The organism is Nocardia sp. NPDC056100 (assembly GCF_042266325.1).
Classification (GTDB): Bacteria; Actinomycetota; Actinomycetes; order Mycobacteriales; family Mycobacteriaceae; genus Nocardia.
This window is the reverse complement of record NZ_JBHJVY010000001.1, coordinates 921729-979399: the sequence shown is the minus strand read 5'-3', so window position 1 is coordinate 979399 and position 57671 is coordinate 921729. Positions and strand designations below refer to the sequence as shown.

The window sequence follows — 57671 nt, the reverse complement described above, 5'->3', positions numbered from 1 at the left end:
GACGCTGGTCACCTCGGGGCAGACGCAGGATGCCGAGGCACTGCTGGACGAGGTGATCGCCGAGACCGCCGGTCATGATCCCGAGGCCGCGCGGACGCTGCGGGCCTCGCGCTGGATGGTTACCGGGCTGACCTCGCGGGCGTGGAACGCATACCTCGCGCGCACCCGCGCGGAAGCCGCGCCCGATGCGGTGACCGAGGCCGTGCTCGCGATCGATGACCTTGTGGCCGTGCGTATTTCGGCGCACGAGGCGCGGTCACGCTTCGAAGCCGCGGCGGGTGGGACGACGGGGGAATACATCCCGCCCGAGCTGCTCGGCATCCAGGCCCATATCGCGCTGTGGACCGATGAGGTGACCCTCGCCGGTCAGCTCACCGGTCAGGGCGATGACAGGTACTTCGGCATGCTTGACACCTATCGGCTCATGCTGCACACCGAAGTGCTGCTGCGCCAGGCCCGTTACGCCGAGGCCGCACGGACCTGCGCGCTGGTGGCCGTGGCCGCCCCCGCGTCGGTCCGGCGTCCGGCCGGGCTGGTCGCCCTCTACGCCGCGGCGCTGCTCGGAGCCGGGCGCATCGAGGAGGCCGACCGCTTGCTCGAACCCGCCCACATCCACGCCAATTCCGAGTCCTGGGAATGGATTACGGTCACCTACGTGCGCGCCATGCTGTGCGCCGCGCAGGGCCGCTCGCGCGAGGCCGCCGGTCATTTCCTGGACTGCGGTCGCCGTCTGGCCGCCTGGCAGCAGCACAATCCCTCCCACCTACCCTGGCGCAGTTCGGCCGCCCTGCAACTCAGTGCGCTGGGCGAGCTGGACGAGGCCCGCCGCCTGGCCGCCGAGGAACTCGAACTGGCCATCCGCCTGAACACCCCGGTCGCCCTGGGCCGGGCCTGGCGCGCGGTCGCCCTGGCCGCGGCGGACCAGACCACCTCCGAATCGCTCTGTCGCGCGGTCGCATATCTCGAATGCGGCGAGTCCGTCCCGGAGCTGCTCGCGGCCCTGATCGATCTCGCCGATACCCACGCGGCCACGGGTCACACGGCACTCGCGCGAACCACCCTCCGGCGAGCCCGCGCGCTGGCCGACTCCCGCGCGGTGCGAGTCGTGCTGGCCCTGATCGATCAACGCCTGTCGGCTCTGTCGTCCTTCGCTCCTGCGGGGTCCGGGCAAGACCGGTCCCGCCCGGATGACGCGATCCTCGAGCCCGCCGGTTCCGCATGATGTTCGCGCCCCGCACTCGCGGGCGGGTTCGGTTCACGGCGAGGGTAACCCTCGCCGGGAGGCGACCCGGGTTCTAGCGTCGAGGGAATGGGTGATTCGCGGCGGCTGTTGAAAACGGTTACGGGAGTTAGCGGTTCGGTGGATGTGTATGCCGCCGCACTGGATCCGGGGCGATCGACGCTGGAGTCGTCGATCGAGATCGCGAAACTGGCGGAGGCCCATGGGTTCGACGCGCTGTTCGCGGCGGATCTGCTGAGTTTCGGGGCGCAGGGGGCGATCGGTGCGCAGGAGCCGTTGATCTTCCTCGCCGCGTTGAGCGCGGTCACCGAGCATGTGGGGTTGATCGCCACGGTGACGACCACCTTCCACCATCCCTATAACCTTGCGCGCCTGTTCGGCACCCTCGATCACGTCAGCAATGGCCGCGCGGCCTGGAACGCGGTCACCTCGTCACTGGGCGAGGAGAACTACAGCTCGGGCGACCTCCCGAGTCCTGAGGATCGATACCGCCGCGCGGGTGAGTCCCTGGAAATCGTCAACGCGCTGTTCGACAGCTGGCGGCCGGGCGCGCTCACCCCGGACGGACACGGCGGCGTGGTGCTGAACGCGGATCTGGTCGAGCCGATCGACCACACGGGCGAATTCTTCACCGTGCGCGGGCCGTTGAACATTCCACCGCTGCCGCAACGACGTCCGGTGCAATTCCAGGCCGGGCAGTCCGAGGCGGGCGTCGAACTGGGCGCACGGTTCGCCGAGGTCGTCTTCACTTCCCTGCCCACCCTCGAGGACGCCGTCACCTACACCAAGAAGATCCGTTCGCGCGCTACGGAATTGGGCCGGGCCGATGGACTGCCGCTGATCATGAGCTCCTTCCACGCCACCTACGGCGCTTCCGAGGACGAGGTGCGGCGACTGGTGCGCGAGCGCGATGAGGCCACCGATTTCGACTCGGGACGGCTCGCGCTCGCCGATATGCTCGGCGGCGGTGTCGACCTGTCCGAACTGCCCCTGGACAAGCCCATCCCCGAAGACCTGCTGCCCGATGCGCGCTCGGTGCACCGTCGTCGCGGCCGGGTGGAGATCTTCAATAACTTCGCGCGCTCGGGAAAGACCTTGCGCGAGTTGATCATCGCCGCCAAGGACACCGGCCACTGGGCCGCCGCGGGCACCCCCGAACAGCTCGCCGACGTCATCGCCGAGCGCTATGACGCGGGCGTACTCGATGTCATCTCGCTCGGCGGTCTGGCCGATCCGCGCACCCGTGACTTCCTGCTGAACGGCCTGCTGCCCGAACTCCGCCGTCGCGGCATCGTCGGAACCGGTTACACCGGAACGACTTTCCGCGAGAACCTGGAACTGCCGCCGCTGCCGAACTGATCGGCTACTCGGCCGCGCCCGCACCGGGCGCGGCCCGCAATCCGTCGACGGTTACCGCGATGAGCCGCTCGGCCGCATCGGGCGTGGTCTCGCAGGCAATGCCGATTCCGTGCCCGAGCCGGACCAGATCGCGCGGTTCGATATCCGCGCGCACCGCGCCCGCCTGCTGAGCGGCCTCGAGCAGCGCGTTCGCCGCGTCATTGATCGCGGACCGGCACAGTGTGAAAGTCGGTGAATTGTGGTCCATTCCGGCCTTGAGCGTGGTCGCCAGACTGCGATTGGCCATCACCCACTGCACCTGTTCGCGCAGCCAGTACTCGAAAGCCGTCGCGCCCGAATGCTCTTCGAGTAGTTCATAGGCGCGCCCGCTCAACTGCTCGATATTGGACCGGTAGACGGCCTCGATGAGCGCTTCGCGATTGGGGAAGTGCCGGTACAGCGTCCCGATGCCGACGCCGGTGCGCCGCGCGATCTCCTCCAGCGCCACCTCGGGTCCGAGTTCGGCGAAAGCCTCCCGGGCGACCGTCAGAATGCGCTCGTAATTGCGGCGTGCGTCGGCGCGCATCGGCTTCTCCGTCGGCGGTGCTCCCACGAACCCTCCACTAGAAAACGGATGGACCCTCCGGATACACTTGCGCAAGTGGAGGGCTCCTCCATATGATAGCTCTATCGGAAACGGAGGATGCCTCCGTTTGATTCCGAGTCATATCTTCCTTTCGATGGAGCGATCCTTGTCGACCACCCTTTCTTCGAATGCCGCTGTCGCGGGTACTAGAGCTCCCGCGACCGAACCCCGCCGGATCCGCTCCGGCATCGTGCTGGCCACCCTCCTGACCTGCCAATTGATGATCGTCCTGGATATCACCGTGATGAATGTGGCGCTGCCGCGCATTCAGGCGGATCTGCATTTCAGCCCGACCGGCCTGTCCTGGGTGATGAACGCGTACACCCTGGTCTTCGGCGGATTGCTGCTGCTCGGCGGCCGAGCCGGTGACCTCTTCGGTCGCCGCAACCTCTTCATCGCCGGGGCGGCCCTGTTCACCCTGGCCTCGCTCGCGGGCGGCTTCGCGCCCTCGGCCACCTGGCTGCTCATCGCGCGAGTGGTGCAGGGGATCGGCGCGGCCATGGCTGGACCCAGCACCCTCGCACTCCTGACCACCACCTTCTCCGATCCCAAGGCCCGAATTCGGGTGCTGGCCTTGTTCTCCGGCATGTCCAGCGCGGGTTTCGCGATCGGCCTGATCGTGGGCGGTCTGCTCACCGAATGGCTGAGCTGGCGCTCGGTGCTGTTCATCAATGTGCCGTTCGGGCTGGCGGTCGTGGTGCTCGCACTGCGCTATCTGCCCCGCGCGCAACGGCAACCGGCACATCTGGATCTGCCCGGTGCGATCACCGCGACCGGCGGTGTGGCCGCGCTGGTGTACGGCTTCATCAATGCCGCCGCGCACGGCTGGGGTAAGCCGGAGACCGACATCTCGCTGGCGACGGGCGTCATTCTCATCGCCGCCTTCCTGGTGATCGAATCCCGCACCGCGCAACCGCTGTTGCCGCTGCGGCTGTTCGCCGATCGCAATCGCGCCGCCGCCTACGCGAGCATGTTCCTCGCGCCCATGGCGGGTATGTCGATGTTCTTCTTCCTCACCCAGTTCCTCCAGGACGTGCTCGGATTGAGTGCGCTGGCAACGGGTTTCGCCTTCCTGCCGACCGCCCTGCTGATGTTCACCATGATTCGCATGATTCCGCGCCTGCTACCGCGCTTCGGCCCGAAGCCGCTGACCATGATCGGCACCGCGTCGATGGTCACCGGCCTGCTGCTGCTCACCCAGCTCACCGAGCACAGTGGTTACTTCCCGGTACTGTTCGCGGCCATGCTGCTGATGGGATGCGGTATCGGACTGGCGGTTTCACCGCTGAACGTGATCATCATGTCGAACGTCGAACCGCATGAGGCCGGTGCCGCGGGCGGCGCGTTGCAGACATTGCAGCAGACGGGCGCGTCGCTGGGTCTGGCGATCCTGGTGACCGTCTTCGGCACCGCCTCGCGCGGTGCGGGCGGTACCGCACAGCATGCCCTGGTCAGCGGTATGACCACGGCGTTTGCCGCGGCGGCGGGTATTGCGGCGCTGACCTTCGCCGTCGCCCTCACCTATCGGAACCTGAGCACATCGAAGTGAAAATCGATGCACGACACACGCGGAAGGAGATTGCTTCCCGGGTGGATCGCTGATCTCTGCAAGGATGTCGAGCTGGACTGTTCTTTGGCAGCTGCTTCGCCGGATACCACCGTAGGGGGCGGCGAGGCAGCCGAGGATCCGGAGGCTTCTCTGTGGATGTCCGAAAATCAGCGCAAGACCACCGCACTCTGGTAGACGTGCTGTCGGCGCGAGTCCTCGAGACTCCGCGCCGACTCGCGTATACCTTCGCGGGGCATCGCGCTGACTCGGAAAGCGTTGATTACGGCCAGCTCTGGGACCGGGTGTCCGGATTGTCCAGGCTGGTGCGCGAAGTGACCGCACCCGGCGACCGAGTGGTGCTACTGTGCCCGCCCGGAAAGGATTTCGCCTGCGCGTTCTTCGCCTGCCTAGCGACCGGCCGCATCGCCGTGGCCGTGCACCTACCGACCTCGGCGCAGCAGTTCTCGACGCTGGCGGAGATCATTCGGGACAGCGGCGCGGTGGCGGCCATCGTGCCGCTCTCGGTCATCCCGGTCACCAGCGAGCAGCTCGGCGCGGGCATCACGATCATCGACAGTGATTCGGCCGGACCGGGATTCGATATCGCGGCGGGCCTGCAAGCGCCCCCCGCACCGGATGACATCGCCTTCCTGCAGTACACCTCCGGTTCGACCGGTGCGCCCAAGGGTGTGGCGGTGCTGCACCGGAACCTGATGGACAATCTGGGGCTGCTCGCCTCCAGATATCAACTGGCACAGGACACCTCGATCGTCTCCTGGCTGCCCCCATTTCATGATATGGGGCTGATTCAGGGTCTGCTGCTGCCCATGTACGGCGGATTCCCGAGCACGCTCATGTCGCCCATGACCTTCCTGCGCGATCCGCTCACCTGGTTGCGGGCGATATCGAGCAGTTCGAATGTCACCGCGGGCGGGCCGAATCTGGCCTACGGCCTGTGCCTGAAACGGGTATCCCCGGCCGACGCCGCGCAATTGGACCTGAGCGCCTGGCGGATCGCCTTCGTCGGCGCGGAGCCGATCGATCCGAATATCCTGCGCCGCTTCGCGGAACTGTTCGAGGTCAGCGGTTTTCGCCCGGAGAGCTTCGCCCCGATGTACGGTCTGGCCGAATCCACGCTGTTCGTCAGCGGCGGCGCGGTCGGTGCCGGTGCGCGCTCGCGCCGCTTCGCGGTGGCCGAACTGGAGCGCGGCACAGCCGTCGAGGATGCCGAGGGCCGGGAACTGCCGAGTCTGGGTGCGGCCGAACCGGATTCGATCGCCATCGTCGATCCGGACACCCGGCTGCGCTGTGCCGAGGGCGCCATCGGTGAGATCTGGTTGCGCGGTCCCAGTGTCGCCGCCGGATACTGGCATAAGCCGGTCGAGACCGAACGCGTCTTCCATGCCCGGATCGCCGATGACGGCGGTCCGGAGTTCCTGCGCACCGGCGATCTCGGATTCGTCTGCGCCGGAGAGCTTTACGTATCCGGCCGGATCAAGGAACTGATGATCGTGCACGGCCGCAATATCTTTCCGCAGGATATCGAGCGCACCATCGTCACCACTCATCCGGCCCTGCGGCCGGGTGGCTGTGCGGTCTTCACGGCCGAGATCGGTGATGAGGACCGGGTGATGGTGGTGCAGGAGCTGGCTGATCTACTCGAGCCGGACAACGCCGAGGCGCTGGCGGGTTCGATTCGGGAGATCGTCAGCCGGGTGCACGCGGTCAGCGTGCACCGGGTTGTTTTCGTCGGCAAGGGCGAAGTGCCCAAGACGACCAGCGGAAAGGTACAGCGCCAACGTTTGCGTGAGCATTACTCAGGTTCGACGACTTTCCAGGAGAGTGCGTTATGAGTGAATCGGCAACCCCCACGGCCGTGCTCGATTATTTCGTGGGATGGGCAGCGGCGAAGCTCGGCAGGGATTCGGTGGATCCCGATGCGCCGCTGACCGCGCTGGGTCTGGATTCGGTACACGCGGCGGAATTGATGACGATTCTGGAGGATCGCTACCGGACGGAAATCACCGCCGAGGATATTTTCGACGGACTGACCATGGCGGACGTGGCGCGGCGCGTGGAGGCGCAGCACAGCGGTGCCGCCCGTGGATAGTCCGAAATTCAGTCTGCTGTTCTTCTCCAGTGACGCTCAGCAGAGTGGCAGACGGCGCTATCAATTGTTGCTGGACAGCGCCCGTTTCGCCGATACGCACGACTTCGAGGCCGTGTGGATTCCGGAGCGGCATTTCCACTCCTTCGGTGGGCTGTATCCGAATCCGGCGGTGCTCGGCGCGGCGCTCGCCGCCAGCACCGAGCAGGTCCGCATTCGCGCGGGCAGTGTGGTGCTGCCGCTGCACAATCCGGTGCGGGTGGCCGAGGATTGGTCGGTGGTGGACAACCTGTCCGGCGGCCGCGTCGATCTGGCCTTCGCCACCGGCTGGAATGTGGACGATTTCGTCCTCGCCGGGCATAACTACCGGGATCGGGTCGAGGTCACCCGGGCGGGCATGGATACCGTGCGCCGCCTGTGGTGCGGTGAATCGGTCACCCTGCCCAATGGCGTCGGCGAAGACCGCGCGGTGCGGATCTTTCCGACGCCCGTGCAGTCCGAGCTACCGGTCTGGCTCACCTGTAGCGGCGGTATCGAACGCTTCGAAATGGCCGGTGCGCTCGGGGTGAACATCCTGACCGCACTGCTGTTCCAGGAAGTCGACGAACTGGCGGACAAGCTGGCCGCGTATCGAAAGGCGCGGACGCACAACGGGCACGGTATCGAAGCGGGCACCGTCACCGTCATGTTGCACACCTTCGTCGGGCCGGACGAGGCACAGGTGCGCAAGACCGTCGCGGCTCCGTTCAAGCGCTATCTCGAGGATTCCGTCGATCTGTGGCGGCGTGGCTCGGACGCATTGGACAGCCTGGACGAGCGGACGCGGGCCAAGGTATTGGATTTCGCGTTCGAGCGGTACTACCGCAATAACGGCCTGTTCGGCACACCGGAATCCACCCTGCCGATGGTTGCGCGCCTGCGTGAGATCGGCGTCGATGAGATCGCCTGCCTGATCGACTTCGGCATTCCGGATACCGATGTGCTATCCGGCCTGGAATCGCTTGCCGCACTGAAGAATTCTCTCTCGACCGAATAGCAGATCTGCCGAATTTCGCATATCGCAAAGGCTTTCGAGACACAGGAGCATAATGTCCGGCGACCGTTCACGTCCTTTTCCGCTCTCTGCCGCTCAGCAGGGAATCTGGTACGCGCAACAGTTGACCGGTTCGACACCCATTACCAATGCTCTGAATATCGATCTGTGCGGTGCGCTCGATATCGAATTGCTGATGGCCTCGTTCTGGCGTGCGGCGGGCGAATGCGAAGCCGCACACCTGCGCATCATCGAGGCGGGCGGCGAGATATCACAGGTGGTGGATCGGCGGCTGGACGAGCCGATCCGATTGCTCGATATGCGGGCGGAGGCGGACCCGATCGCCGCCGCCCGGGAGTGGATGCGCGCGGAATACGGCAGTCCCGTTGATCTGCAACGGGATCGGCTCATCGCCACCGCCGTATTGCGCGTCGAGGACGACCGCTGGTTCTGGTACGTGCGCGCGCATCACATCGCCATGGACGGACTCGCGGCGATGACCCTGCTGACCCGCGTTGGTGAGCTGTACACCGCCGCGGTCGAGGGCCGCGAGCCCGCCCGGATGCGGGCTCGCGGACTGGCCGAGCTGGTGGCGGCCGACGAAGAGTACCGGGGCTCAACGCGTTTCGAGACCGACCGCGAGTTCTGGCGGGAACAGCTGCGGGGTCTGCCCGCACCCGTCAGCCTCGCGGGCCGGAGCGCACAGGCCGACGCACATCCGATCTCGGTCCAGGGCGTACTGCCCGCGGGCACCCGCGATCTGCTCGACACGGTCGTCAAGTCGACCGCGACCAATCCCGCCGCGCTCATTCTGGCGGCCTTCGGAATCTTCCTCGGCCGGATGACCGACAGTGCCGATATCGTGCTGAGCCTGCCGGTGTCGGCCCGCGTCACCACGGCCGCGCTGCGTTCGGGCGGCATGCTGGCCAATACCGTGCCCTTCCGGGTGACGACCGGTGCGCGCGACACCGTGCGGGATGTGCTGAACGCCACCCAGCGGCAACTCATCGACGCATTGCGCCGGCAGCGCTACCGCCAGGAGGACATGTTCCGCGATATCGGGCGGCTGACACCGCAGACCCAGGTCTTCGGACCGTACGTGGATCTGATGCTGTTCGATACCGAGATCACCCTCGGCCCCATCACCGGACACTGGCAGGTGCTGACCCCGGGCCTGGTCTCGGATCTGTCGGTGAGCGTCTACTCGGCGACCGGCCCCGGGGGCACCTGCGTGGACTTCGTCGCCAACCACGCGCTGTACACACCCGAGGACCTCGCCGGACATCACACCAGGTTCCTGAACTTCTTCCACGAATTCCTGCGGGTGGCCGATACCGATCCGGCCGCGCTCGTGCGCGATATCGAGGTGCTCGCACCGGATGAGCGAAACCTGTTGCTGTGCGCGTGGAATGACACCGACGCGCCGATCGTTACGGCCGCCACCCTGGTGGAAATGTTCGGCCGTCAAGCCGAGGCCACGCCCGACGGCATCGCGATCGTGGACGGTGATCGCCGAATCACCTACCGAGAGTTGGACGCTCGGGCGCAACGGTTGACGGCGGCTCTCGCTGGATTCGGTGCGGGCCCGGAAGGCATTGTCGCGGTGGCCCTTCCGAAGGGCATCGAACTGATCACCGCCATGCTCGCCATCCTGCGCACCGGTGCGGCCTATCTGCCCCTCGATCCGGCCTCGCCGCCGGAACGCCTCGGCTATATCCTCACCGACGCGCGACCCGCGCTCGTCATCGTCGACGACGGCACGGCCGGGGTGGTCGGCACCGCCGCCGTGCCCCGGCTGCGCATCGATCAACTGCCCGAGCAGGAGACCGTCGTCTCCCCGCTCGCACCGCGCCCGGACAATATCGCCTACGTCATCTACACCTCCGGCACCACCGGAAATCCCAAGGGCGTGGCCGTCACCCACGCCAACGCGGTGGCGCTCTTCGCGGGCACCGAGCCGTGGTGCGAATTCGGCCCCGATGATGTGTGGACCTGGTGCCACTCACAGGCTTTCGACTTCTCGGTGTGGGAGATCTGGGGCGCGCTACTGCACGGCGGCCGGGTGGTCGTGGTGCCCCGGGAGGTGGCGTACGCACCCGCCGAACTCTGGCGGTTGGTCGTCGATCAGGGCGTGACCGTTCTCAACCAAACCCCTTCGGCCTTCTACGCTTTGATCGAAGCCCAGCGGCTGGCCGACACCGATGACTCGGCACTGCGCATGGTCGTCTTCGGCGGTGAAGCGCTGGACCCCAGCCGTTTACGGCATTGGCGTCCGCTCTCCGGCCCGAATCCGCCGGCGCTGGTGAATATGTACGGCATCACCGAGACCACCGTGCACGTGACGAAACAGCCGCTGACCCCGGAGCAGTTGCGCGGCGAGCGCGGGGTGAGCCCGATCGGGACGCCGCTGGCGAATCTGCGCGTGTACGTGCTGGATTCGCTGCTGCGCCCGGTGCCGCCCGGCGTCGCGGGGGAGTTGTACGTGGCCGGACATCAGGTCGGCCGCGGCTATCACGCTCGGCCCGGGCTCACGGCCGCGCGGTTCGTCGCCGATCCCTTCGACCCGACCGGCGGACGGCTCTATCGCAGCGGCGATATCGTCCGCTGGACCGCGGCGGGCGTCCTGGAATACCTGGGTCGCGTCGACGAGCAGGTCAAGATCCGCGGCTTCCGCATCGAACTCGGCGAGATCGAGGCGACCCTGGCCGCCGAGGCGGCCGTGGCACAGGCGGTCGTCACCACCTATCTCGCCCCGGCGGCCACGCCCGATGCCGCACCGGACACCCAGCTGGTGGCGTATCTGGTCCCGGATCCGCGTTTCGCGCCGGTGGCGGCCAAATGCCTGGAGCTGCAACGCGATCGGACGATACCGGCGGAATGGCTGCACGAGCTGCCGAACGGTATGCCGATGGTGGGCCGCAATCGCTCGAATATCGAATTCCTGTATCAGGAGATCTTCGAACAGCAGGAGTACTGCCGCACCGGTATGAGCATTCCGGCCACCGGCTATATCGTCGATATCGGCGCGCACGTCGGCATGTTCTCGCTCTACGCCAAGCGCACCTCGCCCGCGGTGCAGATCTTCGCGGTCGAGCCGATGCCCGAACTGCGGCGCATGTACGCGGCCAATTCGGCGCTGCACGATCTCGGTTCGACCCTGATCCCGTACGCGATCGGCGCGGAAGCCGCGACCGATACCTTCACCTACTATCCGGAGATGTCGGTGCTGTCCGGGCGCGGCACCGACAGCCGGGTACAGCATCAGATCCTGGAATCGTTCATACACAATGAATTCCAGTCCGAAAGCCAGGATCTGGGGGACGGCCTCGTCGATCAACTGATCGCGGACCGCCTCGATTTCGAGCGCGTCGAGGTGCCCATCCGGACGCTGTCGCACATCATCGGCGAATACGGCATCCCGCGCATCGACCTGCTCAAAATCGATGTGGAGGGCAGTGAACTCGACGCGCTGCGCGGTATCGAACCGCAGCACTGGCCACTCATCGACCGCATGGTCATCGAGGTCCACGATGTCCAGGACCGCCTCGCCGCGGTGGAGAAGATGCTGTGCGAGCACGGTTTCCGCGTGCAGGCGCAGGTGTCCCCGAATGTGATCGGCACCGATCTGCACATCGTCTACGCGGCGCGCGGCACGGTCCAGCTGGGCTCGGCCGTCGGCCCGGACGGAAAGTCGGCGGATCTGCTGGCCCGGGACGAGAAGTGGAGCGCCCCTGGACCGCTCGGCTCGCTCATGCGGGAGCGCCTGAGCGAGCGGCTGCCCGCATATCTGGTGCCCGATGTCGTCATGGTGCTGGACGCGCTGCCGTTGACGGTGAACGGCAAGGTGGACAGGGCGGCGCTGCCGGAGCCGGTGGTGGCACGCGCGTGCTATCGGGCTCCGGCGACGCCGGTGCAGCAGATCGTGGCGGAGGTATTCGCCGAGGTGCTCGGGATCGAGCAGATCGGCCTCGACGACGATTTCTTCGCGCTCGGCGGTAATTCGTTGTCCGCCACCAGGTTGTCGGCCCGCCTGTCCGAGGGCGTCGGAGTCGCGGTGGCGGTGCGCGATGTCTTCGACGCCTCGGCCGTCGGCACGCTGGCCGAACTGCTGACCGCCCGGGTACCCGAGGCGTGGCACCGGCCCGGGGGAGCGGGATTGCGGCGGTGCGAGCGTCCCGAGCGGGTGCCGCTGTCCTACGCACAGCAGCGCATGTGGTTCGTGAACCGATTCGCACCGGAATCGGTGGCGTACAGCATTCCCGCCGTGGTGCGCCTGCGCGGGGCGGTGGACACCGATGCGCTGGCGGCGGCGGTCTGGGCTCTGCTGGATCGGCACGAGGTGCTGCGGACCAGGTATCCGGATGTGGACGGTGTGCCGTACCAGGTGGTGGTGCCGACGGCGGAAGTGGCCGCGCTGGCCGATCTTGATCTCACCCCGCTGCCGGTGCGCGCCGATGAGATCGCGGCCGCGATCGATACCGTCGTGGCGTCGGGATTCGATGTCGCACAGCGGGTTCCACTGCGGGCGCGGTTGCTGGCGACGGGGCCGCGGGAGTTCGTACTGCTGCTGGTCATGCATCACATCAATGCCGACGGTTTCTCCATGGCCCCGCTCGCCCGCGATCTGGGAGTCGCCTATGCGGCGCATTGCGCCGGGCGGCAACCGGAATGGTCGCCGTTGCCGGTGCAATACGCGGATTACGCACTGTGGCAGCGTGATTCACTGGGATCGCCGGACGATGCCGATTCGGTGCTGTCCCGGCAGCTCGGGTACTGGACGACACAACTGCTGGACCTGCCCGAGGTACTCGAACTCCCGTCCGATCGGCCACGCCCCGCGATTGCCTCACATCGTGGGGCGAAGCATCATTTCATCGTCGACGCGGAGGTGACCGCCGCGCTGCGCACCCTGGTGCGGACGCGCGGGGTGACCGTCTTCATGGTGTTCCACGCCGCGCTGGCGGTGGTGCTGTCCCGGCTCTCGGGCAGTGCGGATATCGCGATCGGCTCACCGGTATCGGGACGCGGCGCGGCCGAATTGGACGATCTGATCGGCATGTTCGTCAATACCGTGGTGCTGCGCACCCGGGTGGACGAATCGATCTCCTTCACCGAATTCCTGGCCCGGGTGCGCGGTGTGGATCTGGACGCGTTCGCGCACGCCGACATCCCGTTCGAACAGGTGGTGGAGGCGCTCGACCCACCGCGCAGTCAGGCGCAGCATCCGCTGTTCCAGGTCATGCTGGCCTTCCACAATCTGGATCAGGTGGAATTGGCGCTGCCGGAGCTGGCGGTGACCGCCACGGGGGCCGACACCGGTGTCGAACGCTTCGACCTGACCTTCACCATGACCGACGCCGCCGATCGGGACGGCACCCTCGCGGTCGAACTCGGCTATGCCACCGATCTTTTCGATGCGGGCACGATTATCGCGCTCGTCGATCGACTGCAACGGGTACTGCGCGCGGTCACCGGCGATCCGGCCGTCCTGGTGCGCGATATCGACACCCTCTCGGCGGTCGAGCGGCGCGTGCTGGTTCCCGAATGGGGGCTCGGGAATCGTTCCGCCGGTATCGATTCGGTGATGCTGCCGGGTCTGCTGGCCGTGGCGGTCGCCGCGAATCCGGCGGGTGTGGCGGTATGGGACGCGCAGTGCCAGATCACCTATCGAGATCTCGATGAGCGGTCGAATCGACTGGCGCGGTCACTGATCGCCCGGGGCGCGGGCCCGGAATCGGTGGTGGCGATCGGAGTGCCGCGATCCCTCGAATGGGTGCTGGCGGTCTGGGCCGTCGCCAAGACCGGCGCGGCCTTCGTATCGGTGGATCCCGCACATCCCCTGGATCGGAATCAGTACGTGTGCGCCGACTCTCGGGCGCGCATCGGGATTACCGTTGTCGCGCAGCGTGATTCGATGCCCGGTGCGGACACTTCATGGCTGGTGCTCGACGATCCGATCGTGCGGGCCGAGCTCGACGGATGTTCGAGCGGTGCGGTGACCGATGCGGATCGGCTTGCGACGCCGCGCATGAGCACCACCGCCTATGTTATCTACACCTCGGGCACCACCGGTCGCCCCAAGGGCGTCGAGGTCACCCATGCCGGATTGGCCGCACTGGTGGCCGATCACATGCGGCGCTGTGCCGTCGACGCGGACTCCCGGGTGCTGGGTGTCGCCGCGCGGACCTTCGACGCCGCGATTCTGGAAGTGCTGCTGGCCGTATCCGGTGCGGGCGCGCTGGTGCTGGCCCCGCCGGATGTCTATGGCGGACAGCCGCTGTGGGAGTTGCTGCGCGACCTCGATATCACCCACGCCTTCCTGACACCCGCCGTGGCTTTGTCACTCGACCCGGCCGGACTCGATCGGCTGCGGGTGCTGGCGACCGGCGGCGATCAGTGTGGCCCGCAGGTGGTTTCACGCTGGTCCGGTACCGATGCCGCGGGGCTGCGACAGGTGCACAACCTGTACGGTCCGGCCGAGGCGACGATCTGGGTGACCGGTGCGGAACTCGTGCCGGAACGGCCCGTCACCTTGGGTTCGCCCATCGCCGGAATGGGCACGGTGGTGCTGGACGCCTGGCTGCGGCCGGTTCCGGCGGGTGTGATCGGTGAGCTGTACATCTCGGGTTCCGGTGTGGCACGGGGCTATCGGGACCGGACGGCGCTGACGGCGGCGAGCTTCGTGGCGGACCCGTTCGCGGTGGGCGGCCGGATGTATCGGTCCGGAGATCTGGTGCGCTGGTCGAGTGCGCGCGAATCCGATTCGGGCACAGGAGTGCTGGAGTTCATCGGCCGTGCCGACCTCCAGGTCAAGGTACGCGGGCAGCGACTGGAGCTGGGCGAGGTCGAAGCCGCGCTGACCGGCCTGCCGGAGATCGCCCAGGCCGTCGTCGTCGTGCACGATCCGGAGGATGGCAGCGGTGTCCGGTTGGCGGGATATGTGGTGCCCGCCAACGGTTGTGATATCGATCCGGCGCGGGTTCGCGAGGTACTGGGTGAGCGCCTGCCCGGGTACATGGTGCCGGAGGTGGTGACCGTGCTCGCGGAATTGCCGTTGACCGGCAGCGGCAAGGTCGACCGGCGCGCCCTGCCGGAACCGGTGTTCACGGTGCGGGAGTTCCGCGCGCCCTCCTCACGCATCGAGGAGCTGGTGGCGGGAGTGTTCGCAGAGGTGCTGGGTCTCGACCGGGTGGGCGTGGACGATGATTTCTTCGCGCTCGGCGGCGATTCGATCGTCTCGATTCAAGTGGTGGCCAAGGCCCGTGCGCTGGGCGTGGTATTCGGTCCACGCGATGTCTTCGACCGGCGGACCGCCGCGCAACTGGCCGTGATCGCCCGGCTCACCGATCCGGATGCGAGCGAGGCGGCGCATGAACCGGCCGATGGCGGCGTCGGAATGGTGCCGCTATTGCCGGTGGCGCAGTGGATGGTGGAGTGGGGCAGGGGTTTCGAGCGTTTCGACCAGCACGTGGTACTGCGACTCCCGTCCGGGGTGACCGAGACGGCGCTGATCGCGGCGATACAGGTGCTGCTGGATCGGCACGATATGTTGCGATCCCGGCTGCGTCGGGAGGACGGCGGCGCGTGGTCGCTGGACGTGGCACGGCCCGGCAGCGTTGCGGCGGCCGAGGTGCTGCGACGGCATCGGCTCGAGGTCGATGCCGATATCGATGCGGCGGGCGCGACAGCGTGGAAATCCGCTGTGCGCGAACTGAGTCCGTCCGCCGGGGCAATGGTGCGGTTCGTCTGGCTCGACGCCGGTGCCGATATTCCGGGCAGGTTGGCCGTGGTGGCGCACCACCTGGCGGTCGACGGCGTGTCCTGGCGCGTGCTCGCGCCGGACCTGCTGTCGGCACTCGAGCAGGCCGAAAACGGCGTGGACACACCCGTACTTGCCCCGGTCGGCACCTCCGTGCGCCGTTGGTCGCGGGAACTCACCGCGGCGGCCGTCGAACCCGCACGCGTGGCCGAGTTGGCGCTGTGGCAGCGGATGGTCGGCGCTGCCGATCCGTTGTGGGGCGGGCGTGAGCTGGACTCGGAAATCGACACCGCCGCAACGCTGGAACAGATCGGCGTATGCCTGCCGGAGTCGGTGACGCGATCACTGCTGGTCCGGGTTCCTGCGGCCTTCCACGGCCGCGCCGAAGACGGACTGCTTGCCGGACTCGCTGTGGCGGTGCGTATGTGGCGCGCTCGGCGCGGTATCGAGGCATCCTCGGTGCTGGTACGACTGGAGGGACACGGCCGCGAGGAACAGTTGGTCGCGGGTGCGGACCTCTCGCGCACGGTGGGCTGGTTCACCAGTATGTTCCCGGTCCGCTTCGATCTGTCCGGTATCGATGGCGAGGGAGTGCTCGCCGGTCGCACGCCGGTGGCGAGTGCCGTACGAGCGGTCAAGGAGACGCTGAACTCGCTCCCGGACAAGGGCATCGGCTACGGTCTGCTGCGCTATCGCAATGCCGAGACCGCGGCCCAGCTGCCGGACAGCATGCCGGGCCGAATCGGTTTCAACTATCTGGGCCGGGTATCGGGCACCGAGGTCGGTGTCGAGATGGGCGACCCGGACGCGGAGCTCAATCCCGAATTGCCGGTGACGGTGGCCCTGGATATCAGCGCGATCGTCATAGAGGATCGGTTGCGGGCCAGTGTGCGGTTCCCTCGCACACTGCTCGATCGCGCCGAGGTGGAGGAACTGGTCGAGCTCTGGTCACAAGCGCTGACCGCGATCGCCGATCATGCCGAAACACCCAGCGCGGGTGGACATTCCCCGTCTGACTTCGCTCTTGTCGAACTGACCCAGACCGATGTGACCGCGCTCGAACACGCCTACCCATCCCTGACCGATGTGTGGCCGGTGACCGCATTGCAGGACGGACTGCTGTTCCATACGCAGCTGTCCGGAGCCGACAATTCGTCGGATACCTATGTCGCGCAACTGATTCTGCGCATGACCGGCGGTCTGGACCAGGATCGCCTGCGCGAGGCCGCCCAGGATCTCATGGAGCGGCACCGGGTGCTGCGGACCGCGTTCACCACCACCGAGAGCGGCATGAGCACCGCGGTGGTATGCGAAGGTGTCGAATTGCCTTGGCAGGTGGTCGATCTCACCGGGCACGGCGATCCGGCGCGCGCACTGGCGGATTTGGCCGCCACGGATAAGGCGCGCCGCTTCGACCCGGCGCGACCGCCGCTGCTGCGCTTCACCGTGGCCGAACTGGGCGCTGACCAGTGGGCGTTGATCCTGACCAACCATCACCTGATTCTCGACGGCTGGTCCTACCCGCTGCTGGTCACGGACCTGTTCACCCGCTACGGCGGCGGTTCGGTCCCGACGCCCGGATCGTATCGGGATTTCCTGTCGTGGTGGGCGACTCGTGATCGCGAAGCGGGCCTGGCGGCCTGGGCACAGGCCCTCGGCGGCGTCGAACCGACCCTGGTCGCCGACCGGCCCGGTACCGGCGCGGTCATGCAGGAATGGCTGGAGATCGATGCGGCGGGCGCACAGGATCTCGCGGCGGCCGCCGCCGTCGCCGGTGTCACGGTGAGCACGGTGCTGCAATCGGCCTGGGCCATGGTGCTGGCGGGTTTGAGCGGCCGGACCGATGTCGTCTTCGGTATGACGGTATCCGGCCGTCCCGCCGAACTGCCCGCCGCCGATCGCACCATCGGCCTGTTCGTGAACACCATTCCGGCCCGCGTGTGCATGCGGCCGAACGAGACCGCCGCCGGGCTCTGGTCGCGACTGCATCGCGAACAGGCGGCGCTGCTGGATCACCATCACATCGCGCTCACCGATATCCATGCGCTGCACCGCACCGACGGACTGTTCGACACCGTCATGGTCGTCGAGTCCTATCCCCTTGATATGCGGCATATTCGGGGGATCGCCGGTGACGGCGGCCTCGAGGTCACGGGCGTGGACGCGACCGATTCCACGCACTACCCGCTGACCTGCAGTGTCACCATTCAGGACGGTCTGCGGTTCCGCCTGCAATACCGCTCCGATGTCTTCGATCCGGCCGCCGTCACGGCGGTGGCCGAACGCCTGCGCGCGATAGTGCGCGCGATGAGCGTCGATCCATCGATCCCGGTGCGCGAGGTCGGTGCGCTGTCCGGCTCCGAATGCCGTCGCCTGCTCGAGCGTGGGCGGGGTGACTCCGGTGCGACCGCCATGACCCTGCCGGAGGTGCTCGCCGCGGCCGTGGCGAACACTCCCGAGGGCATAGCGGTGGTGGACGGGACGCGCCGGATCGGTTATCGCGAACTCGACGAGCGTTCGAATCGGCTGGCACGGCAGCTCATCGCGCAGGGTGTCGGCGCGGAAACGGTTGTCGCGGTGGGTGTTCCACGATCGCTCGAGTGGGTGATCGCGGTATGGGCGATCGCGAAGACCGGCGGGGCATTCCTGTCCCTCGACCCGGCGCATCCGATCGACCGCAATAGCTTCATGTGCGCGGATTCCATTGTCCGCCTGGGCCTCACCACGTCCGAGCACGCGGCACGGCTGCCGCGCGCGGAGGTGTCCTGGCTGGTGGTCGACGATCCCGAGGTCGCCGCGAATATCGAACGGCGCGCGAGCGATTCGGTGACCGACGCCGATCGGCGCGCACCCGTGCGGCTGGCGAGCACCGCCTATGTCGTCTACACCTCCGGATCGACGGGCCGTCCGAAGGGCGTGCAGGTCACCCATGCCGGGCTGGCGGGTGTGTGCGGTGCACAGCGGCGGCGTTTCGCGGTGCGTCCGGATTCCCGGGTGCTGAGCGTGGCCGCGCGTACCTTCGACGCGGCGGTGTTCGAACTGCTGTTGGCGGTATCGGGCTGTGCCGCAATGGTTATCGCGCCACCTGATGTCTTCGGTGCGGAACCTCTTACCGAACTGCTGAGGGAACAGCGCATCACCCATGCGGTACTCACCCCGAGCGTTGCGGCCGGGCTGGATCCGGTGGGCCTGGATGAGTTGGCGGTGCTGATCGCCGCCGGTGAAAGCTGCCCGCCCGCACTGGTATCGCGGTGGTCGCGCACCGACCGCGCGGGCCATCGCCGGGTGCACAATCTGTACGGCCCCGCGGAGGCGACCATCTGGGTGACCGGCAGCCCGGACCTGCGCGCGGGTGATCCCGTCACCATGGGATCGGCCATCGACGGTATGGGCGCGGTGGTATTGGATTCGTGGCTGCGCCCGGTCCCGGCCGGTGTCGAGGGTGAGCTCTACGTCTCGGGTTCCGGTGTGGCACGGGGTTATCGGGGCCGCGCCGAACTCACGGCGGCGCGGTTCGTGGCCGATCCGTTCGGCGAACCGGGGGATCGGCTGTACCGGACCGGCGACCTCGTGCGCTGGGTGCGCGGCGAACACTCCGAATTCGACGGTGAGCCGGGCGTATTGGAGTTCGTCGGCCGCGCCGACTTCCAGGTGAAGGTGCGCGGACAGCGGCTGGAACCGGGAGAGGTCGAAGCCGCGCTGACCGATCTGGCGGGCATCGCGCAGGCGGTGGTCGTGGTCCACGGGCATGACGCCGCGGCGCGCCTGGCGGGATATGTCGTGGCCGAGTCCGGCCGGGTCGCGGATCCGGCCGGAATTCGGCGGGCGCTGAGCGACCGGTTGCCGGGATTCATGGTGCCGGACGTGGTCACCGTGCTGGACGCGCTGCCGGTGACCATGAACGGCAAGGTGGATAAGACGGCACTGCCGGACCCGGTATTCCCGCGTGCGTCCTATCGCGCCCCGGCGACGGTGCTCGAACAGATCGTCGCCGGTGTCTGCACCGAATTGCTCGGCGTCGATCGGACCGGGCTCGACGACGACTTCTTCGCGCTCGGCGGCAATTCGCTTGCGGCGACGCGTTTGTCGGCGCGCCTCGCGGCGGCGACGGGCGTCCCGGTGACCGTGCGCGATGTGTTCACCGCCCCGGTGGTGGGTGAGCTGGCCGCACTGCTGGCGGCCCGGGAGTCGGGCGCGGACGGCGTGCTGCTGCGGCCGTGGGCGCGCCCGGAACGGGTGCCGCTGTCGTTCGCCCAGCGGCGCATATGGTTCGTGAACCGATTCGCACCCGAATCCGCGGCGTACAGCATTCCGCTGGTGCTGCGACTGTCCGGCGCGCTGGACGTGGCGGCGCTGTCGGCCGCCATCGGGGATGTGCTCACCCGCCACGAAGTTCTGCGCACCCGGTACCCGGATGTGGACGGCGTACCGCATCAGGTCGTGGTGCCGGTCGCCGACATGGCGGACGCGGTGGATGTGGATCTGACCCCGCGGTCGGTCGCGGAACACGAGTTGACCGCCGCTATCGATGCCGTCGTCTCGGCGGGATTCGATGTGGCGCAGCGGATTCCATTGCGCTCCCGCCTACTGAGGATCGGGCCGGACCAGTTCGTACTGGTGCTGGTGGTGCACCACATCAGCGCCGACGGTGTCTCGATGGCCCCGCTGGCGCGGGATCTGGCGGCCGCCTACAGCGCCAGGTCCGCTGGGCGGCAACCGGATTGGGCCGCACTGCCGGTGCAGTACGCGGATTACGCGCTGTGGCAGCGGGAGTTGCTGGGATCGCAGGATGATCCGGAATCGCTGGTGTCCCGTGAGCTCGGCTACTGGACCGCGCAGCTGCGGGACCTGCCGGAGGTGCTCGAACTGCCGGTGGATCGGGCGCGCCCGGCGGTCGCCTCGCATCGCGGTGCGGCATACGGTTTCACGCTGGAGCCCGAGGTCGTCGCCGGGCTGCACGGTATCGCCCGCGCGCAGGGCGCGACGGTGTTCATGGTCTTCCACACCGCACTGGCGATCGTGCTGTCGCGTGCGGCGAACAGCACGGATATCGCGATCGGCACACCGGTCGCCGGACGCGGTTCGGCACTGCTGGACGATCTGGTCGGCATGTTCGTCAATACCGTCGTGCTCCGGACCCGCATCGACGAAGCGCTGTCCTTCACCGAATCGCTCGCGCGCGTTCGAGGTGTGGATCTGGATGCCTTCGCGCACGCGGAGATTCCCTTCGAGCAGGTGGTCGAGGCGCTCGATCCGGTGCGCAGTCAGGCGCACAACCCGCTGTTCCAGGTCATGCTCGCCTTCCACGATCTCGATCCCGACGCCCTTACCCTGCCCGGCCTCGAGGTGACGCCGTCCGGTGCGGAAACCGGTGTCGAACGATTCGATCTGACGGTGACCCTGACCGATGCGCCCGATGGCAATGGGGCGATCCCGGTCCATATCAGCTATGCCACAGATCTTTTCGACCCCGGCATGATCGTGACGTTCGCGGATCGACTGCACCGGATGCTCCGCGCGATCACCACCGATCCCGGTGTCATCGTGCGCGAAATCGACACTCTCTCGACCGCCGAACGCACACTGCTGCTGCGGGATTGGGGCGGCGAGGGTGTAGTCGAGCTCGGTGGCGTCACCGGTCCGGTGCCGCTGCCGACCTTGCTGACGGCTGCGGTTGCCGCGAATCCCGAGGGTTACGCGGTCATCGACGGTGAACGCCGGATTTCGTACCGCGAGCTGGACGAGCAGTCGAATCAATTGGCCCGCTACCTGATCGGGCGGGGCGCGGGGCCGGAGTCCGTGCTCGCGGTCGCACTGCCGCGCTCCCTGGAGTGGGTGCTCGCGGTATGGGCGATCAGCAAGACCGGAGCGGCATTCCTGTCCCTCGATCCCGCACACCCGGTCGACCGGAACAGTTTCATGTGCGCCGATTCCGCTGTATTGGAAGGGATTACGCTCGTCGACCGCACGGGGACCCTGCCCCGGGACGGTGTCACGTGGCTGCTCCTCGACGACCCCACCGTCATCGCCTATGTCCGGCAGTACCCGAAAACCCCGATGACCGACGCGGATCGCCATGGCGCGCTGCGGGTGGGCAATACCGCCTACATCGTCTACACCTCCGGCTCCACCGGACAGCCCAAGGGGGTCGAGACCACCCATGCCGGGCTGGCCGCCGTAGCTGCCGCGCAATCGCGGCAGTACCGGGTCGAGGCCGATTCGCGGGTATTGGCCGTTGCCGCACGCACTTTCGACGCCGCCCTGCTCGAATTCCTGCTCGTGGTCCCGGCGGGCGCCGCACTCGTCATCGCACCGGACGACAGCTATGGCGGCCCGCTGCTGGCTCGGTTGATGCGAGAACAACACATCACGCACGCGTTCCTCACGCCCGCCGTGGCCGCATCGGTCGATCCGGACGGGTTGGATGCGCTGCGAATCCTCACCGTCGGCGGTGAACACTTCGCATCGCCGCTGGTGTCGCGCTGGTCCCGGACCGACGCCGCGGGTGCGCGCGAATTCTTCAATACCTACGGTCCTTCCGAAGCCACCATCCTCACCATGATCAGCCGCGAACTGCGGGTCGGCGAGCCGATCACCCTGGGGTCGGGTATCGACGGAATCCGCGCACGGGTGCTCGACGCGTGGCTGCGCCCCGTCCCGGTGGGCGTGGTGGGTGAGCTGTACGTATCGGGCGACGGTGTGGCGCGCGGATATCGAGGCCGGGCCGGATTGACCGCCGGTCGATTCGTCGCCGATCCCTTCGGTGCGGCGGGCGGACGGCTGTACCGCACCGGTGACCTGGTGCGCTGGACCATCGACGGGTCCGGCACCAGCGCAGGCGTTCTGGAGTTCGTCGGCCGCGCCGACTTCCAGGTGAAGGTGCGCGGGCAGCGATTGGAATTGGGCGAGGTGGAGGCCGCGCTCTGTGCGGTGGACGGCGTCGCGCAGGCGGTCGTCCTGGTGCACACCGCCGGTGCCGACGATTCCGCCGGTGCTCGTTTGGTGGCGTATGTGGTCGCCGCCGCGGGCCGGACGGTCGATCCGACGGGGATCGTTCAGGCGGTCGGTGAGCGGCTGCCGGGGTACATGGTGCCCGATGTGGTGACGGTGCTCGATGAGCTGCCGTTGACCGCCAGCGGCAAGGCCGATCGGCGGGCCCTGCCGGAACCGGTGTTCCCGGAACGCGAATTCCGCGCGCCCTCCTCACGGGCCGAGGAACTGGTGGCCGGGGTCTTCGCCGAGGTGCTGGGCCTCGCGCGGGTCGGCGCGGACGATGATTTCTTCGTGCTCGGCGGTGATTCGATCGTCTCGATTCAGGTGGTGGCCAAGGCGCGTGCGCTGGGTGTGGTGTTCGGGCCGCGCGATGTGTTCGAACAGCGCACCGCCGCGCGACTGGCCGCCATCGCGTCGAGTGCCGAAGCACTCGACCGCCTGGCCGAACTGCCGGGCGCGGGCACGGGGGAACTCCCGCTGCTGCCCGTCGCCCGGTGGATGGCCGAGTGGGGCACCGGGTTCGATCGTTTCGAACAGCATGTGGTGCTGCGTTTGCCCGCCGGTGTGGACGAGGCGGCTCTGAACGTCGCGGCCGCTGCACTGCTGGATCGGCACGACATGCTGCGTTCGCGCCTGCTGCGCGGCGACGGCGAATGGTCGATGATCGTACGCCCGGCGGGCAGCGTGCTCCCCGCCGTGCATCGGCAGGTGCTCGACTCCGGTACCGATGTGACGGCAGCCGCTGCCGCACAGCTGGATTCGGCAGTGAGCCGCCTGAATCCGTCGGATGGCACGATGACGCAGTTCGTCTGGCTCGAGCCCGCCGATGGCGCACCCGGCTGGCTGATACTGGTCGCCCATCACCTGGTGGTCGACGGCGTCTCCTGGCGAATACTGCTGCCGGACTTCGTATCCGCGCTCGAACAGGCCGTATCGGGTGCGGTCCCGGAACTGCCGCCGGTGGGCACCTCGATGCGCCGCTGGGCGCACGCGCTGGCCGATGCGGCGATCGAACCCGCGCGCGTGCGTGAGCTCGAACTGTGGCAGCGCATGGCCGTCGGTCCGGACCCGTACTGGGGTGGGCGCGAACTGGATCCGGCCATCGATACCGCCGCCACCCTCGAACAGCTCGAGGTGCGCCTGCCGGAATCGGTCACGCGCACACTGCTTTCCCGGGTTCCGGCGATATTCCACGGCGGGGTGAACGACGGCCTGCTCGCGGGTCTGGCGGTGGCCGTGCGGTTGTGGCGGTCCCGGCGCGGTATCGACGAACCGTCGGTGCTGGTGCGACTGGAGGGCCACGGCCGTGAGGAAGGACTCGCCCCCGGCGCGGACCTCTCGCGCACGGTGGGCTGGTTCACCTCCATGTTCCCGGTGCGGTTCGATCTGTCCGATATCGACGCCGAAGCCGTCGCGGCGGGTGATGCGGCCGTATCCGCGGCCGTACTGGCGGTCAAGGAGACCCTGAACTCGCTGCCGGACAAGGGAATCGGCTACGGACTGCTGCGATACCTCAATCCCGAGACCGCGGCCCTGCTGCCGGATGCCATGCCCGGGCGGATCGGGTTCAACTACCTCGGGCAGATCGGCGCGGCCGATACCGACGGTATGGGCGGCGTGCACGGCGGGCTCGGTGAGCTGACCGCCGCGCCCGATCCGGATATGCCGGTGACGGTCGCGGTGGACATCTCCGCCATCGTGGTCGAGGATGGTCTGCGCGCGAGCTTCCGCTACCCGGGCACCCTGCTCGCGGCGGATGAGGTGCGCGAGCTGGCCGAGCTGTGGACGCGGGTGCTGACCGCGATCGCCGCGCACGCCGAAACCCCCGGCGCGGGTGGGCATTCGCCCTCGGACTTCGGTGCGGTCGAGGTGACCCAGTCCGAGGTGATCGCCCTCGAACGCGCGTATCCGGCGCTGTCCGATGTGTGGCCGGTGACCCCGTTGCAGGCGGGACTGCTCTTCCACGCGCAGCTCGCCGATGCGCACGCCGAAACCGATGCCTATGTCGCGCAATTGATTCTGCATCTGTCCGGCGATCTCGATCTCGAACGGCTGCGGACGGCCGCGACGGCGGTACTGCGGCGGCACGATGGTCTGCGCACCGGCTTCACCGCCGTCGGCGGCACGAATATCGCGGTGGTCTGCGACGATCTCGAATTGCCCTGGGAGGTCGTCGATCTCAGGAGGTATGCCGAATCCGAGCGGGCGCTCGACGAATTGGCCGCCCGGGAGCAGGCGCGCCCCTTCGACCTCGAAGCGCCGCCGCTGCTCCGATTGACCGTGGCGCGATTGACCGCGGTGCACTGGGCGCTGATCCTGACCAACCATCACGTCATCCTCGACGGCTGGTCGTATCCGCTGCTGGTGACCGAATTGCTGGCCACCTACATGGGCGAGGCCCCGGTCGTCCCGGCCGGATCGTATCGAGACTTCTTGGCGTGGTTGGCAACTCGTGATCGCGAGGCCGCACTGGACGCCTGGGGCGCAGCGCTCGAGGATGTCGAACCGACGCTCATCGCCGGGACCTCCGGACCGGGCGGCGATGCGGCGGCGGTGGCGGATCAGTCCTTCACCATCGAGAGCGCCGCAACCCAGGAACTGGCCGCTGCCGCAGCGACCGCCGGGGTGACGGTCAATACCGTGCTGCAATCGGCCTGGGCCATCATGCTGGCCGGGCTCACCGGCCGCACCGATATCGTCTTCGGCGCGACCGTATCCGGGCGGCCCGGTGAACTCCCGGCCGCCGATCGCACCATCGGCCTGTTCATCAATACGATTCCGACCCGGGTGCGGCTGGCCCCGGCCGAGACCGTCGCCGAACTCTGGGCGCGCATCCACACCGAACAGGCGGCCCTGCTGGACCACCATCACCTCGGGCTGCGCGAAATCCACACGCGCACAGGTCATGACAGTCTCTTCGACACCATCATGGTGCTCGAGTCCTACCCCGTCGATATGCGCGATATCGAACACGCGGCCGGTCACGGCAACCTCGAACTTCTCGGGGTGACCGCGGCGGATTCCACGCACTATCCGCTGACCTGCACCGCGGTGCTCCAGGACACCCTGCGCATCCGGCTGCAATACCGCTCGGAGCTGTTCGACGCGGCCACCATCGCGGTCCTCGCCGAACGACTGCGCGAGGTGCTGCGGGTGATCGCGAGCGCTCCCGGCACCGCCGTGCGCGAGGTCGGAACCCTGCCCGCACCGCAGCGACAGCGGCTGCTGTACGAGTGGGGCCGCAATGACCTGGCCGATCTCGACCTCGCCATGCTCGAGGACGGCGAAATGATCTCCGGCGGCCGGACATTGCCCGGTGTGCTGGCCGCCGCGGTGGCCGCGAACCCGGAGGGCGACGCGGTGGTCGACGGTGCCCGGCGGATGTCCTATCGGAAGCTCGATGCCGATTCGAATCGACTGGCGCGCCTGCTGATCGAACGCGGCGTCGGTGTCGAATCCGTCGTCGCCGTGGGCGTGCCACGCTCGCTGGAGTGGGTGCTCGCGGTATGGGCGGTCGCCAAGACCGGGGCGGCCTTCGTCTCGGTGGATCCGGCGCATCCGCTGGAGCGCAATCACTACCTGTGCGCGGATTCCGGTGCGCGGCTCGGTATTACGACCGAGGCTCAGGGCGAGGGATTGCCCTGGGAGGATCTGCCGTGGCTGGTGCTGGACGATCCGGCCGTGACCCTGCGCATGCGGCGGCTTTCGCACGATCCGGTGACCGATACGGTGCCGCGCGCGAGCAATACCGCGTACGTCGTCTACACCTCCGGCTCGACCGGTCGCCCCAAGGGCGTCGAGGTGACCCATGCCGGGCTGGCGGCATTGCTGGCCGATCATGTGCATCGCTGCCGGGTCGACGCGGACGCGCGAGTGCTGGGTGTGGCGGCGCGGACCTTCGACGCCGCGATTCTCGAATTGCTGCTGGCTGCGTCCGGCGGCGGAGCCCTGGTGCTGGCTCCGGCGGATGTGTATGGCGGACAACCACTGTGGGAGCTGCTCCGCGATCAGCGGATCACGCACGCGTTCCTGACGCCGTCGGTGGCGCTGTCACTGGAGCCGTCCGGACTCGACGCACTCCGTGTGGTGCTGACCGGCGGTGATCGCTGTGGGCCGCAACTGGTGTCGCGCTGGTCCGGTACGGGCGGGCGCGCACTGCACAACCTGTACGGTCCGGCCGAGGCGACCATCTGGGCGACGGCCGCCGAACTGCTGCCCGGTCGTCCCGTGGTGATCGGCACCCCGATCGCCGGTGCCGGGGTGGCGGTGCTCGACGCGTGGCTGCGCCCGGTGCCCCCGGGTGTGGCGGGTGAGCTGTATGTCTCGGGTTCCGGTGTGGCACGGGGTTATCGGGGCCGGTCGGCGCTCACCGCCACCCGCTTCGTGGCCGATCCGTTCGGCGGACCGGGGGACCGGCTCTACCGGACCGGCGATATGGTGCGCTGGGTACCGGGCGAATCCGGTTCGGGCACCGGCGTATTGGAGTTCATCGGCCGCGCCGACTTCCAGGTTAAGGTGCGCGGGCAGCGGCTGGAGCCGGGGGAGGTAGAAGCGGCCCTGACCGCCGTCGATGGCATCGACCAAGCCGTCGTGACCGTCCATACCTCCGAGACCGGAGGTGCGCGACTGGTCGCGTACGTGGTCGCCGAGGCCGGCCGCACAGCCGATCCGGCGCGGGTGCGCGAATCGGTGGCCGTGCGCCTGCCCGGGTACATGGTGCCCGATCTGGTGCTCGTACTGCCCGAACTGCCGTTGACCGTGAGCGGCAAGATCGATCGGCGGGCGCTGCCGGAACCGGTCTTCCCCGAGCGGGAATTCCGTTTGCCCGCAACACCGTTCGAACGGGTCATCACCGAGGCGTTCACCGCGGTGCTCGGCCTGGAACGGGTGGGCGTGGACGACGACTTCTTCGCGCTCGGCGGCGATTCCATCATCTCCATCCAGGTCGTGGCCAAGGCGCGGGCGCTCGGGGTGGTCTTCGGACCGCGCGATGTCTTCGAACAGCGCACCGCAGCGCGTTTGGCAGCGATCGCCCAGGCCGTCGACGCGGACGGGTCCGGGACGGTGCCGGAACTGGCGGGCGGCGGGGTCGGCGATCAGCCGCTACTGCCGGTGGCGCGCTGGATGGTGGAGTGGGGTAAGGGATTCCGCACCTTCGAACAGCATGTGGTGTTGCGACTCCCGGCCGATATGGACGAGGCCGGACTGACGGCGTGCGTGGCGGCACTGCTGGACCGGCACGACATGCTGCGATCGCGACTCGAGGGCAGCGGCGATACCGCGTCGCTGGTGGTGACGCCGCCGGGCAGTGTGGACGCCGCGGCGGCACTGCACCGCGTGGTGATCGCCGCTGACGCCGATGCGACCGTGGTGGCCGCGGCGGAACTCAATTCGGCCGTGCGCCGCCTGGATCCGGCCGCCGGTGCGATGGTGCGATTCACCTGGATCGATCCCGAGGGTGAGACGCCCGGCTGGTTGATCGTGGCGGCACACCATCTGGTCATCGACGGTGTGTCCTGGCGAATCCTGGCACCGGACCTGATGTCCGCCTTCGAACAGGTGCGAGCGGGTGGCTCCCCGGAGCTCGCTCCGGTCGGCACCTCGGTGCGCCGTTGGGCGCACGGGCTCGCGGCCGCTGCGGCGGCACCCGAACGAGTGGCCGAACTCGAACTCTGGCAGCGCATGGTCACCGGTGCCGATCCGCACTGGGGTGGGCGCGCACTCGATCCGGCGATCGATACCGCCGCCACGCTCGAGCAGGCCGGATTCCAGCTCTCCGAATCGGTGACCCGTGCGCTGACCGGACGGGTTCCGGCGCTCTTCCACGGCGGCGTCAATGCCGGTCTGCTCACCGGATTGGTGGTGGCCGTGCGGATCTGGCGGGCACGCCGGGGCCTGAGCGAGTCCTCGGTGCTGATTCGCCTGGAGGGACACGGTCGTGAGGAACAGGTGATCGGCGGTGCCGAACTGTCCCGCACCGTCGGCTGGTTCACCACGATGTTCCCCGTGCGTTTCGACCTGTCCGGCATCGACCCCGATGCGGTCGCGGCGGGCGGTGACGCGGTGCGGACCGCCGTGCTGTCGGTCAAGGAGACGCTGAACTCGCTGCCGGACAAGGGTATCGGCTACGGGATGCTGCGCTATCTCAATCCCGAGACCGCCGCCGCGCTGCCGGATCGGATGCCCGGGCGAATCGGATTCAACTACCTGGGCCGGGTCTCGGGATCGGGCGTCGACGGCGGACTCGGCGACCTGGATGTGGCGGTGGATCCGGAGATCCCGGTGACGGTGGCCCTCGATGTCTCCGCGATCGTCATCGACGACCGGCTGCTGGCCAGCGTGCGATTCCCGAGCACCCTGCTCGACCGCGCCGAGATGGAGGAACTGGCACAGCTGTGGGCCCAGGTGCTCACCGCCATCGCCGACCATGCCGAAATGCCCGGCGCGGGTGGGCATTCGCCGTCCGACTTCGGGTTGGTGCGACTGCCGCAGTCCGATATCACCGCGCTCGAACGCGCCTATCCGGCGATGACCGATGTGCACCCGCTGACGCCGTTGCAGGCGGGCCTGCTCTTCCACACCGAATTGCTCGGCAGCGCCGAGACCGATGTGTATGCCGCGCAGGTCGTGCTGCGCCTGACGGGCCCGCTGGATCCGGGACGCCTGCACCGGGCGCTCACGGCCGTGGTGGACCGGCACGAGAGTCTGCGCACTGCGTTCATCACCACCGGCAGCGGGCGCAGCGTCGCGGTGGTGTCCGAACACGCCGAATTGCCCTGGCACATCTCGGATCTGAGCGCGAGCGCAGATCCGGTCCAGGCGCTGGAGCAATTGGCGGCGGCCGAGAAGGCGCGCCGATTCGACCTCACCGCCGCACCGCTGCTGCGCTGTGCGGTGGCGCGGTTGGGGGCGGGGGAGTGGGCGGTCGTGCTGACCGATCACCACCTCATTCTGGACGGCTGGTCCTGGCCGGTCCTGGTCACCGATCTGTTCACGCAGTACAGCGGGGAACCGGGCCTGCCCGCCGGTTCGTACCGGGATTTCCTGGCCTGGTTGGCGACTCGCGATCGGCCCGCCGCGCTGGCGGCCTGGTCCGAGGCGCTCGCCGGGGCCGAACCGACCCTGATCGCGGGCCCCGCCGGACTCGACCCGCACGCCGGGGCGGTACTGGATCGGTCGATCGAACTCGATGCCGCCGCCACCGGTGCGCTGTCCGCCGCCGCGGCGGCGGCCGGGGTGACGGTGAATACCGTCCTGCAATCGGTGTGGGCGTTGCTGATCGGGCACGCCTGCGGCCGCGGTGACGTGGTGTTCGGCACCACGGTCTCGGGCCGTCCCGCCGATGTGCCGGGCGCGGATCGCACCATCGGATTGTTCGTCAACACCATCGCGACCCGGGTGCGCCTGGATCCCGCCGAGCGCGTGACCGAACTCTGGACGCGCATCCAGCATGAACAGACCCGATTGCTGGACCACCATCACCTCGGCCTGACCGATATCCACGCGGTCACAGCCGGCGACAATCTGTTCGACACCTTGATGGTCGTCGAGTCGTATCCCGTTGACGTGCACAATCTTCGGCAGACCAGCGGCCTCGGTGAGCTGGAACTGACGGCCGTGGTGGGCACGGACTCCACGCACTACCCGCTGTCCTGCACCGTCATGCTCGGCGAGACGCTGCGCGTTCGGCTCCAGTACCGGTCGGATGTATTCGACGCCCCGCGCATCGATGAAGTGGGCGCGCGGCTGCGGTCGATACTCGGTTCGCTCATCGCCGATCCCGCTGCGCGAGTGTGGGATATCGATGCGCTGTCAGCGCCCGAGCGAACGCGATTGCGCGACTGGGGTCGGGTCCGCGATATCGAATCGTTCCTCGGTATCGAGGCGTCGGCGGGCGCGGTCACCCTGCCGGACCTGCTGGCGGCCGCGGTGGCTCACAATCCCGACGGTGACGCGGTGATCGACGGTCAACGTCGTATGTCCTACCGGGAGCTGGATGAGCGCTCGAATCGGCTGGCGCGGTACCTGATCGAACAGGGCGCGGGTCCGGAGGATGTGCTGGCGATCGCGGTGCCGCGATCGCTGGAGTGGGTGCTCGCGCTCTGGGCGGTCACCAAAGCCGGTGCGGCGTTCCTGCCCGTGGACCCCGCGCACCCGCTGGATCGCAATCGATTCTTCTGCGCGGATTCCGGCGCGCGAGTAGGAATTACGATGGCGAGCCACATTACCGCGTTGCCGGAGGACGGCATTCGCTGGATAGCGCTCGATGATTCGGGCGTGGCGGCGCGAATCGAGCACTTGCCGTCCACCACGGTGACCGATGCCGACCGATCCGGCGTACTGCGTGTTCGGAACGCGGCGTACATCATCTACACCTCGGGATCGACCGGTCGACCCAAGGGCGTCGAGCTCTCGCATACCGGGCTGGCGGGCGTGTGCGGTGCACAGCGGCGGCGCTTCGCGGTGCGCCCGGATTCCCGGGTGCTGAGCGTGGCGGCTCGCACCTTCGACGCGGCGGTGTTCGAACTGCTGCTGGCGGTATCGGGTTGTGCCGCACTGGTTATCGCGCCACCGGATGTGTTCGGCGCGGAACCCCTCGCCGAACTGCTGCGCGAGTGGAGCGTCACCCATGCAGTGCTCACTCCGAGCGTGGTGGCCGGGCTGGATCCGGCGGGCCTGGATGAGCTGGCGGTGCTGATCGCTGCCGGTGAAAGCTGCCCGCCCGCACTGGTTTCGCGCTGGTCGCGTACCGATCATGCGAGCGCTCGCCGCGTGCACAATCTGTACGGTCCCGCCGAGGCAACCATCTGGGTGACCGGCAGTCCGGACCTGCGCGACGGGGATCCGGTCACCATCGGCGCACCGATCGCCGGTGCCGGCGCGGTGGTGCTGGACGCGTGGCTGCGCCCGGTGCCCGCAGGGGTCGCCGGTGAGCTCTACGTCTCGGGTTCCGGTGTGGCGCGCGGATATCGGGGCCGGGCGGGTTTGACCGCGTCGCGGTTCATCGCCGACCCGTTCGGTGCGCCGGGTGATCGGTTGTACCGGACCGGAGATCTGGTGCGCTGGGAGAGCGGCGATTCCGGTGCGGGGGTGCTGACCTACCTCGGGCGGTCCGACTTCCAGGTGAAGGTGCGCGGTCAGCGCATCGAACCGGGCGAGATCGAGACCGCACTCACCGAACTGCCGGAGGTCGATCACGCGGTGGTGGCGGTGCTTTCGCTGGAGACGGGCACTCAGTTGGCCGGATATGTCGTCGGCGCGCCCGGATGCGTGGTCGAACCCGCCGAGATCAGGCGATCACTGGGGGAGCGGTTGCCCTCCTACCTGGTGCCCGATGTGGTCGTGGTGCTCGATGAGATGCCGCTGAACAGCAGCGGGAAGGTGGATCGCGGGGCGCTGCCCGAAGCAGTCCTGGCCCGGGTGGATTATCGCGCGCCCGCGTCCCGGACCGAACGACTCGTGGCGGAGGTCGTCGCCGAGGTGCTCGGTGCGGAACGGGTCGGCCTCGATGACGATTTCTTCGGTCTGGGCGGAAACTCCTTGTCCGCCACGCGATTCGCGGCCAGGCTCGCGGACGGCGCAGGTGTTCCGGTGAGCGTGCGTGACGTTTTCGACCGGCCCTCGGTCGAAGAGCTCGCGGCGCTGCTGGCAACTCGGACGGCGGAATCCATCGGCCGGGAGACCGGACCGAAGCTGGCGCGGTGGTCACGGCCCGAACGGGTGCCGCTGTCCTTCGCACAGCAGCGCATGTGGTTCGTGAACAGGTTCGCGCCGAACTCGGTGGCGTACAGCATTCCGCTGGTGCTGCGATTGTCTGGCGAGCTGAATGTGCCCGCGCTGACCGCGGCGATGTGGGATGTGCTCGCCAGGCACGAGGTCCTGCGCACCCGGTATCCGGATGTGGACGGGGTGCCGTATCAGTTGGTGCTGCCGGTGACTGACCTGGCCGCCGTCGATGTCGACCTCACCCCGGAATCTGTGACCGAGGCCGGGCTGCGTGATGCGGTCGCGGCCGTGGTGGCCATGGGATTCGATGTGGCACAGCGGGTTCCGGTGCGAGCCCGGCTGCTGTCGGTCGGTCCGCGGGAATACGTGCTGGTATTCGCGGTGCACCACATCAGCGCCGACGGTTTCTCGATGGGGCCGCTGTCGCGTGATCTGGCGTCGGCCTATTCGGCCAGAAGTGCGGGGCGGCAGCCGGAGTGGGTCGATCTTCCGGTGCAGTACGTGGATTACGCGCTGTGGCAGCGGGAATCGCTCGGGGCGGCCGATGATCCGGGATCGGTGCTGTCCGGTCAGCTCGACTACTGGACCGAGCAACTGCGCGATCTGCCCGACGTGCTGGAACTGCCCGTGGACCGGCCGCGTCCGCCGATCGCCTCGCATCGCGGTGCGCGGTACGAATTCGCGGTGGACGCGGCGACGGTCACCGGACTGCACGAGCTCGCCCGGGCGCGGGGTGCGACGGTCTTCATGGTCGTGCACGCCGCACTCTCGATTGTGTTGTCGCGCCTGTCCGGTAGTGCCGATATCGCCGTCGGTACCCCGGTGGCCGGACGCGGCTCGGCACTGCTGGACGAGCTGGTCGGCATGTTCGTCAATACCGTGGTGCTGCGCACCCGCGTCGATGAATCGCTGTCGTTCGCCGAGCTGCTGGCCGGCGTGCGCGGGACGGATCTGGCGGCGTTCGCCCACGCGGAGATTCCATTCGAGCAGGTCGTCGAGGCGGTGGATCCGGCACGCAGTCAGGCGCGGCATCCGCTGTTCCAGGTGATGCTGGCCTTCCACAATCTCGAGACGGCGGCGGTCACCCTGCCCGGAATCGAGGTGACCGCCGCCGGGGCCGATATCGGTGTCGAGCGCTTCGATCTGAGCCTGACCCTCACCGATACTCCCGATGCGACCGGCGCGATGCCGATCGGCATCAGCTATGCCGCAGAGCTTTTCGATCCGGCCACCATTGCCGCGTTCGCCGAGCGACTGCGGGTGGTCTTGGCGGCGATTGCCGCCGATCCCGGTGTGCGCGTGCGGGATATCGAGGTGGTTTCCGCGCGGGAACGGCTGCGCTTGCTCGACGACTGGGGTACCGGTCGCATTGTCGAGTCCGGCACCGGCGCAGTGACCCTGCCCGGCTTGCTGGCGGGCGCGGTGACCGCTAATCCGGCGGGTGACGCGGTAGTCGACGGGCGGCTCCGGATCACCTATCGGCAGCTCGATGACGACTCGGATCAGCTGGCGCGCTTGCTGATAGACCGCGGCGTCGGACTCGAATCGGTGGTCGTGGTGGGTCTGCCGCGCTCCGCAGCCTGGGTGACGGCGGTATGGGCGGTCATCAAGACCGGTGCGGCATTCGTGTCGGTCGATCCGGGCCACCCGGTGGAGCGGAACCGGTTCGTGTGCGTTGATTCCGGTGCGCGAGTTGGTATTACGGCCGATCGATATCGGCAGGCGCTGCCGGGTGACGAGGTGACCTGGCTGACGCTCGACGATGCGGAACGGTCCGCGCGAGACGCAGTGCGGTCGGCCGATCGGCCTCCGGTCCGCACCGAGAACACCGCCTACGTCGTGTATACCTCGGGCTCGACCGGAGAGCCCAAGGGCGTCGAGGTCACGTATGCCGGTGTGGCGGCGATCGTGGCCGACGGCCGCTTGCGCGGTGCCCTCGGTCGTGACTCCCGCATGCTCGGGGTCGCGGCGCGCACCTTCGACGCCGCGATTCTGGAGTTACTGCTGGCCACCGACGCGGCGGCCACGCTGGTCATCGCACCGCCGGATACCTATGGTGGGCAACCGCTTCGGGAGTTGCTGCGCGAACAGCGCATCACCCACGCCTTCCTGACGCCGTCCGTGGCGGTATCGATGGAGACCGAGGGACTCGACGCGCTGCGGGTGGTGCTGACCGGAGGCGACCGCTGTTCACCGCAACTGGTGTCGCGCTGGTCCGGCACCGATGCGGCCGGGCTGCGGCGCGTACACAACCTGTACGGTCCGGCCGAGGCGACGATCTGGGTGACCGGTACCGAACTCGTACCGGGGCGAGCGGTGGATATCGGCGGTCCGATCGCCGATGTGCGAGTGGCGGTGCTGGATTCATGGCTGCGCCCGGTTCCGGCCGGTGTGGTCGGTGAGCTCTATATCTCGGGTTCCGCTGTGGCCCGGGGATATCGGGGCCGGGCGGGACTCACCGCGGCCCGATTCGTGGCCGATCCCTTCGGCGCACTGGGTGATCGGCTGTACCGGACCGGCGATCTGGTGCGCTGGGTCGCTGACGCCGAGACGGGTGAATCAGGTTCCAGTGCCGGGACTTTGGCTTTCGTAGGCCGGTCGGACTTCCAGATCAAGGTGCGCGGGCAGCGATTGGAACTCGGCGAGGTCGAGACCGCACTGTGCGATCTGCCGGATGTCGAACAGGCGATCGTGGTCGCGCACACCCCGGCCGGAGGTGCGGAATCCGAGGTGCGCCTGGTGGCCTACGCGGTGGCGCGGCCGGAGTGTTCGGTGGATCCGGCGCAGGCCAGAAGTGCTGTGGCGCAGCGCTTGCCGGGCTATATGGTCCCCGACGTGGTGCTGGTGCTCGATGAGTTCCCGCTCACCGCGACCGGCAAGATCGACCGGCGGCGACTGCCGGAACCGGTCTTTCCGGCGCGGACCTTCCGCGCACCGTCGACACCGGCCGAGGAGCTGGTGGCGCAGGTGTTCGCGGAAGTGCTCGGAGAAGATCGAATCGGCGCGGACGATGACTTCTTCGCCCTGGGCGGCAATTCACTCAGTGCGGTACAGGTCGTCTCGCTCCTGCACTCGCGCACCGGCAGGCAGCTGCAACCCAGCAGGCTGTTCTCCGATGCCACACCCGCGGCGCTGGCCCGCGACCTGGGCAGCTCGGACGAGCTGAATATCTCGCTGGGCGTGCTGACCCCGCTGCGGTCCGCGGGCAGCCGCGCACCGCTGTTCTGTGTCCATCCGGGCGGCGGTCTGGCCTGGGTGTACGGGTCGCTGGTCGGTCATCTCGACGCCGATCGCCCGGTCTACGGCTTCCAGGACCCGCATATCGTGGCGGGCGAGTCGCGGCTGGAATCGGTTGGCGCGTACGCCGATCGGTACGTGCGCGAACTGCTGGAGCAATTCCCGGACACCACCTACCACCTGGTGGGCTGGTCGCTGGGCGGGCAGATCGCACACGCCATGGCGGTGCGACTGCGCGAACTGGGACATGAGGTCGGACTGCTCGCACTGGTCGATGCCAGTCCGGAATCGGGGGCGGGTGACACCGCCGAACCCGAACAGCACGAAGTGGTCAAGGCGGTCGCCCGCATTCTCGGCGGCTGGCGCGATGTGCTGAAACTGGATGAGGTACCCGAGATCGACAATCTGGACGAGTTCTACGCCCTGCTCTCGGATCGCATCGGCGAGGCGGGCATCCTCGCGCCGGAACAGGTCCGGCGAGTGGTGGAGAGCTTCTCGAAACCGCTTCCGTACCAACCCGGTTGCTTCGCGGGCGACGCGCTGCTGCTCACTGCTGGCAGGGAGACCGGGCGGGACCGATTCCCGGAGATCTGGCGCGAGCACATCACCGGGCGCATCGATCAGATCGCGATCGACGCGTGGCATACCGGAATGCTGCACGCGGACAAGGCCGCCGAGATCGGTCCGATCCTGGAATCGCGGCTTATCCGGACGCGGTGGTGAAGAGGTTGAGTTTGTAGGTGGTGACCGGGGCCGTCCGGCCCAGCAGCTTCGCGGCCAGGCGGTACTGGAGCGGCCAGGTACGGACGACCGAAGGTTGCGGCTGCGCGAAGGTTCGGGATTCGCGCAGCTGTAAACCGCACTGCTCCAGGGTTTTCGGATCGTCGCAGATCCATTCCATCCGGGCGGTGACGGCCTTGAACACGGGATTGCTGTCCTGACTGCGCATCATGAACGCGCCGCCGGTATCGAAAGCCAAAGGTGTGGAAGGGAATTGCTTCGCGATTCGGCTCAGGGTGGACTGCACCCGTTCGGCCGGGAAGTAGAGCAGTACGGCCTCGCTCAGCAGGAATACCGGGCCGGGGCGTTCGGCCACCGCGCTGAACCAGTCGGTATCGAAGATCGATCCGGTGATCATGGTGTATCGCTCGGAATCCTCGAAGTGCTTGCGCCGCAACGCCATGGTGTCCTCGACATCGAGGTCGATCCAGTGCAGGCGGCCATTGTCGAGCCGATCGAACCGGGTCGAGAGGCCGCAGCCCAGATCGACCACGGTGCCCGACGGATGTTCGCGCAGGAACTCGCGAACGTACTCGTCGAAGATGGAGGCCCGCAGTACCGAACCGCCGAGCGACGGGCCGCGGAATTTGCTGAAGTCGTAGTCGATGGATTCGGTGAGTTCGATCGCCTTGCGATCGGAGAGCACACTCTTTCCCCGCCGCGCGTCCTGCGCCCGGCCGTAGAGCGGAATCAACAGCGTTTCCTGGATCGCGCCGAGCGATACCTGTTCACTCATGAGTGCACCCTAACTTAGGGTGCACTAACTGGCTAGGGGTTTGCCTGGTCGCCGCACGTGAATCGTGTTGTGTCGCGCACCGGGTCGAAATGCCCGATATGGTCGGACGGGTGGCCAGTAAGTCCGCCTCGCCGGCCCTGGAACTGACGGTCGGCGAGCATACGGTGCGCATCTCGAATCCGGATCGGGTGTACTTCCCCGAGACCGGGGCGACCAAACTCGACCTGGCGCGGTACTACCTGAGCGTCGGCGACGGCATCGTCAACGCCCTGCGCGATCGACCCTGCATGCTGCACCGCTTCCCGAAAGGGCTGCCCGGCGGCAAGGTGCATCAGAAGCGCGTCCCCGCCGGTGCTCCGGACTGGATTCCGACCGTGCAGCTGTACTTCCCGCGCTACGGACGCACCGCCGATGAACTCTGTGTCGACAAGCTCGCCGATGTCATCTGGGCGGTGCAGATGTCCACCGTCGAATTCCATCCCTGGAACTCGCGCCGCTTCGATACCGAACTTCCCGACGAATGGCGTATCGACCTCGATCCCATGCCCGACTGCCCGTGGTCGCGGGTACAGCGGGTGGCCGGGGTCGTGCACGAGGTGCTCGACGAACTCGGTGCGGTCGGATGGCCGAAGACCTCCGGCGGCAAGGGTTTACACATCTACGTGCGCACCACCCCGGAATACGGCTTCCAGGATGTCCGCCGCGCGGCCCTGGCCTTCGCCCATGAGGTGGAGCGCCGCGCCCCCGAGGATGTCACCACCGCGTGGTGGCGCAAGGACCGCGATCCGCGGCAGCTCTTCGTCGACTACAACCAGAACGCCCGCGATCACACCATCGCCGCCGCCTATTCGGTGCGCGGCATTCCGGAGGCCACGGTTTCCACCCCCGTGCGCTGGGATGAGATTCCGGACCTGCACCCGCGCGATTTCACCATGACCACGGTCCCCGCGCGCTATGCCGAACTGGGTGATCTGCACGCGGGAATCGACGATGCGGTATTCGACCTGGCGCCACTGCTGGAATGGGCCGACCGCGACAAGGTCGAAGTGGTGGACCTCGACGACGACTAGTGCGGATTCGTTGCCTGCGTGGGGAAGTCGCGATCGGGGGTGATCGTGTGATTATCCGAGCCCAGGGTGAGCGTGACGGTCACCGGGCCGCCCGACGGGCAGCAACTGGGATCCTGATCGGCCAGCCAGCGGTACTGCACCTGAACACTGCGATCCGACGACCCGACCACCGTGGTGTAGGCCGTCCAATGCTTGGTGGCGGTGCCCAGATATCCGGAATGGTTGAAGAACAACACATGCCAGGGTGAACTGGCGGTCCCGCGCGGCGTGCCCGCGAGCACCCACAGCAGACTGGGACACGAGCCCAGCACCGCCGGGGTGCCGCTGTCGGCGTAGAAACCATCACCACCCACATTCGGCCCGAGCGTGCCCAGCGCCGCGGTGACCACCGGCGAATTGAGATCCACACACTTCCCGCTCCCGGCGGTAGCCGGTGCGGAACCCCCGGGTTGCGTTGTGCCCGTAACGGTCTGCGGACTACTCGCCGACTGACTGACCGTCGGCTGCGTCACCGTCGCCTGGGTGGTTCCGGGCGCGGCGGTGGCGACCGGTGACGATGTAGGCACTCCGCTCACAGGCGTCGCCCCGTCACCCTGACAGCCCGCCGCCAAACCCACCACGCCAACCGCGGCAAGAATCCCGATTACCCGTTTCATGCGACACCTTCTCCTGGGCAGTACCGATTATTTCGCGCCACCGGTGAATAGCGTTGCACTCCGGGCCGATGTCAGCTCGGCAATCCGAGCCCGTCGGCGAGTACCGGCCAGGATCGGTGGAAGGCATCGCGCCAGTAACCCCAGGAATGCGTACCGGTGGGCTGGAGATCCCAGGTCGCGGGGATGCCCAGTTCATTCAGGTGGACTTGCAGATTGCGGGTGCACCAGTTCACCGCGGCTTCGATGACACCGCCGGTCACGAGCTGGTTGGCCAGGCCGAGCGGGGTCGGGTTCAACAGGTACGCGTCATCGGTCCGATCGTGCGGTCCGGGCAGACCGTTGCCGTTGGAGAGGTACAGCCGGGTGCCACGCAGCTGTTCGGCGTTCAGGACCGGATCGTTGGCGGCCCAGGCCGGATCGTCGTTGTCGCCGTACATATTCCGGGTATCGCCCTTACCCCAGGTTTCGACGACGAGCTTGGTGAACTGCTTACCGATCGGATCGGCGATCTGCGCGCAGCCGCTGTAACCCGCGACGGCGCGGTAGAAGCCCGGTTCGGCCTCGGCCAGCTGCAGAATCGCGGTCACCGTCATGGAATTGGCCGCGATGGCCTGAATCCCGTTGGTGCCCAGCGCCGGATCGATCAGTGGCGGCAATTCCTCCAGCAGGAAGGTGCGCCATTTGTTGCGGCCGAGCACCGGATCGTCGCGCTGCCAATCGGTGTAGTAGCTGAACGCGCCGCCGATCGGCATCACCACATTGACATCCTGGGCGGCCAGGAAATCGCCGACATCGGTATTGCGCCACCAGGTGGCGATATCCGCGCCGCCACCGGCCCCATTGAGCAGATAGAGCACGGGGCGCGGCGCGGACGCGTCGGCGGGGCGCTGCACCTTGACCGTGATGTCCCTGTCCATCGCCGTCGAATGAACCTGGAGTGTCAGATTCCGTCCGTCGACCGATACCGAGTCGATCCGTGATCCATCGGCGGCAACGGGATCGGCGAGTAGGGCCCGGTCCGCGACGATCGGGTCACTCGGGCCCGCCGCGCCCTCGCCCGCCCCGAAAACCGTAATACCCGCTGCCAGCAGCACGCCTATCGTTCCAAAAGACAGTGCGCGCCTTACTACTCGGCGTTTCAATCCGGTCCCCGGTTCTCTATCTCACGCGGACACGACGCAGTCCGCCCCGATACCTAACCACGGCGCATGGATCGCGGACCGCGAAACTGGGCGGTTGTATATTTCAACCGCCCAGGGCCAGGTGGGTGAAGGTGGCGAGGGCGTGGTCGATGGGGTGGGGGTGGGGTTTGCCGGTGGGGTCGAGGGGGTTCCAGCGTTGCAGGTTGACGGCGGCGGAGAGTTGGCGGGTGCCGTCGGCGCTGGTCAGGGATATCGCGCCGCCGCCCCAGACGGAACCGTCATGGCCCCAATGGATTCCGCGGCCGGGGATGGTGGTTTTGTGCAGGCCGAGGCCGTAGTCGATGGTCTTTCCCTCGAAGGAGATGACCGGGACGGTTCGCTGCATCTGCTCGAGTGCCGATGGGCTGATGATCTCCCCGGCCAGCAGTAGTGCGAAGAAGCGGTTCAGATCCGAGACGGTCGAGATCAGTGAGGCCGCGGGGCCGACCCAGGACATGTTGTAGACGCTGTAGTCGCGCGGCGGGTCGATCATGCCGAACCAGGACTCGTAGTGCAGGGAATGCGGGCCGTTGACGGTCAGGCCCAGCGGGAGTTCGGTATCGCGCAGCCCGGCACGCTCGATGACATTGCGGGTGATGAGTTTTTCGGCCGAGGTGCCCGTAATCGATTCCAGCAGTTGGCACAGCAGCAGGTAGTTGGTGTTCGAGTACACGCCCGGCGGGATGCCGGGCTGTCCGGTGGCGGGCGCGGCGACGCCCATCGCGATCAGATCGGTCGCCTGAAACCTGGTGAACCGGTTGTCATCCAGGCTCGCCGGGGTGGTTTTCGCCAGGTTCGGGAAGGCGGCGAGCGAAGGATAGGCGTAGGGCAGGTATTCGGCCAGTCCGCTGGTGTGGTTGATCAGCATGCGAACGGTGATCGCGTTGCCGCGTTCGCCGGGAACCAGGTCCGGCAGGTAGTGGCCGATGGCCGTGTCGAGGTCTATCTCGCCGTCGTCCACCAATTGCAGTACCGCGGCCGCGGTGAACGTCTTGGTGATGCTGCCGACGCGATGCCGCATATCGGCGGTCACACCTCGCCCGGTGGCGAGATCGGCGACTCCGGCTGCCCCGCACCAGATTTGGTCATGGTTGCGGACCTCGGCGAAGACCCCGGGCATTCCGGCGTCGTGAATATCGGTCAGTGCGCCCTGTAGCTTGTCGGGCTCGAATGTTGTGGTCACGGACCGACTATGGGCCGAGCGCCCCCGCCCGGTCTTGTACGAATCTTCCCCAGGCCCGATACCGCTGCTCGGCGATCGCGGGCAGATAATCCACCGTCAACGATCCCGGCGTGCGATCGGCGAACATCGACACATCCCGGCACAGATGCGCCTGATCGACATATCCGCACGTCGCCGCCACATCCGCGGCAGCCCGCCCCGCCAGCAACCCGTCCACGGCGGCCCGGAACCGCACCAGCATCGCCGCCCGCTTGGGCGTCAACCCGATCTGCGATTCGAACCGCCCCCACAGCCGCTTATAGCTCCACCCCACCGATTCCGCGAGCGCGCCCACCCGCACCTGCCCGCCGGAGCCGAGTATTCGAGCCCATCCCGCCAGCACCTCCGGATCGGGTGCGCGCAGCGGTCTATCGCGCTGCGCCAGAAACGTTTCCGTCAACGCGAAGCGTTCCCGCCAACTGTCCCGCGCCGCAAGCTCTTCCCGCAGCAGCAGCGCTCGCCCACCCCAAAGATCCTCGAGATCAACGACTTCGCGCCCCAACTCGCGCGGGGAGATGCCGAGCACCGAATAGGCCCGCGCCGGTGACAACCGGACCTCCACGCACCGCACCCCGTCCCCGCCGACTCGCATGGCGTCCATGCCGAGCCCCGCGATGAACCCACCGAGCCTGCGCGGTCCGGCGGCGTCATCGATACTCAGCCCGCGCCCGCCGAATTCGACCACCAGGGTGACCGCGGCGGTCCCGGCGACGCGGAGATCCATTCCGCCCGTGCCGAGATCGCGGTAGCCGATCATCGCGGCTCCGCCGGCAGGGCCCGCCGCCGCGAAGTCCCACCCCGAATCGGTGCCGGTGCCACCGAAGTTCATGGTTCCCACCCGTCCAGGCTAACCGCTCGGTCCGGCGGCGGACGGTTCAGACCGTGCGGTATCCGCTCATTTCGGTACGGCCTACGAAAATGCGTGCGAGGTAACTGTTTCGGCAGAAATCAAGAACGCCAGCAACTTCTGGGTACATAGGTGTCAAGCCGGGCACGACCCGGAGAGCTCGATATGTGAAGAAGTACGATCATGCGTAGAGCAACGGCGCTCTTCGCCGCATTATTGTTGGCAGTCCTCTTTTCCATTACCTATGTTACGACTCCGCGGGCGAATGCCGATGAGTGCCTTGGCGACTGGGCCATCGGCATCGGCGGACTCGGTGACAACTCCTCCTCGGTATTCGCGCCATTCGTGAATCAGCCCGTGGGCTACAACTCCGCCGACCCGATGTCGGGGTTGAACGAACTCGACCGGCTGTTCTGGCAGCATCGCAATCAGTGCCCCGGCGACCACATCCGGATCATCGGGCACAGCGAGGGCGCGGGCCTGGTCCACGCCTGGGTTACCGCGCATCAGGGAGTCGACAATGCCAATGCCATTCTGCTGGCGGATCCCAAGCGCGCTCCGGGACCCGGTTGGGGCGGTCTCGCCTCGACTCCCGGCAGCGGAATCATCGGTTATCCACTGGCCGGCGTAGACGATTGGTTCGGCGGTTTCCCGACCCTGACCGTCTGCAACCGGGATGACCAGATCTGCGATACCTCGGCCGGTTGGTGGGGTTATCTGTTCGGTGGCGCGCATAGTCGCTACGACTTCAACGTCTGGGACTACGGCGACTGGGATTCCGGCGTCTGGTACCGGTAATCGGTGAATCATGGGGATCAGTAGCCATTGGGCACTGGTCCCCATTGACTGAACCCGTGCCCCAGTGAGGTGCAGACGGCGGTGCCGTTGAAGGTGATCTGACAGGTCGCCCCGGCGTGGGTGATGGAGTATTGGGGATCGTGGTAGGTGGCCGCGGGCAGGCGCTGCAGCGCCGGATTCCCGCCCGGCAGCGTATGGCTGCCATTCGAATTCCATTGCGGGCGAGCCGGTAATGCGGCCGAGTCCAGCACAATGGCCGGAACATTCGGCAGCGATATCTGCGTGCCGAAGTACAGGACGTTCATGGCGGCCGCCGGTGTGGCGAGATCGCAGCCGATGACGCCGCCCGGATCGATCGAACAGTTCCAGCCGCCGAGTGCGAAATACGCGGTACCGTCGACGACCGCGGGACCGGGGGAATCATCGGCCTGTGCGGGGCCCACGCCGACCAGGCATGAGACCAACCCCAGAATTCCACCGCAAACCCCTGCGGTGGCGACTCGCACAGCCCGTGACACGTTATCTCCCTGAATGTTCCAGCGGCCCGGCACGCGCACAGGCCATAGAGAAAAGCTATCACTTTCCGGCGCGTAGGCCACGGATCTGTCGAGGGGCCTTACATGAATTTTCCGCCGGTATCGGCCCTTCCGGCCCCTTTCGCAGCGATCCGGCAGCGCATTTGTTTCGCGGTGCGAAAGATACTTCGCGGTTTGTGTCGAATTCTCATTCCACGACGTCATCGGCGAGCGGTTCGACGAGCCTGGCCAGATCGGATCGGGAAATAGGCGCACGGCTTATCGTGGGCCCCGGCAACTGCCGAGTTTGCCTGTGATGCAGCGCCAGCCAGATGCGATCCCGGGTGACCGGAAGTTCGGTGAACCGGATGCCGGTGGCATCGCGCAGGGCGTTCGCCAGCGCCGGGGCCACCGGATTGAACGGGCTCTCACTCATGGATTTCGCGCCCAGCGGGCCGATGGCATCGGAGGTCTCCATGAAGGTGACCTCGGTGCGCGGGATATCGGCGAAGGCGGGCAGACGATAGCGGCGGAACGCGGCGGTGCTGACCTCGCCGCGCTCGTCGATCCGCACATTCTCGAAAAGCGTTGCGCCCAAAGCCTGGGCGACACCGCCCTCCACCTGTCCTCGGCACTGCAGCGGGTTCATTACCTTGCCCGCATCCGCCGCGTGCACGCTGCGCAGAATGCGGAGCTCACCGGAATCGGGGTCGACCGCGATCTGGAACAGCTGGGCATTGAAGGCGACCGAACGCGGTGTGCCACCCCAATGCCCCTCCGCGACAAGGGTTTCACCATCGATGGCCGCGACGCTGCACAGCACCTGGAGTGATACTCGCCGCGAGCCCGCCACCACGGCGTGCTCGGTCACCCGGCAGTGCGACGGTTCGGCACCCAGGTGCGCGGCAGCGCGCGTGATCAGCACCTCGGCCATGGCCCGCGCCGCGTGCAGCACGGCCTTACCCGCCACCACGGTGCCGGTGGAACCGAAGGCCCCGGTGTCATGACCGACCACATCGGTATCGGACTGTCTGATCCGCACCCGATCCACCGTGGTGCCCAGCTCCTGCGCGACGATCTGGCGATGCACCGTGGTGGTGCCATTGCCGAATTCGGCTGTGCCGACCGCGAGATCGTAGGTGCCATTGGGCAGCAGGGTGATTCGAGCATCGGCGAAATGACCGCCCGGCGGCCCGGTCGCGATCATGGACAGCGCGAAGCCAGTGCCGGTGCGCCAGCCCGGTGGTGCGGGCGGAAAGGGATCGGCCAGCGCGGTACGGATGATGCCCAGGCATTGATCGAGCCCGTAGCTGGCGATATGCAGATCCTCCTCATGCCCGCCGGGGGTGTTCATCGGCTCGCCGGGGCCGATCATATTCCGCTCGCGGAAGACCAGCGGGTCCAGGCCGACGCGACGGGCCAGCTCATCCATCACCGATTCCATGGCGAACACCACCTGGCCCAGGCCGTAGCCGCGAAACGCCCCCGCCGGAACGGTATTGGTGTAGACGGCATAACCGTCGACCTTCTTGTTCGGGCAGCGGTAGACGCCGAAGGATTCGCCCGCCGAGTGGAAGAGCACCGCGGGACCGTGGTTTCCGTACGCCCCGGTATTGGAGACGATGCGGGCTTCGAGGGCGCACAGCGTGCCGTCACGGCGTGCGCCCGCCTTGACCCGAACGGTGAACGGATGCCGGGTGGTCGCACCGTAGAACTGTTCCGCGCGTGTGTATTCCAGCTTCACCGGTCGGCGCAGTCGCAGGGCCGCGAGCACCACGATGTCCTCGACGAGCATTTCCTGTTTGCCGCCGAAACCGCCGCCGACGCGTCCGGCCACCACTCGTACCTGCTCGAGCGGCAAATCGTAGAGGGCGCATAGAGCGCGCCTGGTCAGGAATGGCGTCTGCGTGCTGGAGCGCACCACGAGCCGATCGTCCTCGTCGAACCAGGCCACCGCGCCATGGGTTTCCAGGCTCGCGTGCTGTACGCGCTGGGTGCGGAAGGTCTCCTCGTAGATGACGGCAGCCTCGGCGAAACCCGCTGCCACCGAGCCGATCTCGCCATGCACTTCGCCCACCACATTGGATTCGGGCCGGGCGATGCGCGCGATCTTCGCATCCTTGGCGTGCACCCGGGGCGCGTCCGGGCCCATCGCCTCCTCCGGGTCCAGGACGTACGGCAGCACGTCGTACTCGATCTCGATGCGGCGGCAGCCCTCCTCGGCAGCGGCCTCACTGTCGGCGACCACCGCGGCCACCCGCTGTCCGACATAGCGGACCACATCGTCCAGGACGCGGGTGTCGTCGGGATCCTCCTCGGGATGTTCATGGCGCGCACTCGAATACAGGCGTTCGGGGGCATCGTGATGGGTCAGCACCGCGTACACGCCCGGAACGCGTTGCGCCGCCTCGGTATCGATACGCAGAATGCGGGCGTGTGCGTGCGGGGAGCGCAACAGCTTCATATGCAGCAGCCCGGGAATCTCGATATCGAAGGTGTACCGGGCGGTTCCGGTGACCACCTGCGGTCCGGCGGGTGCGCCGAGATTGCGCCCGACCGCCGCACCGGCCTCGGGTTCCTCGGTGTGGCGCACGCCCTCGATGGCATCCTCGATGGCGCGATATCCGGTGCAGCGGCACAGATTTCCCTTCAGCGCGCGGGGGAGATCCGCGAGCTGCGATTCATCGAGTTTCGCTGTGGTCATCAGGAAACCCGCCGTGCAGAAACCGCATTGGAAGCCCTGCGCGTCCAGGAATCGCCGCTGCACCGGATGCAGTTCGCCATCGCGCGCGAGCCCCTCGACGGTGGTGACGCTGTGGCCGTCGGCGCGCACCGCCGGATACAGGCAGCTGTGCACGGGTTCGCCGTCCACGTGCACCGTGCAGGCACCGCAGTCGCCCGCATCGCAGCCCTTCTTCACCCCGAAGCAGCCGTGTTCGCGCAGATAGGTGCGCAGGCACTGCCCCGCGCGTGGCTGGTCGTCGAAAGTGCGGTCATTGACCTGGATTTCGAAGCTCATACCAGTTCTCTCCTGATCTCTTCGGCGAGCAGCAGGGTCATATGTCTGCGCCACTGCGGCAGGCCGTGGATATCGTCGAACCACACCCGCTCCGGTACCGCGTGATCGATGGCAGAGCGCAATTCGGCTGCACCGGGTCGGTAGTGGAAGCGAATGCGGATCGGCCGGGTGGTCGAGCCGGTGATGGTCAGGCGCAGTACGCCCGCACTGTCGAGCGTTCCGATGACCAGGACACCCGAGCGGCCGTGGCCGTAGAGGGACGCCTGCCTAAAGGCGGTGCGGCGGGCCAGCGCCGCGGCGGGAATCGTGATCGACCGCAGTAGTTCGCCTTCGCGCAGGACGTTCTCGCCTGCGCCCGTGACGAATTCGAGCACGGGTAGCCGCCGCCGTAGCCCGGCCGGGGATTGCAAGAGGCATACGCCGTCCAATGCGGCGGTCAGCGAGATCATCGGCCCGGCGGGCAGCGAATTGCACAGATTGCCGCCGACCGTGGCCATATTCCAGATCTTGAACGATGCCAGGAACGCATGGCAGCACTGCCGGAACAGCTCCCGCTCGGTGGATCGGAACAGCTCGGCCACCGTACAGGTGGCCGCTATCTCCAGCCCGCCATCGGGCAGCCGGTGCAGCGGGGTCCAGCCGGTGCGGCTCAGATCGATGAGGCGGCGCAGATGCGGCTGCGGTTCGGAGAACAGGTAGGTGCCGCCGCCCAGCCAGGCGTCACCCGGTCGCCACTCGCGGAATTCGCGTGCGTCGCACACCTGCGCGATCGTGTTCAGATCCACCCGGCACCCCTCGAAATCGATGACCCGCCCGATTCAAGCGGGGGTGCGGGCCGCTGCCATCGGGTGCGCATACGAAATTCCGGGGGTGCCGCGCCGAATTTCGGTGGATCGAACAAGACATCGCCGACACCGAGTGCGGGCATCTACCATGCGATGTCGGCGGTCGTCGCGGACCGCGCGGAAGGAGCAGCTCATGCGGGTGGATGACCTGCTGCAACTGGAGAACCTGGCCTTGGAGCTGGTGTGGGGCGGTCCCGAACTGCTGCGACAGGAGATCGGCGGGGTCACCGCGACCGATCTGCTGGACCCCAGCGAATATCTGCGGGACGGCGAGGTGGTGCTGAGCGGGCTGGTCTGGTGGACCGCGCGCGGCGGTAGGCAGAAGGCCGATCGGTTCGCCGCCGCCCTGCGGAATGCCGGTGCGGTGGCCCTGCTCGCGGGTGTGGTGCGCCATGGCGGGGTGCCCGAGGAAGTGCAGCGCGCCTGCCGCGAACAGGGCATCGTGCTGATGGCGGTGCCCGCCGAGACCACGTTCCGGACGATTACCGATGAGATCTATCTGCGGCGCTGGGGTGCGCTGACCGCCTCACCGCATTCGTCCCTGCCCGATCATGTGCGGCGCGGACTGGACCGGCTGATCCGGGAACAGGCCGAACCGACCGAGGTGCTGGACCGCATCGCCGTACAGCTCGGCGGGCTGCCGTGCGCGCTGGTCACCGCGAGCGGGCGCACCATCGCCCGCTCCTCCGCCGCGCCCGTGCAATCGCCCGCGACCATCGTGCGGAGCCTGCGCCGCGGCGAGCGCGCGAATCATCCGGTGGGGGAAGCGGATTCGCCCTACGACGGCTGGTATCTGCGCCTGCCCGGTCCACTCGCGCCACCGCGATTGCTGCGCGAGGTCGCCGAAATACTGCGGCACTATCGGGAACTCGCGGCAGCGGAACAGGATCGGCGCTCCGAGACCACCACCGCGCTCATCGCGCTGCTGGATCGCGGCGAAATCGAGAACCCCGCCATAGCAACGATATTGGAGCCCCTCGGCCCGGGGCCGTATCGAATCGTCACTGCGGTGGCGACATCGGCGCAGCCGGGTGGAACCTCTGCGCGGTCCGGGTCTGCGGGGGAGGCATCGGTGCAGCCCGGCGGAATGTCAGCGAGGCCCGGGACGACAGTGACCACATCGGCGCAGCCGGGCGGCCCATCGGTACGGCCCGGGGCATCGGTGGCCGCAACGGCAGTGCCGGGTGGGGTCCTGTTGAGGTCGGGTGCGGCGGTGGCGGCGCTGAGTGAGTTGCTGGCACACCGCACTTCGGAGCCGCCGTTGGTCGCGGCGCGCGGTGAGTATGCCGTCGGCGTCATTCCTGAATCCGCGGCCGAGGATCTGATCGGCCGCTACGAGTTCGTGCGCTCCTGTGCCCCGGATGTCGGGCTGCACCTGGGCCTCGGCTCGGTCGAATCCGCTGCGACACTGCGGGACAGCCTGATTCGCGCCGATCATGCCTGCCGGGCCGGGGCGCACCTGAATCGGGCCGTCACCACCGCCGCCGATCTCACCACGCTGGCCGAACTGCTTGCCGGGGTGCCGAATCCGGTGCGTGAGACCTTCAGCACCCAGGTGCTGGGCGAGCTGCTCGACAACGATCCGGCCCGCATCGAATTGCGTGCCACCCTTATCGCGTTCCTGGATCACAACGGTTCCTGGACCCGCACCGCCGAAGCCCTCTATCTGCACGTCAATACGGTGCACTATCGCATCGAGCGCATCGAGAAGCTCACCGGCCGTGACCTTTCCCGCCTCGACGACCGCATCGACCTGCGCGCCGCACTGCACGCCCGCACCGCCTCGCCGCACATTCCCCGCGCCTGCTGAGGGCTGCCCGCACCCCGGTTCTCGCCGGAGCTTGGCACGCGTGCGCCCTGCGCGGCTGGCCGAGGTGGTGGTCCGGCTGCCCCGGCCCACGCCCCGGATCGACCACCGCGCAATACCGCTTGCCGCCGAACGATGGATTGATGTCGGGTCAGAGGCGGCGGATGCGGGCCTGCCAGGCGGCGACATCGACCAGGCCCTCGGGCGAGACGTCGAGGGTGGCGGCCGCTTCGGCTACTCCGGGGGTGACGCGGCCGCGGTAACGGGTGGGGTGGAGGTCTTCCAATTCCCAGCCTTCGCTGAAGGATTCGCGAATGAGCCGATCGCTGATGCGCGGGCCGAAACCCGGTTCGGCGTCCGAGAGCGCCAGTAGGTGCAGGACGCCACCGGGCTTCAGGACCGCGTGCAGATTGCGCACGTAGGCGGTCCGGATCTCGGGTTCGGTGCCGAAGACGTGGAACAGCGCACTGTCGACGACGGTGTCGAAGGCGGGTGCGGAGCCCGGGGGAGTGCCCGCGAAGTCGGGGCGTTCGGTGAACTCGCGAGCGTCCGCCACCTCGAACGCGACGTTCGGCACGCCCTGTGCGACCGCGTTGGCGCGCGCGTGGTCGATGGCGCTGGGGGACAGGTCGACACCGAGCACGTCGTAGCCGAGCCGGGTCAGCGCGATGGTGTGTTCGCCCGCACCGCAGCCGGGCTCGAGGATGCGGCCGCCGAGCGCGCCCGTGCGCTCCAGCGCCACGATCGCCGGTTGCGGTTCGCCGATCACCCAGGGCGCGGTGTCGTTGTCGTATGCGGCATTCCAGATTTCGGTTCGGGTCATGCCTCCAGGGTGCAACCTCGAGCATGGTCGAGGTCAAGCCCGGCGCGCACACCGGTGAGCGGGATGGAGGTTGGACGGTCCGCTGCCCGGCCCGGTAAGCCCATGTCATGAGTGAATCGATCGGCCCACTGCTGCCCGCCGATGAGGGTTTCCATCATCAGATCGCCGACACCTTCGGAACGGTCGCCAGCAGCGATCTGTCCTGGACCGAGAAGGTGTGCGCGATGGCGGCGGCCCGGGATGGCAGCCTGCAATTGGGATTCGGGCTCGGCAAGTACACCAATCGCAATGTGATGGACGGGTACGCGGGGATTTCTCGCGGCGTCGAACAGGTGACGGTGCGCGCCAATCGCGAACTGCTGCCCGAACCGGATCGCACGGTAATCGGGCCGGTGCGGTACGAGGTGGTCGAACCGCTGAAGCAGACCCGATTCATCTTGGAGCCCAACGATATTCAGCCGATCGCATTCGACTGGCTGTTCACCGCCGAACTGCCCGCACATCTCGAGGACCGCACCCATATGCGCAGCGGCTACCGGGTTTCCGCGGATCTGGTGCGCTACCACCAGATCGGCGTCGCCTCGGGCTGGGTGGAGATCGACGGGCGGCGCACCGAGATCACACCGCAGGACTGGGTTTCCACGCGCGACCACTCCTGGGGTGTGCGCTACGACGTCGGACAGCCGCGCCCGGATGTACAGGCCATGGAGCTGCCACCCGAGGTGTCCTTCCGAATGATCTGGGCCCCGGCGCTTTTGGAACGCCCCGACGGCAGCCGGTACGGCATCCACCTGCACTATCAGATCGTCGAGGTCACCGGCTACTCGTCCAAAACCGTGATGGGCGGCCTGCAATATCCGGACGGCCGCACCGTGCGCTGGCGGGACCTCACCCCGGAACTGCGCTTCGACCCGGACAATCGGCGGCTGCTCGGCGGGCGCGTGCACGCCACCGATGTGGAGGGCGGCACCCGCACCCTGGAGATCGAGGTGGTGTCGGACACCGGATTCCACCTGGGAGCCGGGCTCTATCACGGCTTCGAAGGGCGCTATCACGGCGAATGGCAGGGCCCCGGAACACATTTGGACGGTGAGTGGATCGCCGACTGCTCGACCCATGACAATGCCCGCCGCCTGCATCAGATTCGCGACACCGTCGTGCGGATCACCGATCCGGTGGGCGGCGGTGTGGGATACGGCAATTGCCAGCCCATCATCACCGGCGGTGACGACGCGCTCGGGCTGACCAAGGAAAGCACCTTCATGTAGCAGTTCTTCCCAGAATCGGCGAGATAGCCGCGCGTTTGTCGGTGCGCGTGGGTAGGGTGACCTGGTTCCACGTCCGGGGTGTGCGGTGTTCGGCGGGGGGTATGTCGTTCACCGCGTGGAGTTTCGATGTCCGAACCAGATCCCGCTCGCGCCGCGTCCGTCGACACCGCCGATCCGCGCGTGCCCATGTACACCCCCGAATTCGCCGCTGACCCGCATCGGGCCTATCGCGAGATGCGGGCCCGATTCGGCGCGCTGGCCCCGGTCGAACTCGCACCCGGGATACCCGCCACCCTGGTGCTCGAATACCGCACGGCGGTAAGGATTCTCAACGATCCGGAGCGCTTTCCGGCCGATCCCCGAGTCTGGCAGGAGGGCGTGCCCGCCGATTGCCCGGTGCTGCCGATGATGCAGTGGCGGCCCAACGCGCTGCGCAGCGCTGGCAGCGAACACACCCGCTACCGCCAGACCAATACCGCCGGACTGGCCGGGGTGGACCGCTACGGTCTGCAAGCCACGGTCGAGCGCACCGCCATCTCGCTGATCAACGGTTTCTGCGCCACCGGATCGGTGGATCTGGTGCGCGAGTATGCCTTTCCGCTCGCGTTCGACGTGCTCAACCATCTGCTCGGCTGCCCCGCCGCCATCGCGGCGCAGGCCGCCCAGGGCTTTCGCGCCATCTTCGAGGGCATCGGCGCGGAGAACGGCAACAGACTCCTCATCGAAGCCCTGCAACGCCTGGCCCTGCACAAACGCGAGCACCCCGGCGATGACGTCACCACCCGAATACTGCACCATCCGGCCGAACTCACCGATACCGAAATGGTCCATCAGCTCGCCACCCTCTACGGCGCGGGCATAGAACCCCAGCAGAATCTGATCGTCAACACCCTGCTGGTGATTCTGGCCGACGATCGCTTCGGCGGCAGCGTGCTGGGCGGCAGTCTCTCCACCCGGGACGCCCTCGACGAAGTCCTCTTCAACGATCCGCCGATGGCCAACTTCTGCATCAGCTTTCCGCGCCAGCCTGTCCTGGTGGACCACACCTGGCTCCCCGCCCACCAACCCGTGGTCATCAGCATGGCCGCCTGCAATACCGATCCGGCCATCACCACCGCCCACCGCTCCGGCAACCGCTCCCATCTGGCCTGGGGCGCGGGCCCGCACTCCTGCCCCGCCAGCCCCCTGGCCTACCTGATAGCGCAGGAGGCGATCGACCAACTGCTCGACGCCCTGCCGGAAATCCGCTTGGCCGTCCCGGCAACCGAATTGACCTGGCGTCCAGGCCCTTTCCATCGAGCCCTCACCGCCCTGCCCGCCACCTTCGAACCCTCGCCCCCGCTGCCTGTCCTCTCCTGAACCGCAAGCAGGTCCGAGCGTCGTCGGGCGGTTCGGGGTCTCGGCGTCCTGTCGTGGGAGACTCGGGACGCTGAAGGAGGAGGTCGGGTGGCGTACGTCAAGGCGGCGGAGCGGGAGCGGCAGATTGTCGCGGCGGCGGTGCGGGTGCTCGGTGCGGTGGGGGTGGCCGGGACGACGCTGCGGGCGGTCGCGGCCGAGGCCGATATCGCGCTGGGGACCATGCAGTACGTGTTCCCGAGCAAGGACAGCCTGCTGCGCGCGGTGGTCGCCGCCGTCACCGACGATGTCGCCGCGTCGCTGCGGGTCGAAATCGAGCCGGGGCTCGGGGTGGAGCAGGTGCTGCGACGCAGTGTGACCAACTTCTGGAGCGCGCTGGTCGAGAACGAAATCGGTGTGCAGATCATGCAATACGAGCTGGCGATGTATTCCGCGCGGACCGAGGGGGCGCACGGGCTGGCGCGGTTGCAGTACGAGCGATACACCTCGCTGGTGGCCGAGTTCTGTGAGCGCGCCGCGCGCGCGACGGGACAGCGATGTGCCGTCGACTTCGAGACTCTCGGCAGGCTGTCACTGGCCGTGCTGGATGGGCTCATCGTGCAGTACGTGGCGAATCCCGATGCCGAGCGCGCTCGCCGGGATCTCGATCTGGCCGTGGACATGGTGATCCGCTTCGCTGATCCGCAGCCCATTTCGGGCGAATCGAACTAACCCTTCCCATTGCGCGGGGGCATGCGGCTGTGGCTTACTGAAAAAAGTCGGTCGGTTGTACGACTTAGTTTCGGCGGTCGCCGTTCGGAAGGAGTCAGGGATGGGCGAAGACCCGCAGCGGGCAATGGAGTCCGGTGGATCGGATACGACGGTGGTGGTCGTCGGGGCGGGGGTATCGGGGCTGGTCGCGGCACGGGAACTGCGGCGGCACGGGATCGAGGTGATCGTCGTGGAGGCGGCCGATCGGGTCGGCGGGCGGACACTGACCGAGACGACCGCGCTCGGATCGCGAGTGGATCTGGGCGGGCAGTGGATCGGCCATGACCATCACCGGGTCAGCGCGCTGGCGGCCGAGCTCGGGGCCACCCGATTCCCGATGCACACCGGGACGCTGCCGATTCTGATCGATCGTTCGAAGCGGCTGCCGGCGGCGGCTCCGGCGGTGCTGCTGTCCGTGCTGATCCTGCTGTTCGCGGAAGCGTTGTCCCGCACCGGGATAACGCGTCGATGGAATGCGACGACCGTCGCGTCCTGGCTGGCCAGGGTGCCGGGGTGGAGCACCCGGAAATTGCTCGATGTGATCGCCGCGATCTCGTGGACGGCGGATCTGGATCGACTCTCGATTCACGCCGCCGCGCGCATGATCCGGAATCAGGGCGGGCTGTTCACCATGCTCTCCACGCGCGGTGGCGCACAGGACTCCCTCCTCGTCGAGGGTATGGGGTCGCTGGCCGAACGACTGGCCGATGAGCTCGGTGCGCGAATTCGTCTGGGTCAGCGGGTGCTATCGATCGAACAGGGCGAATCGGGTGTGATCGTGCGGACTTCGGCGGGCGAGATCACCGCCGCCAAGGTCATCGTCACGGTCCCGCCGCCGCTGCTCGACCGGATCACCTACAAGCCCGAATTGCCCACGGCGCACGCCGAACTCGCGTCGGCCGGCTATATGGGCTCGGTGTACAAGGCGATTGCGGTGTACGAGCGGCCCTTCTGGCGCGAGCGCGCGGGCGGGGAATTCCTCATCCTGGATGCTCCCGGACGCGCGGTATTCGACACCACGCCGCCCGGCGGGCCGGGTCACCTATGTGTGCTCGTGGGCGGTCCGGCCGCTCGCGACCTGGACCGATTGGATCCCGCCGCCCGCCGGGACGCGGTGCTCGGCACGCTGGTCCGGCATATCGGCCCGGAGGTGAACGAGGCGGTCGGCTGGCATGAAAAGTCTTGGAGCCACGATGAATACGTGGGCGGAGGCTATATGGCGGTGCCCGAACCCGGCACCACCGCCGGGCTGCCACCGCTTCGATTCGATCCGGCCGGGGCCATTCACTGGGCGGGTACGGAGCGGGCGGCCGATCACGCGGGCTATGTCGAGGGTGCGATCGAATCCGGTACGCGGGCCGCGCGCGAAGTGGTCGCGGCTTTGTGATCGATTGGGCGGCTTCGTGATCGGAGGACCGGCATTGTGACCGATTGGTTCGGCTCGCGCACGGCGAGCCGAACCGTCAAGATCACCAGCCGGAGCCGGAACCACCCGAACCAGTGTTAGCGAGGATGGTGCCGATCACCATCTGTGCGAGTCCGGCGATAGAGCCAAGAAATTCCACGATGTCCTCCGACTTCATTGTCGCCGACTGTCCGGCGTAGTCGTGAACTTAGCTCACGACTTTTATGGAAGAAGGATGTTTCACAGAAATCATCCCGGTCGAGGTCGCTATCGGTTAGCCGCAGGGGTCGAATGATTGACTGTCCCGGACAGGTCTTGCGCCCGCGGTGTGATGGGGCTAACCTCGCAGCCGTGTGAGTCGGTGTGGTCTCACATTGGAGCTGGATGGAGTCTGAATGAACCTGCGGACGACGATGTCTCGCCGGTTGGCCGTCGTGGGTGTGGCGATAATCGCCCTGGCGGCAACCGTCACTACCGCGGAGGCCGTCGGTGAACCGGATGGGACGGTCCCGGTGCAACCCGCGGCCGCGATCCCCCTTCCGCCCGAACTGGATCCGGGTTTCTACCGACCCGCGCCCGAACTCGTGGCATCCAAGGCCCCGGGCCAGATCATCGCCGCGCGACAGGTCAATGTCGCCAACGCCGGGCTGATTCCGGTCAATGTCGATGCCTGGCAGGTGTCCTACCGGTCGAACAACAGCCGGGACGAACCGATCGCCGCGGTCGCGACGGTGCTCAAACCGCGCGGCTCAGCACCGGACAAACTGGTGTCGATGCAGATCGCCGAGGACTCCCTCGCCGCCTACTGCTCACCGTCGTATGCGGTACAGCAGTGGTCCGCTGCGACCTTCGTCGGACAGATCGTCGCCCCACTGGAATTCGTGATCGCGCAGGCCGAATTGCAGCAGGGCTGGGCCGTGGTCATTCCGGATCATCAGGGGCCCGACAACGCTTTCGCGGCGGGCCCGCTCGCCGGTCGAATCACCCTGGACGGAATCCGCGCCGCCCGTGATTTCGAGCCGATGCGACTCGCACCCGATACCCGCATCGCCATGTACGGCTACTCCGGCGGTGCCATCGCCACCGGGCACGCCGCCGAGCTGAAGCAGAGCTACGCACCCGAACTCAATATCGTCGCCGCCGCCGAGGGTGGTGTGCCCGCCGACTTCGGCCCGGTGCTCGATAACGGCAACGGTCAGGCGTGGTCGGGCATGATCATGGCCGCGGTGCTGGGCATAGGTCGGGAGTACCCGGAATTCGGCCAACTGCTCAACCGCGACCTCGATCCACTGGGACAGGCTCTGGCGACGGTCAAGGGCGGAATGTGCGTGCAGTACAACACCGCACTGGTCCCGTTCCTGAATATGAAGGGCCTGCTGCGCGTCCCGGAGGGCGATCCGATGCGCAACCCGGTGGTTCAGGCCACCCTCGACAAGACCCGGATGGGTAAGGCCACCCCGGCCATGCCGATGTTCATCTGGCAGGGCAATCCGGATGAGTTGATCCCGGTCGGCCCGGTCAACACCCTGGTCGACACCTATTGCAAGGACCCCGCCGCCCAGGTCCAGTACACCCGCGAACATCTCGCCGAACACGTCACCACCGAGGTCTCCGGTTCGGCGACCGCACTGCTGTGGCTGCGTGATCGCCTCAACGGCATCCCGGCCGCACCGGGGTGCAGCACCTCCGAAGCGGGCCTGATGGCGCTCAACCCCGCCGGATTGTCCTTGCTCGCACAGACATTCGGCGACACCATCGCGTCATTCTTCGGCGCGCCCATCGGCGTCAAATAACCTCCCGAACTCCCCGCCGCGCCGGGTGGGGCCCCGCTCCCGGTCGAAACCCGACCGGGAGCGCGGGGCCCGGGAACGAATACGGTCGCTATGAACCGGCGGGGATATCCAGGTAGGCCGAGCCGGACAGCGTGACGGTGCCACCGGTATCGGACTGGTCGGCACCGGCGTAGAGATCATCGCGGGTATCGGTGATCAGGACCATTTTGTGTCCGCGTGGAATCTGATAGTCGGTGGCTTGCAAGCGGATTCGCACATCCGTCGCCTGGCCGGGTTGCCGGTTGTCGACCGTGGTGGCGGCGTGGGTGATGATCCGCATGGTGCCGGTGAACGGATCCAGATCCAACAGGTAGGCGATCAGGGTGACCGCGTCACCGGATGGAGTGAGGGTCAGCGCCACTTCCGGAAAACCCGAAAGACGTTGCGGGCCCTCGAACTCGGGGGTCGACCAGACTGCGGCGGCGGTGCGGTCCACCTCGGCGAACTGCTGACGCCGGGGCATCAGCAGGCGTTCACGAAAACCGTCCATGACCAGCTGGCCGACGGCCTGGACCTGCGGATCGCCCTGCTGGATACGCTGACTGAAATTCGACGGGGGCTCCGAAGTCAGTGTGCCGTCGGGGGATCCGGCCGCGGGTGCGGTGAGGTAGTAGCGGCGGGCCGGTTGGGACCACGACGACAGATCCGGGGCGGCGGTCGCGGTGAAACTGTGCATGGTCTCGGTGTGCACGCCGCCGTCACTGTCGATACCGTTGTCCACGCCCCGCAGATAGTGGTCGAACCAGTCGTACGCGGCCTCGGTGGTGCGGGTGTACACCCCGAGCAGCAGGCCCGGAATCTCCACCGCGCCATGGTCTCCCACCGCGAGGTCGAGGCGTTTGGGGCCGGGATAGCGGTCGAAATATTCCAGCAGTTGATTCTGCGGGAAGATCGTCTCGTGCCAGTAGCTGGTGAACAACGTCGGTACCGGCCGGGGCGTATCGGGCAGTCGGGCGGGGGAGCGCTGCGCGGCGTATTCCAGCACCTGATCGATATTGGTATTCGCGCGGAAATCCTCCAGCACCTTGAGCAATTCGCTGCTGGGCCGATCGCTGATCGCGGCCAGGACTTCCGCCGCCGCGATATGCCGCGTCGAATTGTCGTACAGCGCCTCACCCAGATCCGCCCAGGTG

At 67.5% G+C, this 57671-nt stretch carries 26 protein-coding genes (2 of these 26 cut by a window edge); 15 read left to right on the top strand and 11 right to left on the bottom strand.

Translation table 11 applies throughout. The features are described from left to right. Positions 1–1222 carry the end of a BTAD domain-containing putative transcriptional regulator gene (locus ACFC0O_RS04470; RefSeq protein ID WP_375953771.1) on the top strand. 1904 nt of this gene lie to the left of the window's left edge, so only the last 1222 of its 3126 coding nucleotides appear in the window; the start codon falls outside the window, past its left edge; it ends in the stop codon at positions 1220–1222. Between the two features lie 87 nt (positions 1223–1309). Then, positions 1310–2599 carry an NtaA/DmoA family FMN-dependent monooxygenase gene (locus ACFC0O_RS04465; RefSeq protein ID WP_375953769.1) on the top strand — a complete coding sequence of 430 codons (1290 nt, stop codon included), beginning with the start codon at positions 1310–1312 and terminating at the stop codon, positions 2597–2599. 4 nt (positions 2600–2603) lie between these two features. On the opposite strand, the gene ACFC0O_RS04460 is transcribed toward ACFC0O_RS04465, so the two are convergent. Next, positions 2604–3164 (bottom strand): TetR/AcrR family transcriptional regulator, encoded by a 561-nt coding sequence (locus ACFC0O_RS04460; RefSeq protein WP_375953767.1) that lies wholly within the window; start codon positions 3162–3164, stop codon positions 2604–2606. A 154-nt stretch (positions 3165–3318) separates the two neighbouring features. Here ACFC0O_RS04460 and ACFC0O_RS04455 point away from each other — a divergent pair, with 154 nt between their 5' ends. From ACFC0O_RS04455 to ACFC0O_RS04435, 5 genes are all read left to right on the top strand, one after another. Next, positions 3319–4773, top strand: coding sequence for an MFS transporter (locus ACFC0O_RS04455; protein WP_375953765.1), 1455 nt, complete (start codon positions 3319–3321; stop codon positions 4771–4773). A 197-nt stretch (positions 4774–4970) separates the two neighbouring features. Beyond that, on the top strand, positions 4971–6626 hold the full coding sequence (locus ACFC0O_RS04450; RefSeq protein WP_375953763.1) for a fatty acyl-AMP ligase: 1656 nt from the start codon (positions 4971–4973) through the stop codon (positions 6624–6626). Continuing rightward, entirely contained in the window at positions 6623–6883 is a 261-nt protein-coding gene (locus ACFC0O_RS04445) for an acyl carrier protein (protein ID WP_364632088.1), read from the top strand. The genes ACFC0O_RS04450 and ACFC0O_RS04445 overlap by 4 nt, the downstream gene beginning before the upstream one ends. Then, positions 6876–7916: a MupA/Atu3671 family FMN-dependent luciferase-like monooxygenase gene (locus ACFC0O_RS04440; RefSeq protein WP_375953761.1), complete on the top strand. Its 1041-nt coding sequence runs from the start codon at positions 6876–6878 to the stop codon at positions 7914–7916. The genes ACFC0O_RS04445 and ACFC0O_RS04440 overlap by 8 nt, the downstream gene beginning before the upstream one ends. Further along, positions 7897–36351, top strand: coding sequence for a non-ribosomal peptide synthase/polyketide synthase (locus tag ACFC0O_RS04435; RefSeq protein ID WP_375955938.1), 28455 nt, complete (start codon positions 7897–7899; stop codon positions 36349–36351). Before ACFC0O_RS04440 ends, ACFC0O_RS04435 begins: the two co-directional genes overlap by 20 nt. On the opposite strand, the gene ACFC0O_RS04430 is transcribed toward ACFC0O_RS04435, so the two are convergent. After that, positions 36332–37144 carry a class I SAM-dependent methyltransferase gene (locus ACFC0O_RS04430; RefSeq protein WP_375953759.1) on the bottom strand — a complete coding sequence of 271 codons (813 nt, stop codon included), beginning with the start codon at positions 37142–37144 and terminating at the stop codon, positions 36332–36334. The two genes, ACFC0O_RS04435 and ACFC0O_RS04430, sit on opposite strands and share 20 nt — an antisense overlap. 98 nt (positions 37145–37242) lie before the next feature. Between ACFC0O_RS04430 and ligD the strand changes: the two genes are divergently transcribed. After that, on the top strand, positions 37243–38214 hold the full coding sequence (gene ligD, locus ACFC0O_RS04425; protein WP_375955935.1) for a non-homologous end-joining DNA ligase: 972 nt from the start codon (positions 37243–37245) through the stop codon (positions 38212–38214). Here ligD and ACFC0O_RS04420 read toward each other — a convergent pair. The 4 genes from ACFC0O_RS04420 to ACFC0O_RS04405 all read right to left on the bottom strand — a co-directional run bounded on the left by ACFC0O_RS04420 (position 38211) and on the right by ACFC0O_RS04405 (position 42102). Continuing rightward, entirely contained in the window at positions 38211–38870 is a 660-nt protein-coding gene (locus ACFC0O_RS04420; protein ID WP_375953757.1) for an LppP/LprE family lipoprotein, read from the bottom strand. The genes ligD and ACFC0O_RS04420 overlap by 4 nt on opposite strands. A 71-nt stretch (positions 38871–38941) precedes the next feature. Further along, the gene (locus ACFC0O_RS04415; RefSeq protein ID WP_375955933.1) at positions 38942–39958 is read right to left on the bottom strand and encodes an alpha/beta hydrolase; all 1017 of its coding nucleotides are present in this window, start codon (positions 39956–39958) and stop codon (positions 38942–38944) included. Positions 39959–40115: 157 nt separating this feature from the next. After that, on the bottom strand, positions 40116–41234 hold the full coding sequence (locus ACFC0O_RS04410; protein ID WP_375953755.1) for a serine hydrolase domain-containing protein: 1119 nt from the start codon (positions 41232–41234) through the stop codon (positions 40116–40118). A gap of 7 nt (positions 41235–41241) precedes the next feature. Beyond that, complete coding sequence (locus tag ACFC0O_RS04405) at positions 41242–42102, bottom strand: helix-turn-helix domain-containing protein (RefSeq protein ID WP_375955930.1); 861 nt, start codon at positions 42100–42102, stop codon at positions 41242–41244. Between the two features lie 201 nt (positions 42103–42303). Between ACFC0O_RS04405 and ACFC0O_RS04400 the strand changes: the two genes are divergently transcribed. Next, entirely contained in the window at positions 42304–42918 is a 615-nt protein-coding gene (locus ACFC0O_RS04400; RefSeq protein ID WP_364632104.1) for a hypothetical protein, read from the top strand. A gap of 17 nt (positions 42919–42935) precedes the next feature. Here the strand turns inward: ACFC0O_RS04400 and ACFC0O_RS04395 are convergent, their stop codons facing one another. The 3 genes from ACFC0O_RS04395 to ACFC0O_RS04385 all read right to left on the bottom strand — a co-directional run bounded on the left by ACFC0O_RS04395 (position 42936) and on the right by ACFC0O_RS04385 (position 47237). Further along, complete coding sequence (locus ACFC0O_RS04395; RefSeq protein ID WP_375953753.1) at positions 42936–43436, bottom strand: hypothetical protein; 501 nt, start codon at positions 43434–43436, stop codon at positions 42936–42938. A 205-nt stretch (positions 43437–43641) separates the two neighbouring features. After that, positions 43642–46452 (bottom strand): molybdopterin-dependent oxidoreductase, encoded by a 2811-nt coding sequence (locus ACFC0O_RS04390; protein WP_375953751.1) that lies wholly within the window; start codon positions 46450–46452, stop codon positions 43642–43644. Further along, positions 46449–47237, bottom strand: coding sequence for an FAD binding domain-containing protein (locus ACFC0O_RS04385; RefSeq protein WP_375953749.1), 789 nt, complete (start codon positions 47235–47237; stop codon positions 46449–46451). Before ACFC0O_RS04385 ends, ACFC0O_RS04390 begins: the two co-directional genes overlap by 4 nt. Before the next feature lie 193 nt (positions 47238–47430). Here ACFC0O_RS04385 and ACFC0O_RS04380 point away from each other — a divergent pair, with 193 nt between their 5' ends. Continuing rightward, positions 47431–49107, top strand: coding sequence for a helix-turn-helix domain-containing protein (locus tag ACFC0O_RS04380; RefSeq protein WP_375953747.1), 1677 nt, complete (start codon positions 47431–47433; stop codon positions 49105–49107). 148 nt (positions 49108–49255) lie between these two features. Here ACFC0O_RS04380 and ACFC0O_RS04375 read toward each other — a convergent pair whose 3' ends face one another. Continuing rightward, positions 49256–49927: a class I SAM-dependent methyltransferase gene (locus ACFC0O_RS04375; protein WP_375953745.1), complete on the bottom strand. Its 672-nt coding sequence runs from the start codon at positions 49925–49927 to the stop codon at positions 49256–49258. A 107-nt stretch (positions 49928–50034) separates the two neighbouring features. On the opposite strand from ACFC0O_RS04375, the gene ACFC0O_RS04370 reads away from it, so the two are divergent. The 5 genes from ACFC0O_RS04370 (at position 50035) to ACFC0O_RS04350 (ending at position 56499) form a co-directional block, all read left to right on the top strand. Next, on the top strand, positions 50035–51195 hold the full coding sequence (locus tag ACFC0O_RS04370) for a hypothetical protein (protein ID WP_375953743.1): 1161 nt from the start codon (positions 50035–50037) through the stop codon (positions 51193–51195). Positions 51196–51321: 126 nt separating this feature from the next. Beyond that, complete coding sequence (locus tag ACFC0O_RS04365; protein ID WP_375953741.1) at positions 51322–52554, top strand: cytochrome P450; 1233 nt, start codon at positions 51322–51324, stop codon at positions 52552–52554. Positions 52555–52641: 87 nt separating this feature from the next. Continuing rightward, positions 52642–53262, top strand: coding sequence for a TetR/AcrR family transcriptional regulator (locus tag ACFC0O_RS04360; RefSeq protein WP_375953739.1), 621 nt, complete (start codon positions 52642–52644; stop codon positions 53260–53262). 100 nt (positions 53263–53362) lie between these two features. Further along, positions 53363–54688 (top strand): flavin monoamine oxidase family protein, encoded by a 1326-nt coding sequence (locus ACFC0O_RS04355; RefSeq protein ID WP_375953737.1) that lies wholly within the window; start codon positions 53363–53365, stop codon positions 54686–54688. Between the two features lie 413 nt (positions 54689–55101). Next, entirely contained in the window at positions 55102–56499 is a 1398-nt protein-coding gene (locus ACFC0O_RS04350) for a lipase family protein (RefSeq protein ID WP_375953735.1), read from the top strand. Between the two features lie 88 nt (positions 56500–56587). Here ACFC0O_RS04350 and ACFC0O_RS04345 read toward each other — a convergent pair whose 3' ends face one another. Continuing rightward, positions 56588–57671: the 3' portion of a CocE/NonD family hydrolase gene (locus tag ACFC0O_RS04345; protein WP_375953733.1), read on the bottom strand. The gene runs 548 nt beyond the window's last position; the window shows 1084 of its 1632 coding nt (coding positions 549–1632); its start codon lies off the right edge, out of view; its stop codon occupies positions 56588–56590.

What these genes read in the sequence shown, in the direction of transcription:
- ACFC0O_RS04465 (WP_375953769.1), top strand. Translation starts at nt 1,310, where the DNA reads ATGGGTGATTCGCGGCGGCTGTTGAAAACGGTTACGGGAGTTAGCGGT.
- ACFC0O_RS04460 (WP_375953767.1), bottom strand. Translation starts at nt 3,164, where the DNA reads ATGCGCGCCGACGCACGCCGCAATTACGAGCGCATTCTGACGGTCGCC.
- ACFC0O_RS04455 (WP_375953765.1), top strand. Translation starts at nt 3,319, where the DNA reads ATGGAGCGATCCTTGTCGACCACCCTTTCTTCGAATGCCGCTGTCGCG.
- ACFC0O_RS04445 (WP_364632088.1), top strand. Translation starts at nt 6,623, where the DNA reads ATGAGTGAATCGGCAACCCCCACGGCCGTGCTCGATTATTTCGTGGGA.
- ACFC0O_RS04430 (WP_375953759.1), bottom strand. Translation starts at nt 37,144, where the DNA reads ATGAGTGAACAGGTATCGCTCGGCGCGATCCAGGAAACGCTGTTGATT.
- ligD (WP_375955935.1), top strand. Translation starts at nt 37,243, where the DNA reads ATGGTCGGACGGGTGGCCAGTAAGTCCGCCTCGCCGGCCCTGGAACTG.
- ACFC0O_RS04420 (WP_375953757.1), bottom strand. Translation starts at nt 38,870, where the DNA reads ATGAAACGGGTAATCGGGATTCTTGCCGCGGTTGGCGTGGTGGGTTTG.
- ACFC0O_RS04405 (WP_375955930.1), bottom strand. Translation starts at nt 42,102, where the DNA reads ATGAACTTCGGTGGCACCGGCACCGATTCGGGGTGGGACTTCGCGGCG.
- ACFC0O_RS04400 (WP_364632104.1), top strand. Translation starts at nt 42,304, where the DNA reads ATGCGTAGAGCAACGGCGCTCTTCGCCGCATTATTGTTGGCAGTCCTC.
- ACFC0O_RS04390 (WP_375953751.1), bottom strand. Translation starts at nt 46,452, where the DNA reads ATGAGCTTCGAAATCCAGGTCAATGACCGCACTTTCGACGACCAGCCA.
- ACFC0O_RS04380 (WP_375953747.1), top strand. Translation starts at nt 47,431, where the DNA reads ATGCGGGTGGATGACCTGCTGCAACTGGAGAACCTGGCCTTGGAGCTG.
- ACFC0O_RS04375 (WP_375953745.1), bottom strand. Translation starts at nt 49,927, where the DNA reads ATGACCCGAACCGAAATCTGGAATGCCGCATACGACAACGACACCGCG.
- ACFC0O_RS04370 (WP_375953743.1), top strand. Translation starts at nt 50,035, where the DNA reads ATGAGTGAATCGATCGGCCCACTGCTGCCCGCCGATGAGGGTTTCCAT.
- ACFC0O_RS04365 (WP_375953741.1), top strand. Translation starts at nt 51,322, where the DNA reads ATGTCCGAACCAGATCCCGCTCGCGCCGCGTCCGTCGACACCGCCGAT.
- ACFC0O_RS04355 (WP_375953737.1), top strand. Translation starts at nt 53,363, where the DNA reads ATGGGCGAAGACCCGCAGCGGGCAATGGAGTCCGGTGGATCGGATACG.
- ACFC0O_RS04350 (WP_375953735.1), top strand. Translation starts at nt 55,102, where the DNA reads ATGAACCTGCGGACGACGATGTCTCGCCGGTTGGCCGTCGTGGGTGTG.